57 protein-coding genes (2 of these 57 cut by a window edge) are annotated in these 56,332 nt (G+C 58.2%); 35 read left to right on the plus strand and 22 right to left on the minus strand.

The genetic code is table 11. From position 1 onward, the window contains the following. Positions 1–234 carry the start of a fibronectin type III domain-containing protein gene (locus FTW19_RS25335; RefSeq protein ID WP_147650329.1) on the minus strand. The gene continues 672 nt to the left of window position 1, outside the view, so 234 of the gene's 906 nt are visible here — the first part of the coding sequence; its start codon is at positions 232–234; its stop codon lies beyond the left edge, outside the window. A gap of 282 nt (positions 235–516) precedes the next feature. On the opposite strand from FTW19_RS25335, the gene FTW19_RS25340 reads away from it, so the two are divergent. Further along, positions 517–1,242: a helix-turn-helix domain-containing protein gene (locus FTW19_RS25340; RefSeq protein WP_147650330.1), complete on the plus strand. Its 726-nt coding sequence runs from the start codon at positions 517–519 to the stop codon at positions 1,240–1,242. 209 nt (positions 1,243–1,451) lie between these two features. Here FTW19_RS25340 and FTW19_RS25345 read toward each other — a convergent pair whose 3' ends face one another. After that, a complete protein-coding gene (locus FTW19_RS25345) occupies positions 1,452–2,027 on the minus strand; it encodes a 5' nucleotidase, NT5C type (RefSeq protein ID WP_246153493.1) in 576 nt (191 codons plus the stop codon). 151 nt (positions 2,028–2,178) lie between these two features. Here FTW19_RS25345 and FTW19_RS25350 point away from each other — a divergent pair, with 151 nt between their 5' ends. Both FTW19_RS25350 and FTW19_RS25355 read left to right on the plus strand, forming a co-directional pair. Then, on the plus strand, positions 2,179–3,822 hold the full coding sequence (locus FTW19_RS25350; protein ID WP_246153494.1) for a DHA2 family efflux MFS transporter permease subunit: 1,644 nt from the start codon (positions 2,179–2,181) through the stop codon (positions 3,820–3,822). Positions 3,823–4,071: 249 nt separating this feature from the next. Then, complete coding sequence (locus tag FTW19_RS25355) at positions 4,072–5,400, plus strand: IS4 family transposase (RefSeq protein WP_147650331.1); 1,329 nt, start codon at positions 4,072–4,074, stop codon at positions 5,398–5,400. A gap of 124 nt (positions 5,401–5,524) precedes the next feature. Here FTW19_RS25355 and FTW19_RS25360 read toward each other — a convergent pair whose 3' ends face one another. Both FTW19_RS25360 and FTW19_RS25365 read right to left on the minus strand, forming a co-directional pair. Further along, on the minus strand, positions 5,525–6,943 hold the full coding sequence (locus FTW19_RS25360) for an outer membrane beta-barrel protein (protein ID WP_147650332.1): 1,419 nt from the start codon (positions 6,941–6,943) through the stop codon (positions 5,525–5,527). Positions 6,944–7,053: 110 nt separating this feature from the next. Then, on the minus strand, positions 7,054–8,088 hold the full coding sequence (locus tag FTW19_RS25365; RefSeq protein WP_147650333.1) for an aldo/keto reductase: 1,035 nt from the start codon (positions 8,086–8,088) through the stop codon (positions 7,054–7,056). Positions 8,089–8,171: 83 nt separating this feature from the next. On the opposite strand from FTW19_RS25365, the gene FTW19_RS25370 reads away from it, so the two are divergent. Together FTW19_RS25370 and FTW19_RS25375 are read left to right on the plus strand one after the other, a co-directional pair. Beyond that, the gene (locus FTW19_RS25370) at positions 8,172–8,423 is read left to right on the plus strand and encodes a hypothetical protein (RefSeq protein WP_147650334.1); all 252 of its coding nucleotides are present in this window, start codon (positions 8,172–8,174) and stop codon (positions 8,421–8,423) included. Between the two features lie 46 nt (positions 8,424–8,469). Next, positions 8,470–8,664, plus strand: a complete 195-nt coding sequence (locus FTW19_RS25375; RefSeq protein ID WP_147650335.1) for a YqaE/Pmp3 family membrane protein — start codon at positions 8,470–8,472, stop codon at positions 8,662–8,664. Between the two features lie 224 nt (positions 8,665–8,888). On the opposite strand, the gene FTW19_RS25380 is transcribed toward FTW19_RS25375, so the two are convergent. Beyond that, entirely contained in the window at positions 8,889–9,329 is a 441-nt protein-coding gene (locus FTW19_RS25380) for an Lrp/AsnC family transcriptional regulator (RefSeq protein ID WP_147650336.1), read from the minus strand. A gap of 176 nt (positions 9,330–9,505) precedes the next feature. Here FTW19_RS25380 and FTW19_RS25385 point away from each other — a divergent pair, with 176 nt between their 5' ends. The 3 genes from FTW19_RS25385 (at position 9,506) to FTW19_RS25395 (ending at position 12,785) form a co-directional block, all read left to right on the plus strand. Further along, the gene (locus FTW19_RS25385) at positions 9,506–10,600 is read left to right on the plus strand and encodes a hypothetical protein (protein ID WP_147650337.1); all 1,095 of its coding nucleotides are present in this window, start codon (positions 9,506–9,508) and stop codon (positions 10,598–10,600) included. 14 nt (positions 10,601–10,614) lie between these two features. Beyond that, positions 10,615–11,724 carry a histidine kinase gene (locus FTW19_RS25390; RefSeq protein WP_222705508.1) on the plus strand — a complete coding sequence of 370 codons (1,110 nt, stop codon included), beginning with the start codon at positions 10,615–10,617 and terminating at the stop codon, positions 11,722–11,724. Positions 11,725–11,891: 167 nt separating this feature from the next. Then, a complete protein-coding gene (locus tag FTW19_RS25395) occupies positions 11,892–12,785 on the plus strand; it encodes a DMT family transporter (protein ID WP_147650338.1) in 894 nt (297 codons plus the stop codon). 3 nt (positions 12,786–12,788) lie between these two features. Here FTW19_RS25395 and FTW19_RS25400 read toward each other — a convergent pair whose 3' ends face one another. Then, the gene (locus tag FTW19_RS25400; RefSeq protein ID WP_147650339.1) at positions 12,789–13,526 is read right to left on the minus strand and encodes an ankyrin repeat domain-containing protein; all 738 of its coding nucleotides are present in this window, start codon (positions 13,524–13,526) and stop codon (positions 12,789–12,791) included. A gap of 48 nt (positions 13,527–13,574) precedes the next feature. Beyond that, positions 13,575–15,398 (minus strand): ATP-dependent DNA ligase, encoded by a 1,824-nt coding sequence (locus FTW19_RS25405; RefSeq protein WP_147650340.1) that lies wholly within the window; start codon positions 15,396–15,398, stop codon positions 13,575–13,577. A gap of 175 nt (positions 15,399–15,573) precedes the next feature. Here FTW19_RS25405 and prfA point away from each other — a divergent pair, with 175 nt between their 5' ends. Both prfA and prmC read left to right on the plus strand, forming a co-directional pair. Then, positions 15,574–16,647 (plus strand): peptide chain release factor 1, encoded by a 1,074-nt coding sequence (gene prfA, locus FTW19_RS25410; protein WP_147650341.1) that lies wholly within the window; start codon positions 15,574–15,576, stop codon positions 16,645–16,647. Between the two features lie 432 nt (positions 16,648–17,079). Continuing rightward, positions 17,080–17,940, plus strand: coding sequence for a peptide chain release factor N(5)-glutamine methyltransferase (gene prmC, locus FTW19_RS25415; RefSeq protein ID WP_147650342.1), 861 nt, complete (start codon positions 17,080–17,082; stop codon positions 17,938–17,940). On the opposite strand, the gene FTW19_RS25420 is transcribed toward prmC, so the two are convergent. Together FTW19_RS25420 and FTW19_RS25425 are read right to left on the minus strand one after the other, a co-directional pair. Beyond that, positions 17,916–19,115, minus strand: a complete 1,200-nt coding sequence (locus FTW19_RS25420) for a GGDEF domain-containing protein (protein ID WP_147650343.1) — start codon at positions 19,113–19,115, stop codon at positions 17,916–17,918. The genes prmC and FTW19_RS25420 overlap by 25 nt on opposite strands. 24 nt (positions 19,116–19,139) lie before the next feature. After that, entirely contained in the window at positions 19,140–20,699 is a 1,560-nt protein-coding gene (locus tag FTW19_RS25425) for an NAD(P)/FAD-dependent oxidoreductase (protein ID WP_147650344.1), read from the minus strand. Positions 20,700–20,851: 152 nt separating this feature from the next. On the opposite strand from FTW19_RS25425, the gene FTW19_RS25430 reads away from it, so the two are divergent. Continuing rightward, on the plus strand, positions 20,852–21,889 hold the full coding sequence (locus FTW19_RS25430) for an NAD-dependent epimerase/dehydratase family protein (RefSeq protein ID WP_147650345.1): 1,038 nt from the start codon (positions 20,852–20,854) through the stop codon (positions 21,887–21,889). Between the two features lie 108 nt (positions 21,890–21,997). Beyond that, positions 21,998–23,809, plus strand: a complete 1,812-nt coding sequence (locus FTW19_RS25435; RefSeq protein WP_147650346.1) for an ArnT family glycosyltransferase — start codon at positions 21,998–22,000, stop codon at positions 23,807–23,809. Positions 23,810–24,116: 307 nt separating this feature from the next. Here the strand turns inward: FTW19_RS25435 and clpB are convergent, their stop codons facing one another. From clpB to FTW19_RS25450, 3 genes are all read right to left on the minus strand, one after another. Next, on the minus strand, positions 24,117–26,738 hold the full coding sequence (gene clpB / locus FTW19_RS25440) for an ATP-dependent chaperone ClpB (RefSeq protein WP_147650347.1): 2,622 nt from the start codon (positions 26,736–26,738) through the stop codon (positions 24,117–24,119). Positions 26,739–26,876: 138 nt separating this feature from the next. Further along, positions 26,877–27,359, minus strand: coding sequence for an Hsp20/alpha crystallin family protein (locus tag FTW19_RS25445; RefSeq protein ID WP_147650348.1), 483 nt, complete (start codon positions 27,357–27,359; stop codon positions 26,877–26,879). Between the two features lie 148 nt (positions 27,360–27,507). Further along, positions 27,508–27,882 carry a hypothetical protein gene (locus FTW19_RS25450; protein WP_147650349.1) on the minus strand — a complete coding sequence of 125 codons (375 nt, stop codon included), beginning with the start codon at positions 27,880–27,882 and terminating at the stop codon, positions 27,508–27,510. Positions 27,883–27,973: 91 nt separating this feature from the next. On the opposite strand from FTW19_RS25450, the gene FTW19_RS25455 reads away from it, so the two are divergent. From FTW19_RS25455 to FTW19_RS25465, 3 genes are read left to right on the plus strand one after another with little or no spacing between them, the layout of a single operon-like run. Beyond that, positions 27,974–29,374, plus strand: coding sequence for a sensor histidine kinase (locus tag FTW19_RS25455; RefSeq protein WP_222705509.1), 1,401 nt, complete (start codon positions 27,974–27,976; stop codon positions 29,372–29,374). A 22-nt stretch (positions 29,375–29,396) separates the two neighbouring features. Beyond that, the gene (locus FTW19_RS25460; RefSeq protein ID WP_147650351.1) at positions 29,397–29,831 is read left to right on the plus strand and encodes a response regulator; all 435 of its coding nucleotides are present in this window, start codon (positions 29,397–29,399) and stop codon (positions 29,829–29,831) included. Positions 29,832–29,840: 9 nt separating this feature from the next. Continuing rightward, entirely contained in the window at positions 29,841–31,373 is a 1,533-nt protein-coding gene (locus FTW19_RS25465) for a hybrid sensor histidine kinase/response regulator (RefSeq protein ID WP_147650352.1), read from the plus strand. A 29-nt stretch (positions 31,374–31,402) separates the two neighbouring features. Here the strand turns inward: FTW19_RS25465 and FTW19_RS25470 are convergent, their stop codons facing one another. From FTW19_RS25470 to pncB, 4 genes are all read right to left on the minus strand, one after another. Continuing rightward, on the minus strand, positions 31,403–31,609 hold the full coding sequence (locus FTW19_RS25470) for a hypothetical protein (protein ID WP_147650353.1): 207 nt from the start codon (positions 31,607–31,609) through the stop codon (positions 31,403–31,405). A 176-nt stretch (positions 31,610–31,785) separates the two neighbouring features. Next, positions 31,786–32,400: a peptidoglycan recognition protein family protein gene (locus FTW19_RS25475; protein ID WP_187143166.1), complete on the minus strand. Its 615-nt coding sequence runs from the start codon at positions 32,398–32,400 to the stop codon at positions 31,786–31,788. Between the two features lies 1 nt (position 32,401). Next, positions 32,402–32,815 (minus strand): hypothetical protein, encoded by a 414-nt coding sequence (locus FTW19_RS25480; protein WP_147650355.1) that lies wholly within the window; start codon positions 32,813–32,815, stop codon positions 32,402–32,404. A 99-nt stretch (positions 32,816–32,914) separates the two neighbouring features. Next, positions 32,915–34,219 carry a nicotinate phosphoribosyltransferase gene (pncB, locus tag FTW19_RS25485; RefSeq protein WP_147650356.1) on the minus strand — a complete coding sequence of 435 codons (1,305 nt, stop codon included), beginning with the start codon at positions 34,217–34,219 and terminating at the stop codon, positions 32,915–32,917. 230 nt (positions 34,220–34,449) lie between these two features. On the opposite strand from pncB, the gene FTW19_RS25490 reads away from it, so the two are divergent. Continuing rightward, positions 34,450–35,136 carry a CTP synthase C-terminal region-related (seleno)protein gene (locus FTW19_RS25490; RefSeq protein WP_147650357.1) on the plus strand — a complete coding sequence of 229 codons (687 nt, stop codon included), beginning with the start codon at positions 34,450–34,452 and terminating at the stop codon, positions 35,134–35,136. Between the two features lie 261 nt (positions 35,137–35,397). Here FTW19_RS25490 and FTW19_RS25495 read toward each other — a convergent pair whose 3' ends face one another. From FTW19_RS25495 to FTW19_RS25505, 3 genes are all read right to left on the minus strand, one after another. Further along, positions 35,398–35,631 carry a hypothetical protein gene (locus FTW19_RS25495; protein WP_147650358.1) on the minus strand — a complete coding sequence of 78 codons (234 nt, stop codon included), beginning with the start codon at positions 35,629–35,631 and terminating at the stop codon, positions 35,398–35,400. A gap of 2 nt (positions 35,632–35,633) precedes the next feature. After that, entirely contained in the window at positions 35,634–36,257 is a 624-nt protein-coding gene (rpsD, locus tag FTW19_RS25500) for a 30S ribosomal protein S4 (protein WP_147650359.1), read from the minus strand. Between the two features lie 185 nt (positions 36,258–36,442). Then, positions 36,443–38,056: a S10 family peptidase gene (locus tag FTW19_RS25505; RefSeq protein WP_147650360.1), complete on the minus strand. Its 1,614-nt coding sequence runs from the start codon at positions 38,054–38,056 to the stop codon at positions 36,443–36,445. A 328-nt stretch (positions 38,057–38,384) separates the two neighbouring features. Here FTW19_RS25505 and FTW19_RS25510 point away from each other — a divergent pair, with 328 nt between their 5' ends. From FTW19_RS25510 to alaC, 10 genes are all read left to right on the plus strand, one after another. Next, complete coding sequence (locus FTW19_RS25510; protein ID WP_147650361.1) at positions 38,385–39,023, plus strand: hypothetical protein; 639 nt, start codon at positions 38,385–38,387, stop codon at positions 39,021–39,023. Between the two features lie 495 nt (positions 39,024–39,518). Continuing rightward, a complete protein-coding gene (pyrR, locus tag FTW19_RS25515) occupies positions 39,519–40,088 on the plus strand; it encodes a bifunctional pyr operon transcriptional regulator/uracil phosphoribosyltransferase PyrR (protein ID WP_281292413.1) in 570 nt (189 codons plus the stop codon). Positions 40,089–40,159: 71 nt separating this feature from the next. Next, complete coding sequence (locus FTW19_RS25520) at positions 40,160–41,164, plus strand: aspartate carbamoyltransferase catalytic subunit (RefSeq protein ID WP_432445164.1); 1,005 nt, start codon at positions 40,160–40,162, stop codon at positions 41,162–41,164. Further along, the gene (locus FTW19_RS25525) at positions 41,161–42,477 is read left to right on the plus strand and encodes a dihydroorotase (RefSeq protein ID WP_147650363.1); all 1,317 of its coding nucleotides are present in this window, start codon (positions 41,161–41,163) and stop codon (positions 42,475–42,477) included. Before FTW19_RS25520 ends, FTW19_RS25525 begins: the two co-directional genes overlap by 4 nt. Before the next feature lie 261 nt (positions 42,478–42,738). Then, on the plus strand, positions 42,739–43,668 hold the full coding sequence (locus FTW19_RS25530; protein ID WP_147650364.1) for a hypothetical protein: 930 nt from the start codon (positions 42,739–42,741) through the stop codon (positions 43,666–43,668). 218 nt (positions 43,669–43,886) lie between these two features. Then, entirely contained in the window at positions 43,887–44,243 is a 357-nt protein-coding gene (locus FTW19_RS25535) for an ArsR/SmtB family transcription factor (RefSeq protein WP_147650365.1), read from the plus strand. Further along, positions 44,243–44,788 carry an SRPBCC family protein gene (locus FTW19_RS25540; RefSeq protein WP_187143167.1) on the plus strand — a complete coding sequence of 182 codons (546 nt, stop codon included), beginning with the start codon at positions 44,243–44,245 and terminating at the stop codon, positions 44,786–44,788. Before FTW19_RS25535 ends, FTW19_RS25540 begins: the two co-directional genes overlap by 1 nt. A gap of 100 nt (positions 44,789–44,888) precedes the next feature. Continuing rightward, on the plus strand, positions 44,889–45,986 hold the full coding sequence (ychF, locus tag FTW19_RS25545) for a redox-regulated ATPase YchF (protein WP_147650367.1): 1,098 nt from the start codon (positions 44,889–44,891) through the stop codon (positions 45,984–45,986). Positions 45,987–46,063: 77 nt separating this feature from the next. Then, complete coding sequence (locus FTW19_RS25550; RefSeq protein WP_246153495.1) at positions 46,064–47,485, plus strand: arylsulfatase; 1,422 nt, start codon at positions 46,064–46,066, stop codon at positions 47,483–47,485. A gap of 246 nt (positions 47,486–47,731) precedes the next feature. After that, positions 47,732–48,922 carry an alanine transaminase gene (alaC, locus tag FTW19_RS25555; RefSeq protein ID WP_147650369.1) on the plus strand — a complete coding sequence of 397 codons (1,191 nt, stop codon included), beginning with the start codon at positions 47,732–47,734 and terminating at the stop codon, positions 48,920–48,922. A gap of 315 nt (positions 48,923–49,237) precedes the next feature. Here the strand turns inward: alaC and FTW19_RS25560 are convergent, their stop codons facing one another. After that, the gene (locus FTW19_RS25560) at positions 49,238–50,017 is read right to left on the minus strand and encodes a lysophospholipid acyltransferase family protein (RefSeq protein WP_147650370.1); all 780 of its coding nucleotides are present in this window, start codon (positions 50,015–50,017) and stop codon (positions 49,238–49,240) included. 8 nt (positions 50,018–50,025) lie between these two features. After that, positions 50,026–51,387, minus strand: a complete 1,362-nt coding sequence (locus FTW19_RS25565) for a bifunctional folylpolyglutamate synthase/dihydrofolate synthase (RefSeq protein WP_147650371.1) — start codon at positions 51,385–51,387, stop codon at positions 50,026–50,028. 479 nt (positions 51,388–51,866) lie between these two features. On the opposite strand from FTW19_RS25565, the gene FTW19_RS25570 reads away from it, so the two are divergent. Next, entirely contained in the window at positions 51,867–52,589 is a 723-nt protein-coding gene (locus FTW19_RS25570) for a DNA alkylation repair protein (protein WP_147650372.1), read from the plus strand. A gap of 287 nt (positions 52,590–52,876) precedes the next feature. Here FTW19_RS25570 and FTW19_RS25575 read toward each other — a convergent pair whose 3' ends face one another. Beyond that, a complete protein-coding gene (locus FTW19_RS25575; protein WP_147650373.1) occupies positions 52,877–53,728 on the minus strand; it encodes a class I SAM-dependent methyltransferase in 852 nt (283 codons plus the stop codon). A 21-nt stretch (positions 53,729–53,749) separates the two neighbouring features. On the opposite strand from FTW19_RS25575, the gene FTW19_RS25580 reads away from it, so the two are divergent. The 8 genes from FTW19_RS25580 to FTW19_RS25585 all read left to right on the plus strand — a co-directional run. Continuing rightward, complete coding sequence (locus tag FTW19_RS25580) at positions 53,750–54,280, plus strand: hypothetical protein (RefSeq protein WP_147650374.1); 531 nt, start codon at positions 53,750–53,752, stop codon at positions 54,278–54,280. Positions 54,281–54,563: 283 nt separating this feature from the next. Then, positions 54,564–54,722, plus strand: a complete 159-nt coding sequence (locus tag FTW19_RS25970; RefSeq protein WP_187143168.1) for a hypothetical protein — start codon at positions 54,564–54,566, stop codon at positions 54,720–54,722. Between the two features lie 58 nt (positions 54,723–54,780). Next, complete coding sequence (locus FTW19_RS25975) at positions 54,781–54,939, plus strand: hypothetical protein (protein ID WP_187143169.1); 159 nt, start codon at positions 54,781–54,783, stop codon at positions 54,937–54,939. 53 nt (positions 54,940–54,992) lie between these two features. Further along, on the plus strand, positions 54,993–55,151 hold the full coding sequence (locus FTW19_RS25980) for a hypothetical protein (protein WP_187143170.1): 159 nt from the start codon (positions 54,993–54,995) through the stop codon (positions 55,149–55,151). Positions 55,152–55,210: 59 nt separating this feature from the next. Beyond that, positions 55,211–55,369: a hypothetical protein gene (locus FTW19_RS25985; protein ID WP_187143171.1), complete on the plus strand. Its 159-nt coding sequence runs from the start codon at positions 55,211–55,213 to the stop codon at positions 55,367–55,369. Positions 55,370–55,431: 62 nt separating this feature from the next. Then, on the plus strand, positions 55,432–55,590 hold the full coding sequence (locus FTW19_RS25990) for a hypothetical protein (RefSeq protein ID WP_187143171.1): 159 nt from the start codon (positions 55,432–55,434) through the stop codon (positions 55,588–55,590). A gap of 61 nt (positions 55,591–55,651) precedes the next feature. After that, the gene (locus tag FTW19_RS25995; RefSeq protein WP_187143172.1) at positions 55,652–55,810 is read left to right on the plus strand and encodes a hypothetical protein; all 159 of its coding nucleotides are present in this window, start codon (positions 55,652–55,654) and stop codon (positions 55,808–55,810) included. A gap of 101 nt (positions 55,811–55,911) precedes the next feature. Beyond that, positions 55,912–56,332, plus strand: the 5' end (the start) of a protein-coding gene (locus FTW19_RS25585) for a hypothetical protein (RefSeq protein ID WP_147650375.1). Its footprint extends 458 nt past the window's final position; the window shows 421 of its 879 coding nt (coding positions 1–421); the start codon lies at positions 55,912–55,914; the stop codon falls past the right edge of the window.

Genomic DNA, 56,332 nt, shown 5'->3' on the forward strand with positions numbered 1-56,332 from the left:
CGCCGCCCGTCCACCCGCATTTGTGATGCGTACCTGGTAGTGCACCTCTACGGATGCACCAGAAGCAAAATTCTGAGGCAACGTGTCTTGTAAGTCATTGATCTTACTTATTGGCACTTTGATCACAGACGCACATTCCGATGTGCCCTCGCTGCGGCAGATCTCCACGTTGGAGTCGCGGTCCAGAGGCTCATTATCGGTTGTCGTCTTCGGGAGCGTGAGATGGAGAGTCACCCGGGTTCCCTGTCGAACTGCTGAAAGATCCGTAGGAACGCGCGCAAGATGAAGTGATGGTGGTTTTGGCGGCCCGGGATTCGCACATCCCATTGCCGCAAGAAGGGAGCAAGATGCACATAAATAAGCTTTTCTTTGCCTTAGTCGCATCCGTCTCGAAACCAGCACCACCACCTAGAGACTAGCATTCCGCACTTGGCATTTCTGACGTAAGAAATTTGCTACCGGGCCAAAATCCGATGTTTGCGACATAATGTATCCCCCTGCAGGAGAGCAAAACGCATGTCCCTCACCGCATCTCTTCCGGAAGATCCTGTCACCTCCGACCCGATCTCGGACGCTGCCGAATCAAGCATTCAGGAAAAACGCCTTGGCGAACGGGTCAAGGCATTGCGCCTGAAGAAGTCCATGGGTCTGGTGGAGTTGGGGCGCCACACCGGTCTATCGGCGAGTTTCCTTTCGCAGATCGAGACTGGCCGCGTGGTGCCGACTCTGCGCAACCTGGCACGTATTGCCCTGGTCTTCGCCAAGGACCTCTCCTACTTTTTCGAGCCGGAGCCACGACCGCTCTTTCGTATTCACCGCGCCAATGAGCGCGTGAAGATGCCGCAGTCCGGCACCGAAAACCCCGCCTACTACTTTGAAAACCTGGGATACCTGGTTCCCGATCGCCAGCTCGACCCCTATCTTGCCGAGTTTCTGCCACCGCAACCGGGCCGCGAGACACGCGCCCACCAGCACCCAGGGCATGAATTTCTGTATCTGCTGCAGGGACAGTTGCAGGTCACGCATGGCGGGCAGATACATCTGCTTGACGCCGATGATGCGATCTACTTCGATTCCGGCACCATCCACAGTTACCAGTGTCTTGGAGAGACCCATGCCCGCGCCCTGATCATCAGCATGCAGGGAGCACAGCAGGTTGACCCGGCACAGCGTCCACCCGCGAACGGATCGAACGCTTCCCGGCGACTGTCTGTGGTGAATCGTCCGCAGCAAAGCGCCTAAGGAGGAGGCTTGTGTCCGAGCCTCCGATGGCATTTTGGGTTTGTCATTTCGCAGCGACCGACGGGAGCGGAGAAATCTGCTTTTCTATCGATGCGCGAACTCGCCCGGAATGGTAACGCAAAGGCAGTCGCGCAAAGCGCGATACCCACCCTTCGCGATAAAGCCCGCGAAGAATGGGGGCAACGAGTGTGGTGGTTCAACCTCTGGCTCTACGGGATCAGCTTTTCCTGCAGGCCGGCGGAACCTACGGCAGACCCCAGGAAGAGCTCTTCCACGTCAAGCCAGTTATTCACCCGTCGGTAGCCCTTGATCAGCTTGTTGTGCGGCGAGGTGAACAGGATGCCTTCGCCTTTGAATCGCCGGAACTGCCGGGGGTTATCGTCGATCAGGTAATCCGCATCGATGATCCCCTTGTCGCCGCAGAAGACAATATGCGAGGGCGGCAGAAAGGGAAAGTGACGCTCCAGCCAGCGGAACTTCGCCGCGAACGAAGAAGGCACTTCCATGGCGGCCGAGGCGATAAAGACCTCATACCGTGCCTGCAGCGCCTGAATCACCCGCTGCGCATCTTCCATGATGGGCAGGTCGGCGAAGAAGTCCTCACTGGATAGATACTGCTGCAGCACATGGTGGCGGTCGACCGCGACAACGTCCCAGAGCCACTTGCCGGTGAGATCTTCTTTTGTAATCTGCTCACCGTGGTCGCGGTTGTAACGGGCAATGTGCTCACTGAGCGTGTCCGCCATCACCTCGTCCATATCGATTGCGATTCTTTTCAGTGACATAGGGCTTATATATAAATCGTACAGCGCTCAGCCCGCCTAGGAAACCTCGGTGGATTAATGGACCAGTCCGGAGCTGATGAATAAACTGCATCGGACCACTAACCGACACATCCAAAACCCTAGCAACAGACCCTATTTTTTGCCGGAACTTATGAGTGCTACAGCGACCCTGGACGAAACTACCTCCGCGCCTGCCGCCCCAGCACAGCCATGGCGTCCCAAGATCAACCCGTGGGTCATCGCCATGACGGTCACGCTGGCCACGTTCATGGAGGTGCTTGATACCTCCATCGCCAACGTGGCGCTGCCGCATATCGCCGGCGGCCTGGGAGCCAGCCAGGATGAAGCGACCTGGGTACTGACGGCCTATCTGGTGGCGAACGCCATCATCCTGCCGGCGGGCGCTTACATGACGACCTTTATCGGTCGTAAGAAGTTCTACATGATCTGCGTGGCGCTCTTCGGCATCTCGTCGGCGTTGTGCGGTCTTGCGCCCTCACTGCCGTTGCTGGTCTTCTTCCGCATCCTGCAGGGTGTGGGAGGCGGAGGCCTGGCGCCCTCCGAACAGGCCATCCTGGCCGATACCTTCCCACCCGAGAAGCGAGGCCAGGCCTTCGCCATGTACGGCCTCGCCGTGGTCGTGGCACCAGCTATCGGACCAACTCTGGGTGGATGGATCACCGACAACTACGACTGGCGATGGATCTTCTTCCTCAATGTGCCGATCTGTCTGGTGTCGCTCTTCCTTACCAGCCGCATCGTGGAAGATCCGCCGTATGTGCACAAGCAGGTTGCCGAGGCGCAGAAGGGCGGCATCAAGCTCGACTTCCTGGGATTCGCCCTGCTGGGTATGACCTTCGGCTCGCTGGAGTTCGTGCTCGATAAGGGACAGGAAGACGACTGGTTCTCATCGCGCGGCATCACCTTCTTCACCGTGCTGATGGTCACCGCCTTCATCGCCATGATCTGGTGGGAACTGCGGCAGCTTCGCACCGGTCATCGCCCGATCGTGAACCTGACGCTCTTCAAGCGGCCGAACTTCTCCATCAGCTTCATCCTGATGTTCGTTCTGGGCTTCACGCTCTACGGAACCACCATCCTGATTCCGCAGTTCGTACAGACGCTGCTCGGCTACACAGCAGAGCTCGCCGGCAAGGTACTGTCACCCGCAGGCTTCATGATGATGGCGATGATGCCGGTGGTCGGCTTCCTTTCAAGCAAGGTCGATCCGCGCAAGTTGATCGCCTTCGGCTTCACCTCACTGACGCTATCGCTGATCAACATGGCAAGGTTGAACCTCGATGTCAGTTATGGAACGCTGGTCATCATGCGTATGTTCCAGGCCTCGGGTCTTGCCTTCCTGTTCATTCCGATCAACACGATTGCGTATATCGGTGTGAAACAGAGCGAGAACAATGACGTCTCCGGCCTGACGAATCTTGCCCGTAATGTAGGCGGAAGCTGCGGTACCGCCTTTATGGCTACCATGCTCACGCGTCGCATTGCGGCCCACGAGAACTCAATGATCCGCAACCTGACACCCGGTGACAGAACCTTTATGGACCGCGTGCACTCCTTTGCCAATTCCTTCGCCGGTGGTAACGGTGGCTCAGACTCCCAGGGAGCACTGCATACGGCTCAGGCCTACATCTACAACCTGCTGCACCGTCAGGCATCGGCGTTGGCGTACATCGACGTTATCCGCTACCTCACGATCTTCTGCGCGCTCATGCTGCCGCTGCTGTTCCTGATTCCGCGGCCGCCGAAGGGCGCCAGTCCATCGGCAGGACACTAGGACGGAAATGGTGAGAGCCGTGGCCTTCAGGCCACGGTTTACGGAGCTACAAAATGATGGGCTTTAGCCCTGGGCCGTTTCTATCCAAGAAACAAAGGCCCAGGGCTAAAAGCCCATTTACTGCTTATGCTTTATCAGCGGGCTGAAGCCTAATGTCACTTACTTTGTACCTGTGAGTTGGAAAATTGTGTGCAGGAGAGGGAGATAAGAAGCAATCTGTAAGAGCTCTGGGAATCGCGTCAGGTCTGGATGGAGATCAAGGCGGAAGCAGAAAACCTACTGAAGTTGTTTGAACGGGTTGTTCCTGTTATCTCGTGGGGGGAATTTGGCGGTGGTGGCCAAATCTACACGTTGCCGGTAGTGGTGGAGATGATGTTGCTGCAGCGTCTGAGTGAACACGGGACGCAGCAGGAAGCAGTTCATGCGCTGTTGGGTGGTCGTCTGGATAGGCTGCTACCCAACAGCAAGCGCGTGCAAGGGGGACGTATTTCAGCCAACACTGGCGGCTACGCCCGGGCATGTGGGCGAATCACCCCAGAGACGGTGGAACAGGTCTGCGATCAGACGTTGGCCGCACTGAGCGGTCAGATCGAAGCGGAGGCGAAATGGGGTCGCCCGGTGCTGCTGCTGGATGGCAGCAGTGTGCGCCTGGAGCATACAGCCGATATCTTGAAGGCATTTCCAGCGGGCCGAAACCAGCACGGTCTCGGTCACTGGGGGATCATGAAGTGGGTCTGCCTGCATGATGTGCGGACAGGGATCGCACAGCGTCCAGCCTGGGGACCGATGTATGGACCGGAGGCGGTGAGCGAGCAAAACCTTGCGAAGAAGGTTCTGAGCCGGGCACCCGCAGGCAGTGTGATTATCGGGGATGGCGGCTTCGGGATCTTCGCTTTTGCGCAGGAAGTGATCGGCAGCGGGCATCAAGCTCTGTTCCGTCTGAGCAAGGCACGGGCCCTCTCCCTGGGAGGTAAATCTCTGCCGGTTCAGGGGGAGTTTTTGGTGTGCTGGAAACCCAGCGCTCAGGAACGCAAAAAATACCCAGAGCTGGCGGATGCTGAAATAAAAGGCCGCTTGATCGTGCGTTCGGCCAAGGGTTTTCGCGACAGCCTCTATCTGTTCACCACGCTGGAGCAGGAGGCCGACGAGATCGTCGCTCTGTACGGAGAACGCTGGAATCTGGAACTGGATCTCAGAACCCTGAAGGGAACTCTGCGGCTGGAGCACCTGCATGGCAAAAGCCAAGCCGCGGTAGAGAAAGAGTTGCTTATCGCCGTCGTAGCCTATGGGTTGGTCAGGGCTTTTATGGCCACCGCCGCCCGCAGGGCCGGCGTCGATCCACGAATCTTGAGCTTCACGCAGGCCTACGGCCTGATCAATGCCATGAGCCCGAAACTCTGCTCTCCAGACCCAGTCCTCAGACAACAAACCTACGACCGGCTACTCGATTACATCTCCAAAGCAAAGCTGCCTCAACGAAAGAAAAAACGTTCTTACCCCAGAGAAGTCTGGGGTAGAGGCAAATCCTTCCCCTCCAAACATCACTTCGGCCCTCTACCAAAAACAAAAAGTAAGTGACATTAGGCTGAAGCCCGCTGCTCCCACCCGTTTAAGACAGCACTTATTCAGAATCCCTATCGATCAATTCCTTATAAAGAGAGGCGGCCACAAAGGCCGCCTCTTTCGTTTCGAACCGCCAGCATCAGAACTTGTAGATCAGATCTACACCAAAGAAGAACTGGTTTCGCGCAGCTCCTCCGTCATATCCACGCCGGTCCCACGAATGGTCGAAACGAACCTCAGGCCGAATCAGAATCGTGCTGCCGATATACTGCGTCGCGTAAAACGTGTTCTCCGTATATTTGCCAGGGATTCCAGTGCGCTGTCCCTTCTTGTCGTTCAACAGATCGGAACGGAAGCCAAGATAGAGCTTCGGATTCATCTGGCGGTTGACGTAATTCACCACCGCGTACTCCGGAGCCGTGCACCGCAACTGTCCTGCCGCGCAGAACGCTCCGTTAGCGCCTGTTTCTGTCGCAACCGGATTGCTGACATTACCGGCGACATTCGGCACCTCGCGCTCGTACATGTACCAGGCTTCGGTTGCCGTGTGCCACTTCGCATTGAAGCGGTGGTACCAGGTCGCATCGTAGTGCTGCAGGTTGTTGTAGGCGTACTTACCGTCGTTGATGCCGTTCGCGCAGGCATAGAAGTTGTCGTGATTGCTTTTAGTCGAATAATTCAAGCAGGCAATCGCCGAGGGCTTGCGATCGTCAGACCACGGAGCAACATCATGTCCCGCTGATACACCCAACTGCACCATCCACTGCTTATTCAGCTTCAACGAACCGATGATGCCCGTATCGGTAAAGGGATCGATGGTGTAGAGCAGTGAGTGCGTCATGTTGTAGTTATTGGGTGCAAGCTGTGCCTCAATACCGGGCACGGAGAGGAAGCGGCCGATACGGATGTTCAATCCCTCTTTCACAGGGAAGTAGAGATCGGCATACTCAAGCACCGGGTCGAAGCCATACTTCTTGTTGCGCTGCAACAATTGCTGGCTGAAGTAGTCCTTCGCCGTAGTGAAGCGATAGTCAATGCCGTAGAACGCAGTGAAGTGATATCCGAAGTCGAAGTGTTTCTTCTGCACGGTATCGGGAAGACGTTCCACATAAACGACGGCCTGATTCAGCTCAAGACGATTGGGAAAGATGTCATACGAGACCGGAAAATTGTTTGTACTGGACGTGCTTGCGTTCACACTGGGCGCAATCCAGCCATAGATTTTGGTGCGCGAGTTCTGTTTCTTCAGCGCCGTCATCAACGGATAGGCATTACCATCGGGTACACCGATCGCAGGGGAACCGCCATAGCCCCAGTCAGAGTTTGGAAACGGCGGTGAGTTCAACGGGGCGTCCAATGCTCTGCGCTCCGGCGCGGGTCCTCCCGGCAGCTTCCCTGTCCAGTCGGCTTTGTAATAACCGCCAAGCCGCTGAAAGAAGTTTCCCGTTCGTGTGTCCTGCTGTTGCGTCTCCTGTGCCTGGCTGCTCGCAGCAGCGAGCAAAACAAAGCCCGCGCACAGAACGCGGGCCAAACCGATACTGCATCTACCGTTACTCATAATGCTCCTGCCGCCCTGGCGGATCCTCAAGGCAGCAGGTATGAGACTAAGTCTGAGGCTGGTAAAAAAGCCGTAGAGAAGTCACTAAAAGTTCATAAGGAACCCATCCTCTACAGCAGATCATGATTGCGTTCCGGGAACTGGCGTTGATGCCAATAGGGATACGCTGCAATTACTTTACTGGCTTCATCCAGCTTCGTCATCTGCTCCGGCGTAAGCTTCCAGCCGACAGCTTTGAAGTTCTGCTTCAACTGTTCTTCGCTGCGTCCTCCGATGATGATGGTCGATACGGTTGGCCGTTGTAACAGCCAGTTCAATGAGACCTCAGGGACAGACTTTCCGGTCTCCTGTGCAATCGCTTCAATTGCATCGACGACGTTGTACAGGTGTTCGTCTGCGACCTTCGGGCCTGCGGCGATCATCTTCTCGTCGTTCAGGCGGCTGGTCGTGGGCTTTGGTTTGTTGCGGCTGTACTTCCCGGTCAGACGCGCCCATCCAAGCGGAGACCACACAGCCGTGCCAACCTTCTCGCTCTGGCCCAGCGGCATCAACTCCCACTCGAAGTCACGGCCGATCAATGAGTAATAGCTCTGCTGCACGACATACTTCGCCCAGCCGTAACGCTCACTGATGGAAAGAGACTTCATCAACTGCCATCCCGAGAAGTTTGAGCAACCGATGTAGCGGATCTTGCCTTCCTCAACCGCTCTGTTCAGCGTGTACAGCGTCTCCTCGATGGGCGTCATGGCATCGACCTCGTGCATGTAATACACATCGATGTAATCCGTCCCAAGGCGTTTGAGACTTCCCTCGATCGAGCGAATGAGATGATGCCGCGATTGACCGGCATCATTAATGCCCTTGCCAAGGCGGAAGGTCGCCTTGGTACCGATCACGAGCTGTCCACGATCAAGGTGGCGGATCGACTCACCCAGTACCTTTTCGCTCTCACCGTCGGAGTACACATCCGCGGTGTCGAAGAAATTGATTCCGGCATCGACGCAGAGGTCGACGATGCGTTTCGCCGCGTCGCCCTCCATCAGACCCCATTCCTTGAAGAACTCGCTGTTACGGCCGAAGGTTCCCGCTCCAAAGCAGAGCTCGGAGACACGCAGACCAGAGTTGCCCAGCAGTCTGTATTCCATGCAGATTCACCTCTTATGCACAAGGGATGCACCACAGACGTCATCGGACGCACCCCGGGTTTTCCGTTATCCTCGACCGAGTCATGTCCCGTTCCGAATCTCCCACGACGCGTCCCGGCTACCTGAACCGTAACAAACAAAGAGTCATCGGCAAAGCTGCCTGGGTCGACTCCAATGCACCCAACCAGAACACCTACAAGCTACGCTGCGAGCGGCACGCCTGCGGCTTCGAGTACGGAGCCGACGGCATCGATATCCACAAACGCAAATGCCCCCGCTGCCAGGACGGCAAACCCGGTCAACCTGCACCGGAGACATTGCCCGCGCTCTTCTGAGACAAGCCATGGAACCTGACGAATCCCTGCAGCGTATTGTTCTACCATGCGCCTGTTGATTGCATTCCTGTTTCCGTGGCTCACGTTCTTCCTGATCGGACGGCCGTTTACCGGGTTGCTGTGCCTGCTGCTGCAGATCACTATCCTCGGTTGGATTCCGGCGACGATCTGGGCCGTGTACGCCTTGTCACAGTACAAAACCGACCGAAAGATCGCCCGCGCTTTGGCTCATCGCTGCTGAATTTTGTGGTGTTCCTTACCCACCCTAACTCCGTGAGGGTGGGGCACCTGGGCAGCTATAAAAGGCAACTTTCGATGTCCAGCCATGTCATTTTTGTTTGTCATTTCGCAGCGTAGCGGAGAAATCTGCTTTTCGTTGTTTCCCCACCCGGGTGCCCCACCCTCGCAACGCTAGGGTGGGCAAGGAAGCCCCAAAATTCGACGCGAGCACACGCGACAATCTCTCTACTCCGTAACGAACGGTGCCGGCCTCCGCTTAACAACCTGTGACTTCACGATCGATGTACTCGTCTGCGCTTTGTCGATGATGCGATTAAGAACCTCATCCAGGTGCTGGATCGACCGCAGATAGACACGCGCTACAAAACAGTCATCACCCGTGACACGATCGCACTCCGCAACTTCTGGAATTTCCTGAAGCAGGCGCTCTACTACCAGTAGTTTTCCGGGCAGCGGACGGATACGAACGATCGCCACCATGGGATACCCCATGGCCTCCGCATTCAGATCTAGAGTAAACGCCCGAATCACGTCGTTCTCCTGCAGCTTCTGCAAACGCTCCGCGATAGCGGGCGAAGACATACCCACCTCGTCAGCAAGACTCTTCAGCGACATTCGCGCATCGATAGAGAGCAGCCGTAGCAGTTCCTGGTCAGTGTGATCCATGCACGCCCCCTCCCTCAGAATCGAAAGAGAAACCAGTCTATCCCTTTCGAAACCTGTCCGGAATGGAATAAAGATTGCAAATATTATGTGTCCCGCGGCCTCAACCTAACAGAATCAAGTTTGAGGTGCAGGATCAACCCACAAGATCGGTTTACACTTTCTTTGGAATCTCCAACATGCGCTCGTCCGTGCTCTCCAGACCGAATCCCGAACGTCTCCTCAAGCAGATAGAAGCGGAGGAGAGCAAACAGGGGGGTGCGAAACTCAAGATCTTTCTAGGCTATGCATCTGGCGTCGGTAAGTCCTATCGCATGCTGGATGAGGCTCGCCGTCGGCAAGAGCGGGGAGAAGACGTTGTCATCGGTGCCGTCCAGGACAAGCAGTCCAAGGATATCCAGGCACTACTGCAGACGCTGGAGCAGATTCCTTCCGGTATGGACCAGGCGATCGATTTGGATGCCATCCTGCGCCGTGCACCACAGGTTTGCGTCATTGATCCTCTAGCGACTCGGAATCCGTCTGGGAGCCGTCATGCACATCGGTGGCAGGACATACAGACGCTCTTGCGAAATGGGATTTCGGTCTTATCGAGCGTAGATCTGCTCTATGTCGAAGAATACCGGGAAAAAGTTCGGGCTATTACCGGCCGAGACACTACGGAAACCATTCCGAAGTCATTTCTGCTCGCAGCGGACGACATCGTAATCGTCGATGTACCAACAGACCTCTGCCTCTGGCGACAAGGAGAAAAGCTCACGCCCACTGGAATTAGTAATTTTCAGGAGCGGCAGCTCTCAGAACTTCGCGAATTGGCTCTGCTGCTGACTGCCGAAGTCGTGGATGCGCAACTCGAATTCTATGTTCAAGCTCATGGAGTCGCGCCCGTCTTTGGCGCCCACGAGCGCTTCCTCATCTGCATGACCCCGCATTCCAATGCCTTGACGATGCTTAATAGCGGAGAACGGAATAAAGAGCGTTTTCAAGGGGAACTCTATGCGGTGTACGTGTGCGAATCAGGGCAATCAAAAAAAGAATGCGCAGAGATTCAAGGCTACCTTGATGCGGCGAAGGAAGCAGGAGCTATCGCAGAGGTTCTGGAGAGCGACGACCCGATAGCGGCAATTATTGCGTTTGCGCGTGCTAAACGAATTACACAAATCTTCATCGGCCATAGTCTCCACAACACGTGGAAACAACGATTGTTCGGGGATCCGGTACTTCGCCTGATTCGCGAATGCGAGGACATGGACATCCGTGTCTTTCCTCGCTAGCTCTCATATCACTCATGGCTAACATTCAACAAGGGAAACTAAAGGTCTGTCTGGGATACGCCGCCGGCGTTGGAAAGACATTCCAAATGCTCGCGGATGCCCAGGCTGCCGTACAGCGAGGGGCGGATCTTGTCGTCGCGTACCTGGAACCTCACGCGCGCGCCGATACAATCTCGCAGGCCCAGGGACTTGAGGTTATCCCGCGCCGTGAGATCGAATATCGCGGTCAAACCTTCTACGACATGGATACGGACGCGGTACTGAAGCGCAGGCCAGGCATCGCGTTAGTCGATGAATTGGCGCATACCAATGTTCCCGGCTCGGATCGCGCAAAGCGTTGGGAAGATATTGCTGTCCTGCAAGATGCCGGCATTGAAGTATGGACAACGATGAATCTTCAGCATATCGAGAGTCTGAACGATCAGATATGGCAAATCACCGGCATCCAGGTTCGCGAGACTGTGCCGGATGGAATCATCCGGCAGGCCGCAGAAATAGTAACGGTTGATGTCACACCCGAAGCTCTACTCAATCGCATCAAGAGGGGCGCGATCTACAAGCCGGAAGCGGTGGAGAAGGCGCTTGTCGGATTTTTTAAAGGTTCGAACTTAGCGGCGCTACGTGAACTTGCTCTTCGTCAAGCCGCTCATGAAGTCGACCAAAGACAGACTGCATATGACGAGACCAGTGAATCTGTAGCAATAGCTGATCAGCAGGCGGAGCGGATACTTATCCATATCACAGCCAACCCTTCAACGGCGATGCTCATCCGTCGAGGGCATCGTGTCGCCGACTATCTTCATGCGGAGTGTGTCGCTCTTTTCGTACACGAAACTCCCGGATTTTCAGATTTGCCCCCAGAGGAGCGGCAAGTGGTCGAAAAACACCTTCGTTTTGCACGAAGTTTGCAGATCGAGACGCAGGTTCTGGGAGGGAAAGACGTTGCTGAGACAGTTGTGGAATATGCGCGCCGCAATCGCATTACGCAGATCTTCGTGGCTCATTCCAAATCTGGTTTTAGCGAACGACTTCTCCGCAAGAATCACGCGGAAAATATTGTTCGACTAGCTCAGGACCTGCAAGTCATAGTCGTCGCCGACCGCAATCGTAATCCAAGCGTATAAGCAATGGCGAGACCGACGGAGAGCAAATCACCACAGTTCCTGGCGGTTCTGATCTCACTCAGAATCGAAGGGGAATCCCGCCTGCAGCCTTCGAAAATCGTCCTGATTACAGGATTAGTTATCGAAATGCCATGTATTGCCGTCTCATAACCTGACAGAATCAAGGGATGGATACACAGCGGCTTGGAACTCTGGAGATGTCCGTCGCCATGACGGTCTCCGGCACCATCGGATGGTTTGTCCTGAGCTCGGGAGAGAGCGTTCTCCGTGTGGTGCTATGGCGCTGCATCTTCGGCGCCCTGACACTCTTTCTCGCCTGCGCCGCCATGGGGCTGCTGCATCACCTGCGAAATAAGCGCGTCCTGCTGCTGGGATCGCTCGGCGGCGTGGCGATTGTCATCAACTGGCTGCTGCTCTTCAGCGCGTACTCCCGCAGTTCCATCTCCATTGCGACTGCGATCTACAACACCTATCCCTTCATGCTGTTTGTGCTGGGCGCTATCTTCTTTGCGGAGAAGATGACGGCAGGCAAACTTCTGTGGCTGATTACCGCATTCGCGGGCGTACTGCTTATCGTGATGGCGGACACGAAGGTTGGCGGTTTTGGATCGCAGTATCTCTCCGGCGTCGCCATGGCTCTGGGCGCTGCGCTTTGTTATGCCATCTGCACCATTCTGATCAAAAAGCTAAGCGGAACTCCGCCTCACGTCATCGCGCTGGTCCAGGTCGTCGTTGGCATCATCCTGATGGGGGCTATCGCGCACTCCGCACCAGCAACCTCCAAAGGGTGGGGAATGGTCGCAATCATCGGCATCGTGCATACCGGGCTGGTCTACATCCTGCTGTACGGCGCAATTCAGAAGCTGCCGACGCACCTGACAGCCGCTCTGTCGTTCATCTATCCGGCAGTCGCCATTCTGGTCGACATCATCGCGCTCGGACGGCGGCTGTATCCCATGCAAATCGCCGGAGCCGGCATCATCTTTCTGGCGGTTGCTGGCATGACCTTTGGATGGAGCCTGAAGCGGCGTGAACCTCAGCCGGCTTTGTCTGTCGACTGATCGTTATCGTTCGGAGATTCGACGAACAAACTCAGCCGTTGCACGATCGCGCTGCTCTTCGTCTCCTTCAATCACCTGACCTCCATGCTGTACCAGGAGCCTCTGTATCGCAGACTGATGCGCACGGTTTGCAATGACGAGCGGGCTGTCTCCATAAAGATTGAGGGCATTTATCGGTGCATGGTGTTCGATAAGAAGTTCCGCGATCGCGGTCTCTCCAGAGGCCGCCGCCGTGTGGAGCGCCGTATTGTCTCTGGCGTCCCTGGCATCAACCGGAACCCCCTGTTGCAGCATTCCGCGAACGACACCCTTTTCTCCCTCTTCCGCAGCGTGGACGAACAGCTCCGATGCGCGCGGGCTGTGTGCAAGTCGCCCCACAAAGATCCAATCAAAGAATGACTGCGGAATAGAGAGGACACCCAGTGCTCCCACTGAAGCCAGCACAACAACAAAGGCGGAACGGGCAATCGAGTACCGTTTGATCTTCCAGATGCAAAGGATAATGAGCGATAGCAGCAACCAAATGGAAAGCAGGAATGGACTTAAAATCAAAGGCGCAGCGTAACCGTGTGCGAGTGAGAAACCAACCATCTGTGGACCGCTCTTCCACGTCAGGAAGGTCATCTCCCAGATAATCCTTACCGCCAGACAAACTGTGGCCACTATCAGCAGCCATCCCGCAACGGTTACGGCTATCGGGAGGTGGCGTTCGGAGGGTCGTACCTTCAACTCGTCAAACATTGCGCCATTCTCAAGCAGCCGACACCATAGGGCAACAGATTTCTGCTGTCAACTTCCGGCTTTATCCGGCTGTGACTGATAGATCTCTTCCACTCGCGCCACCGTATCGATCTCCTCGACCGGCTTGTCACCGCGGATTCGCAGAATGCGCGGGAAGCGCAGCGCAAATCCGCTGTTGTGGCGGTCACTGCGCATGACGTTGTTGAAGGCTACTTCCAGGATCTTCTTCGGCTCCACCGTACGGAAGTGGCCGAAGTCTTCGAGCGTGTGCTCCTTCATCCACTCGGTAAGCTCCAGAATCTCGGCATCGGTCAAACCGGAGTAGGCTTTGCCTACATTCAGCAACTCTCCGCCTTCACCGCGTACGGCAAAGGTGTAGTCGCTCAACAGGCCAGCTCGTTTGCCGTGGCCGAACTCGCAGCCGGTCACGACCACATCCAGCGTTGCTAACTCACGCTTCAGCTTCATCCACATCAAGCCTCGGCGTCCAGGCTGATAGGTCGAGTCCATCGCCTTCAACATCACGCCCTCATTGCCGCGCTCGCGGGCTTTGCGGTAGGTGCGGTCGATATCATCGGCGCTCTCCACCACAAACGACGGCGACAGAATCAACCGCTCTACGTCGGGCTCCTCGCTGGCGAACAGGCCTCCGGCGGCCTTCTCTACCGGAGACCGGGTAACCGCCGAGATGCGCTCCACTACCGCCTCCAGCTCATTGCGGCGGGCGCGCAGCGGAAGGTCGAGTTTGAGCTCGCCGCCGGCATACATCAGGTCAAAGACCATAAAGACAACCGGTACCTGGGCGCGCATGGCATCGTTCACCTTCTTGCGTCCGATGCGAGTACCCAGTACGGCGAACGGCAACGCTCTCCGCCCGGCGATGTCCCATCCCAGGATCTCGCCGTCCAGAATGAGGGGTTCACTCACCTTCTCAAAGGCCTCGACCAGTTCGGGATAGCTCTCGGTGATGTCGTCGCGGTTGCGGGAGTAGATCGCCACCCGCCCGTCTACACCGCAGTGCACCTGCGCCCGCATGCCATCGTACTTGTCCTCAACCAAAGCCTCGATCCTCAAGGCCTCCACGGGCAGGTGCTCGGCCATCGGGATATCCGGATCGGGCTCCTCTGCCTTCAGCTCGACATCCGCTGCCTCCGCTGATTCCTTCGTCGAAGCAAAACGCTCCACCGCCTCCTCCGGTGTCTCCACCGGTGAGGCCAGCATGAAGCCGAGGGGATGGAACAATCGCATCCGCGCCTCAGCCAGAGTTCCGGTAAACGCCCGCTCGACTGCTCCGGCCAGGTCAGCCTCCAACATGACGGCGTTCCGTACCGCCCGCACCTCCGTGCCTGAGGCCTCGGCGATCGCCTCCTCCACCAGGCTCTGTTTCACGCCGATACGCATATCGCCGAGCATCAGCTTCAACAGATACTTCGCCTCCAATGGCGTGGCCCGGCGCAGCAGCTCCGTCAGGACGTGCTTCCGCGCGGCCGTCGACCTCGCCGAGGAGGAGGCCGCAAAGGCTGCTTCCAGCTCGTCCAGCACGATCTCCGACTCCGCCAGCCGGGGCCACAGCTCGGCGGCTGCGGCGCCCAGGTCGCCATGCTTGCGGTAGGCAGCCGACATGGTGACGTCGGCCGCCCCGGAGATCTCCTTCACAATGCCGCTCAGCATGGCTCCGCCGGCGTTCAGCTTGCGGTTATCGGCTTCTGCAAATGGGAGCCCGGCCAGGTACTGCGCAAACAGACCGGCCTGCTGGGAGCTTTCGGCCTGTACTTTGGCGATGGCGGCGGCAATCGCGGCCCGCTTTTTCAGGCGGCTGGAGGTTCCGGCCAGCTCCTCCGCGAGCGATGCGAGTTCGGCAAACCGGGACATACGCCCTATGATGCCCGAACAAACCGGAGTATCCTAGAGACAGGCATATGCGCAGCCACCGCTCCAACCCGGCCCGCCACGACTTCGCCTAGCTGCGCCAAGTCCGCTGTCCGCTGCGCCGATCTACCGCGCCTCCTCATCCAATCAGAAACGGGTTACCCCTAAGGGCACACTTATGTTTGACCGTCTCCAACAACTCGAAGACCGCTACAACGAGCTCTCGGCCGATCTCGCCGACCCCGGCATCGTCACCGACCAGCAGCGTTATCAGAAGACTGCCAAGCAGCACCGCGACATGGAACCCACCATTGACAAGTTCCGTGAGTACAAGCAGGTGCAGCAGGGCATTGCAGACGCCAAGCTGATGCTCGACGAAACCGATGCCGACATCCGCGCCATGGCCGAGGAGGAGCTCTCCACCCTGGAGAGCCGGCTTCCCGCCATTGAGGACGAGCTGAAGGTCATGCTGCTGCCGAAGGATCCGAATGACGAGAAGAACGTCATCATCGAAATCCGCGCCGGCACCGGCGGCGATGAAGCCTCGCTCTTTGCAGGCGAGCTCTTCCGCCTGTACCTGCGCTTTGCTGAACAGCATCGCTGGAAGGTCGAGATCCTCTCCGAGAGCGAGTCGACTGTCGGCGGCATGAAGGAAGTGGTCGCCATCTTTGAAGGCGACCGCGTGTACTCGCAGATGAAGTACGAGTCCGGCGTGCACCGCGTGCAGCGTGTACCCGCCACTGAGACCCAGGGTCGCGTCCATACCTCCGCCGTCACCGTTGCCGTCCTTCCAGAAGCCGAGGAAGTCGACATCAAGGTCGAAGCCAAGGATCTTCGAGTCGACACCTTCTGCTCGTCCGGTCCCGGTGGACAGAGTGTGAACACCACCTACTCGGCCGTTCGTATTACGCACATCCCTACGAACACGGTCGTGAGCTGCCAGGACGAAAAGTCGCAGATCAAGAACCGCGAAAAGGCCATGCGTGTTCTTCGTGCCCGCCTCTATGAGGTGGAGATGGAGAAGCAGCATGCGGCCCAGGCCAGCGCCCGTAAGCAGCAGGTTGGCTCCGGCGATCGTTCCGAGAAGATCCGCACCTACAACTTCCCGCAGAATCGCCTGACCGATCACCGCATTGGCCTGACCCTGCACCAGCTTGACCTGATCATGGAAGGCAAGCTGCAGCCGGTCATCGATGCCCTGATCGAGCACGATACCGCGGAACGCCTCAAGGCCGAAGCCACAGCAGCCTAGAGCATTTTCCCTGCTGCTGGGTATCCCGGAAGAACGTACAGTGGCGTTTTCATTGCGGAAAACGCCCCATAACTGTGGAGTCCCTACACTAGGGCGTGTCATCAAACTCGTGCCGTCAGCGCCGGGAGCAGATTTTTACGAGATCGAGGAGCGAGGAGAGAACTGTAGCGGGTCTACTGGAACGACGAGTGACAAAGAGATCGGGAAAATCTGCCCCGGCCCTTCGGGTTGCGGCGCAAATTCGCCCATACTTCGTTGTCGGCCTCAACTGTGGACCCGCCACAGCCTTCGGCCTCCGCCTCGTATGGACAAATTTGCGCTCGCAACGCTGACAGCAGGAGTTTGATGACACGCCCTAGACCTACAGGGAAAACGCTCTAACGAAAGGACGCCCGCGTTCGCACTTTGCGCAACGTGGGCGCATCTCCCCCGATGAACCTTCGTGAGGCACAGCTCGCCGCCCGTACCCAGCTTGCGCACACGGAGAGTCCAGTGCGCGACGCCGAACTGTTATTGCTCCACATCCTCGGCATCACCAAGGCACAACTCCTGATCGATCCCAAACGCGAGCTCACCTCCGCCGAGTTCGCCGCTTACCAGGCATTGCTTGCCCGCCGCGCCGCCCATGAACCCGTTCAGTACATCACCGGCATGCAGGAGTTCTACGGTCTTCCCTTCCGCGTCACCCCGGCAACGCTGATCCCCCGGCCTGAGACGGAGCTGCTGGTTGAATCCGTTCTGGCGCAGATCCCGCAGCATCACGCTGTCCGCATCGCCGATGTCGGCACCGGCACTGGATGCATCGCCGTTGCGCTTGCCGTGCATCTGCCATACGCGCATGTGACCGCGCTCGATCTCTCCGATGCCGCACTGAGTGTCGCGCGGGAGAATGCAGCCATCAACCATGTGAAGAAACGAGTCATGCCGCTGCACTCTGACCTGCTCAGCAGCGTTGCCGGACAGGCCTTTGACGTCGTCGTCTCCAACCCTCCGTATGTTCCCTTCAGTGACCGCTCCACCCTTGCGCCGCAGGTCCGTGACTTCGAGCCGGACGCCGCCCTCTATGCAGGAGAAGATGGACTGGAGATCTATCGCCGACTGATTCCCCAGGCATATAGGGCTCTACACCCAGGCGGTCTGCTGGCGATGGAGATCGGTTATGGACAGGATGCAGCCCTGCGATCGCTGCTCACCGAATGGAATGAGGTGACAATCCTCAACGACCTGCAAGGAATTCCCCGCACCATCCTGGCAAAGCGTCGCAAGCATCAATTATTGGATGACACGGCCTGAGCTTCCAACGACGTAAAGGCCACCACGCGATTCCGGCCTGACTGTTTGGCGGCATAAAGCGCCTGATCGCATCGCCGCAGCGCACCCTGATCATCTTCTCCTCGTTCGCAGACGGTAACTCCGAAGCTCGCCGTCAGCCGCAGTTGCGCGTCGAACTCAAATCGCAGGCTGCGTAGTCTTTCGCGCAAGCGCTCCGCCACCACACGGGCGCCCTCCTCGTCCGTGTTCGGCAAAATGGCGACGAACTCTTCTCCGCCAAAGCGGCCCAGCGCATCGGCAGGCCGTAGCATCTCAGACAGTGCCTTCGCGAACGTGGATAAGACCGAATCGCCTCCCGGGTGACCATAGCGGTCATTGATCAGCTTGAAGTGGTCCACGTCCAGACTGATAAGAGCAATGCGTCCGCCATTCATGGACGCCCGTCTCAGCTCTCGGCCAAGGCGGTCTTCCAGACCGCGGCGGTTCAATACCGACGTCAACGGATCGGTCAACGACAAGGCATCCAGCTCATTGCTCAACTGCAGTGCGGCCATCCACAGATAGCCGATGGCGATACTGGCGCATAGAAGAACGACCTTTGAGAGCCGCGAGGCGCCATCGACCATAAAAGCCTGGTCATCGGCGGGAAGGTTCAGCAGTTGCCCGCGAAGGATGGGCAAAACCATCCGCACGAGGCAGAAGGATGAGAAGAGAAAGAAGCTGCCTGCCAGAAACCTGGCCGGCAACTGCAGCGAACTCGGCGCACGACGCAGCAAGGTAATGCCGCTACGTGTCGTCTGCAGCGCAAGCGCCAGAACCAGAAGCTCTGTCCGGGTCCTCATGGGCAGATGCATGATCTGGGAATAGATGGAAAAGCCGACCGTCCCCACAAACAACAGGGCATCCACCCAGCGCTCCGTGTAACGGAGCTTCAGGAAACGGGTCATGGTCTCGTCCATCAAGGCAAAGCCGGTGATGATCAGCCCATCCGAGAGGATGAATGAAATACGAGGAATCTGATTGCGATAGAACAGGATCACCATCGCCAGAGCGATAAGCAGCATGCTGGCACACAGCCTTAGAACGCCACGCAAACGAGGCATGGAATGGGCCGCCAGGCCCAACCCAAGCATCAGCATGCCCAGCAGCAGGACGTAGGATTCCACCATCCAGCGCAGGCTTAACGGGACATTCATACCCACAAGGATATAGTCGGCAAATTATTTTTCTTCGTGATATTCCTGCTCGGTATTCACATCCCAAAGGGAGCTCTTGCTGGTCTCACCAGCAAGAATGGCATCCACGGCGGCCATCGCCGTCAGCATGGAATGGTCCTGGTTGTTGTACTTATGCATGCCGTTACGGCCAACCAGGAAGAGGTTCTCGTAACGATCCATGTACCGGCGGATCTCGTCGAAACGGCCATAGCTGCCGAAGTATGCCGGATAGGTCTTTGGAACCCGCACCACATGACCGTCGCGCACATGCCCGCGGCGGATCATGCCGATCTTCTCCAGTTCCATGGCGCCGAAGGCTTTGAGCTCCTCGTCCGACATCTTCCACAGCGGATCGGTGTCGTAACAGAAGTACTCCAGCCCCAGCCAGACCTTCGATGGGTCAGCGACCAGATAGGGGCTCCAGTTATTGAAGATCTGTAACCGGCCAATCTGGACATCCGGCTCCTGGATATAAATCCACGTATCTTTCAGCAGGCTGCCGTCCGGTTCCGTCTGCTGCAGCTTGTCCACCAGCAGGCCGATCGTGATGAAGTCGCGGTATTGCAGGCCGTCAGCCACTTCGACCACGTTCGCTGGAGGCTCCACATCCAGCGAGTGCACCAGCTCCCGAACCGGCACGGTGGAGAAGAAGTGGTCTCCGGCAAAGGTCTGCCGCTCTCCTGCGCGGTTGACCGCCTCCACACTGACGACGCGGTCGCCTTCGGTGTTGATCTTCACCGCGCGCCACCCCATATGCAGCTCTCCGCCCCCCTGCTGCACCAGACCGGCAACGTGTTCCCAAAGTTGTCCAGGGCCAAACTTGGGATAAAGGAACTGCTCGATCAATGAGGTCTCAGTCTTCTTCTGCCCGATGTCGCCTTCAGTCCTGCCGAAGGTCTTCTTCAGGAAGTGCTTTACCGCGGCTGTCAGGCTGAGGCCTTTGATACGCTGCGCTCCCCACTCCGCGCTGATCTCCTCACACGGCACGCCCCATACCTTTTCGGTGTAGCTCTTGAAGAAGGTCAGGTAAAGCTCGCTGCCGAAGCGGTTCACTAAGAAGTCGCGCAGGCTTTTCTCCTGCTTAATGGGAAAAAGACGCGATGAGAGGTAGCTGAAACCGATGCGTACCAGGCGAACTGGTCCCAGTTTGCGAAGTGTCGGCCCGCTCAGGCTCAGCGGATAGTCAAAGAACTGCCGCATGAAGTAGATCTCGCTCTTACGCGGACGCACCAGCATGACGAGGTCTTTATCCTCGCCTTCGCGGCGTTCGTGCATGGGCAGATGCCGTGTCTTGTTCTGGTAGCTGATCGCCGCTTCGGCCTCGGCCTCGTGCTCCACCGGCATCAGCTCGAGCCACCAGCGCATGACCTTGTCGCTCTTTGAAAAGAAGCGGTGACCGCCGATGTCCATTCGGTTGCCGTTATAGCGCACGGTGCGCGAGATGCCGCCAACACAGTCCCCGGCTTCGAGAACGATGGGTTGGATATCCGATTGCCGTACCAGTTCCAGGGCGGCAGTCAGACCAGCAGGGCCTGCGCCCAGGATCACGGCTTTCTTTCTCATTCCACCTCTATCCTACGGATGATTCCGAAACTCTGTCGATTTGTTGTACCTGTGACGCCGGCGCCACAGAAAAGGACGCACGCACCGAACTCGGTTTCTGCGCGGAGACCGTCTGGAATGGCCCGCGCAGACCGTCTAAAATAGGCATAGACATGCACACTCTGGTCACCGGCGCTTCCGGATTCTTTGGCGACGTTCTCAAGCGCAGGCTTCTTCGTGAGGGCCATACCGTCGTCAACATTGACCTGGAACGCGACGAGGATACCTTACCTGGACTGACCTCCATCCAGGGAGATCTTCGCGATAAGGCATTGATGCAACGTGTCTTCTCCGAACATCGCTTCGACGCCATCTTCCACGTCGCGGCACAGTTGGCGCATGGCGCCCGGATCGACGAGCATCTCCTGTGGACCTCAAACGTCGACGCTACCCGGCTCCTCGCGGACCTGGCCGTCGAACACGGCGTAAAACCCTTCGTCTTTACCTCCACAAACTGCCTATGGGCAGCCAACATGGGCCGTCCCATCACAGAAGAAGACACACCTGCTCCAGTCGAGATCTATGGCCGCTCCAAGTGGGAAGCCGAGAAGATTCTCCTGGGCTACACCGATCGCCTGAATGTGGTGACGCTGCGCTGCCCCACCATCATGGACTCCGGCCGCCTGGGCCTTCTCGCAATCCTGTACGAGTTCATTGACGACCACAAAACTGTCTGGGTCGTCGGTCCTGGCGACAATACCTATCAGTTCATCTACGCCGACGATCTCGCTACGGCCTGCATCCAGGCGGCAGGCTACAACGGCAGCAATACCTTCAATGTCGGCTCAGACAACGTGAAGTCGATGCGGGCTGTCTATGAGTCCGTCATCACCGCCGCCGGCTCGCGCAGCAAGGTGCGCTCCCTGCCGGAGGGGCCGACGATTGCCGCCATGATTGCAGCGCATAAACTCAAGCTCTCGCCCCTTGGGCCGTATCACTACAAGATGATTGCCGAAAGTTTTCTGTTCGACACCACACGCATCAAGCGCGAGCTCGGCTGGCGGCCCACGCTCACCAATGAGGAGATGCTGCTACGCGCCTACAGCTACTACTCGCAGAATCGCAAGGAGATCGCGGCGCGCACCGATGTCTCCGCGCACCGCAAACCGGCGAGCATGGGTATTATCCGGCTGTTAAAGTGGCTGAGTTAGACCTTCCGCGATACAACCTCTCCCAACAACACTCCATCCCACGTCCCTAACGGAACGGCCTGCACGACTTTCTGCGATGGGATTTAAGTTATTTGGAGGGAAGTCTGCGTGGGCACCTGGGTTACGACGAGACCTCTCGTCCATGTCCCGACAACTCTGCGGATCACAGCCGGCCGGGCACAGGCATGGATTGACACCCACCCTGCTCTGTCTTTCATCGGGCTTAGTCTCTTCTATGTCACCATCACCACGCTGCTCTCTTCCATGAAGCTGCTGTGGCTCGACGAACTGATCACGTATCACATTGCGAGCCTGGGTTCAGCCCACGCAATCTGGCACGCCCTCAGCCAGGGCGCCGATCCGAATCCGCCACTGTCTCACCTCGCAGTTCTGGGTGCGATGCGGCTCTTTGGTAATCATGAGCTTGCATTGCGACTCCCGGCCATCGCCGGTTACTGGCTGGGATTGTTGTCGCTCTACCTCTTCCTGCGGCGGCGGATCTCCCCCACCTGGGCACTCTCAGGAACCTTCCTGTCCATGGCGACAGGCGCCTTTGAATACTCCTACGAAAGCCGCAGTTACGGCATCTTCTACGGTTTCGCGATGCTGGCCGTGCTGTGCTGGTCGCGAACGATCCAACCGAAGACGCGCAACCGTGGAACCCTTGCTTTGATTGGTATGGTGTTCGCACTGGCGCTCGGGATCTCTGCCAACTATTTCGCGGTGCTCGCGTTTCTTCCCGTGGCGGCAGGTGAGGCGGCGTTCACCCTGCAGCAACTCCACGCAGAACGATGGCGTATACCAAATCTTCGCTATGCCATTCGTCCCCGAATCTGGGTGGGCATAGTGCTGGCCGCCGCTCCTTTCACCTTCTATCGGGGCCTGATTAAAGCAGGAATTGCAACCTACGCTCCGCATGCATGGAACAAGGTCTCTATCGATCAGGCCTTCGATTCCTACACGGAGATGGTGGAGGCAGTGCTGTATCCACTGCTCGCGCTGTTTCTGCTTGTTGGCATCGTGCGCGTCTGCTCTCGCTTCTGTACCACCTGCCGCGCCGGGCTGCGTCCCAGAGTTCTGGGTGACCTGGCAACGGAGTACCGCATGCGACGCGGAACACAAACGTTTCCAGCGCATGAGCTAATCGCGGCGTTCTTCCTCATGCTGTATCCGTTTCTCGGTTACGCGGCCGCTTCGATCAAAGGCGGCATGCTCTCTCCGCGCTTTGTGATCCCGGTATGTTTCGGCTTTGCCATTGCAGGAGTTGCGGCGGCGCATCGGCTCTTCGGACACATGCGCTACGCGGCCGTCACCTTCCTCATCCTCTTTGTGGCATGGGTGACGACTCGTGAGTCCATCATCGGCTACTGGTATACAGAGCAGAAGCAAAGCTTTTATAAGGTCGTGGACCACCTTTCGAGCATCGCTGATCAACAACCGATCGCAATTCCCGATCCCCTCATGGTGCTTACCTTCCAGCGCTATGCACCACCGTCGCTTGCCTCTCGCATCGTCTTCCCTGTCGACTTCGACGCTATCCGCCGATTCCGCGGAGAAGACTCACCCGACCGCAACCTCTGGACTGGAAGGAATAGCTACTATCACGTCCCCATTGTGCCGTTAGCCGGCTTCCTACAGCAGACAGGGCATTTCATCATTCTCGGCCACGACAAGAACTGGATGGTACGGGACCTGCAGGAACACCGTTATCCGGTCGACGAGATGCCGATCAATACGCGTGCCGGAGCGATTGGAGGATTTACGCCGCTGATGCACGGTTTGCCGAAGTTCTATCAGGCTTCAGGAGATCGCTCCCCGGCCAGCGGATATGGACATTCCACCACGATTATTCCGTTTCACAGTGAAGCCAATCGGCCGCATGAGGATGATTCAGAGCATCCGATTCAGGACGTTCGATAGTAACGCGTTGCGCGCAGCGCAACCATTCGCGCCGCAGGTGCGAATGCCTTGTTAAGGGGACGGCTTCAGCCGTCCCATACAGAGCCTCAAAGATATGCGGCTTTAGCCGCTGAGGTCATAGTTCGTGGTACCTCAGCGGCTAAAGCCGCGTTTCTTGCCGGCCTGGTACGGCACGGCTGAAGCCGTGCCCTTAAGCAAAACAAGGGAGCCCGCAGGAGGCCACGGCTCCCACCCGGTTTGAGCTTCTCTCGATCCTACTTCTGCAACAAAAAGGCCGGGCATATCTGCCCGGCCTTTCTTCCTACTCTTACGCCGGAACCGCTTCCGACTCGACGACCTCAAAAGTGAGGGCATCTTTGCCTGCATCGACACGCACCTTGTCGCCGTGCCGTACTTCGCCATCCAGAATCTTGATGGCGAGCGGGTCCTGCACCAGGCGCTGGATCGCACGCTTCAGCGGGCGAGCTCCATAGGCGCGATCGTAGCCCGCGGCAAAGAGCTTCTTGTGCGCCGCCGGTGTCAGCTCCAGATGGATCTTCCGTGCATCCAGCAGCTTCTGCAGGTCTGCAAGCCGCAGGTCGACGATATGCGTCAACTGCTCCTCGCCCAGCGGATGGAAGACCACGATGTCGTCCACACGGTTCAGGAACTCCGGACGGAAGTGCTGCTTCAGCGAGTCGATCACCCGGGCCTTCGCATCTTCGAAGCCATCTTCACTGTCAGCCCATGCTGTCGACAACGCACTTGCGCCGATGTTCGACGTCATGATCAGCACGGTGTTCTTGAAGTCGACCGTGCGCCCCTTCGAGTCCGTCAGCCGGCCATCATCAAGCACCTGCAACAGCACGTTGAAGACATCCGGGTGCGCCTTCTCGACCTCGTCGAAGAGCACCACGGCATACGGACGCCGGCGGATCGCCTCCGTCAACTGCCCGCCTTCGTCGAAGCCCACATATCCCGGAGGAGCGCCGATCAGTCGCGCGACCGCATGCTTCTCCATGTACTCCGACATGTCGATACGCACCATCGCCTGCTCGTCGTCGAAGAGGAACTCCGCCAGGGCACGCGCCGTTTCCGTCTTACCCACACCCGTGGGTCCGAGGAAGATAAAGCTGCCGATAGGGCGCTTGGGGTCGGACAAACCCGCACGGGAACGGCGAATCGCATTCGCCACCACCGTCAACGCCTCATCCTGTCCGACGACACGCTCGCGCAGCCGCTGCTCCATGTGGACCAGCTTCTGAACTTCGCCCTCGAGCATCTTCGCCACCGGAATCCCGGTCCACTTGGAGACGATCTTGGCGATATCCTCCTCGTCGACCTCTTCCTTCAGCATGCGCTGCGCAGTATCGCTGCCGTCCTGCAGCTTCTCGAGCTGCTTCAGCTCGGCCTCCGCCTTTGGCAGATCGCTGTACTGAATCTGCGCTGCTCTGCCGAGATCGCCCTTGCGGGTCTGCTCTTCGATCTGGAAGCGCAGGCTCTCGATCGTCTGCTTCAGCTCGCTGATGCGGCTGATAGCATCCTTCTCCTTCTGCCACCGCGCTCGCAAACCGCTGGCCTGCTCCTTGATATCGGCAAGCTCCTTCTCGACCTCCTGCAACCGCTCCTGCGAGTTCGGGTCCTTCTCCCGCTTCAGAGCCTCGCGCTCAATCTCGAGCGAGGTCGCGCGGCGCTCCAGGGCGTCAATCTCCACCGGGACACTGCCGATCTGAATAGCCAGCGATGCAGCCGCTTCATCGACAAGGTCAATCGCCTTGTCCGGAAGGAAGCGGTCACTGATGTAACGATGCGAAAGCACCGCCGCCGACACGATCGCCGAGTCCTTGATACGCACCTTGTGGTGCGACTCGTAACGCTCCTTCAGGCCGCGCAGAATCGCGATCGTATCGTCGACATTGGGCTCCCCGACATAGACGATCTGGAAGCGGCGCTCCAGCGCAGCATCCTTCTCGATGTACTTCCGATACTCGTTCAGCGTGGTTGCGCCGATAGCACGCAGCTCGCCACGGGCCAACGCAGGCTTGAGCATGTTGCTGGCATCGATGGCGCCCTCCGCTGCTCCGGCTCCGACCAGCGTGTGCAGCTCATCGATAAACAGAATGATCTGTCCGTTCGACTCTTCGATCTCCTTCAGCACAGCCTTCAGGCGGTCTTCAAACTCACCGCGGAACTTCGCGCCGGCCAGCATCGATCCCAGGTCAAGCGAGATTACCCGCTTCTCCTTCAGGACCTCCGGCACATCACCGGAGACGATGCGGCGCGCCAGACCTTCGACGATCGCCGTCTTACCCACACCTGGTTCACCGATCAACACCGGGTTGTTCTTCGTACGGCGCGAAAGCACCTGAATGACACGGCGAATCTCCTCATCGCGGCCAATCACCGGATCGAGCTTGCCCTTACGCGCCTGCTCGGTCAGATCCTTGGCATACTTCTCCAGAGCCTGGAACTTCCCTTCAGGATTCTGATCGGTCACGCGCTGGGTACCGCGCACCGAGGTCAGCGCCTTCAGAATCGCATCGTGGGTTGCGCCAAAGGTCGCCAGAGCGGTCTGCACGACGCCGTTCTTCTCTTCAGTCAAGGCCAGCAGAAGATGCTCGGTCGAGACATACTCGTCCTTGAAGTTCTCCGCCTCCTTGAAGGCGCGATCCAATACCTTCTGCAGAGCAGCACCCACACCGGGCTGCTGGCTCGCTCCCTGCACCTTCGGCAGCTTCGCAATGGCTGCATTGACCTGGCTCAGAAGCTGCTGCACGGGTACACCGATCTTCTCCAGCACCGGAATCACGATGCCCTCGCGGTCCTCCAGCAGAGCAGCAGCCAGATGCAGCGGCAGCACCTCGGGATTTCCCGAGTCAGAGGCATGCCCCAGCGCCGCCTGTACCGCCTCCTGCGACTTCACCGTAAATTTGTCCCACCGAATTGCCATCGTTTCTCTACCTCACCTAATTCCTTAGATACATCCCAGGCCGCATCACGGCGGTGCCTCGCATCACAAAAGAATGGGAGCCCACCCTTCAACCGGCAGGTCTCCCATCATCAGGTGCCCGTCAGTGCACCATGAAGCTTACGCCGCGGTCTTTGCCTCAACCTGCTTCGGACCAGCACCGGCGCCTACCTTGATCTGCTTGGGCTGAGCCTCAGATTTCTTAGCGATCTCAACCTGCAGCACGCCATCCTTATAGTCAGCGCTCACCCTCTCCATATCCGCCGTCGGCGGAAGCGTAAATACGCGGATGAAGCTGCCGTAACGGCGCTCAATGCGATGGAAGTTCTCTTCCTTCTCTTCCTTTTCGAACTTGCGCTCGCCCTTGACTGTCAAAGTCTGGTTCTCCAGACGGACGTCAATATCTTCCTGCCTGATCCCCGGAACGTCGAGTTTCAGCACGATCTTCTGCGCATCCTCATAAACGTCCACGGCGGGGGTGAAATTCCCTGACGCCAACGACTCGCTGCGGCCTTCCGGCGTACCGAAGTCGTTGAAGATCGAGTTCAAACGGTTCTGCAGGACAGCCAGCTCCGAGAACGGGGTCCAACGTGTGATCGTCATGATGCATTTTCCTCCTAGCTGTGGGCCGGGATCTCCGGCCTTCACATCATCTGACGCATACCATAGCATAATCGATTCATAAAATGTGACACAAATACACTCAACTTTAGAGCAAACTCCTATCTCATCGTAAACACTTGAAAATAAATTACTTTTTCACATGTTCCAGTCGTCGTTCGGCCAACTCGCCACCAAAAACGGTGGCCGGAACCATGACGACGATCGATACCCAGGTCAATTCCAGGGAGCCCGACCGGCTGACAAGGAGAGACTCCGCCACGCCGAACCCGCCCGTGGCAAACAGGATGATCGCCGTTCCCCAGGAGGACCGGCGCGACCCGCCGATAACCGCGGCCAGGAATCCGGTCGCCACCGAGCAGAAGGAGCCGACTACGATACTTGCAAGCAGATAACGCGTCGAGACCCGTTGTGTCGGATCATGATGTGTCGCGAGAAACCAGACAACCGAGCTGCCGAGTGAGAGCAGGTAACCAACGACAGCGCCGAGAACGATCCGAACCATGGGAACTCTCCGTGCTGAATGATGACATACCAGTTCAGGCAACTCCGCAACAAAAGCTTTGCATCGCATGGAAGTCCCTTTGATAGTCTCGATGCGTGCCTTTGGTTACCGGCTCGCCTATATCGGCGCCGTTCTGATTGTGTTGCTCAATAGCTGGCTGGCTTATCGCTCTCTCCATACCTTTGCGGCGAGCCAGCAGTGGCAGGCCCATACCCTGGAGACCCTTACTGCCTGCGAGCAGTTAGTGGCGGAGATCCGGACTGCCGAGAGCGCAGCCCGCGGCTACGTCCTGCAGGCGGACCCATTCCTGGAAAAGCAGTACAACGACGCCATCAACCGAGTTTGGGATACCTTCGAGTACGTGGGCAAGCTCACGGAGGATAGTCCCAGCCAGCAGGCTCGCCTCCCCAAAGTCCGCGAGCGGATTCAGGCACGGCTCACCTCAATTGAGATCGGCGTTCAACTTCGCAAGGTTCAACCCACCGCCGCGCTCACACCGGAGCAGCTTGCGATCATGATGACCGACCAGTACCGGTATGGCGACTTCACAACGGCTTACGCCATCGCCCAGGTCGAAGGAGAGGAGCGCCGTCTGCTCAAATGGCGGGATGCCCAGGTCACAAGTGCCCGCGGCTCGGCCTACACCACCTTCGGCGTTGCCACCGGACTGAATCTGCTGTTCCTGATTCTCGCCTTCCATTTCCTTGGGAAAGAGGTTACTGCCCGCGACCGGATCACGGCGCAGGCAGAAGAGATTCGAGCACTGGCTACCGACCTGGAAAAGCGCGTGCAGGAGCGCACGTATGAGCTCCAAACCTCGAACCAGGAGCTCGAAGCCTTCTCCTATTCCGTATCGCACGATCTTCGCGCACCGCTACGCACTATCGATGGCTTTTCGCTGGCCCTGTATGAGGACTACGGCGATAAGTTGAATGATCAGGGGCGCGACTACATTCATCGCGTCCGCAATGGTGTGCAGCGCATGGGCCAGTTGATCGATGCCCTGCTGCAGTTGTCCCGTGTCACCCGTACCGACCTCGTCCGCGAGACCACGGATCTGGCGGAGCTTGCACGCTCCGTCGCCGCTGACCTCAAAGCCTCAGACCCGGAGCGCAATGTCCGCTTCGAGATTCCCGGCACTCCCGTGCTGGCTCAGGCTGACCCTCGCCTGCTGCGCATCGCCCTTGAAAACCTGCTGGGGAATGCCTTTAAGTTCACCGCAAAAACACCAAACGCTGTCATCCGGTTCGGCTCCTATCCGGGAGATGGCGCGAACGTCTACTTTATCCGCGATAATGGAGCCGGCTTTGACATGCAGTATGTCGATCGCCTCTTCACTGCATTTCAGCGCCTGCACGGAGACCGCGACTTCAAAGGCTCAGGCATCGGCCTCGCAACCACGCTTCGCATCGTCCGCCGGCATCAGGGCCGCATCTGGGCCGAGGGCAAAGAAGATCAGGGCGCGACCTTCTACTTCACACTTGGATCATAATCTTGGGGAAAGGTTCCTACGAATGACCATCAACACGAATTTGATTCTGTTGGTCGAAGACGATCCGGACCACGAAGCACTCGCCATCCGCGCTTTGCGCAAGGCTAATGTCGCGAACGAGATCAGTGTCGCGCGCGACGGTGCCGAGGCTCTTGCACTGGTCGACAAGTTCGAGGCCGGCGAACTTCCCATGCCGCAGCTCGTTCTTCTGGACCTGAAGCTCCCTAAGGTGCAGGGCCTGGATGTGTTGAAAGCAATTCGCTCCAAAGAAAGGGCTTCATTATTGCCCGTCGTAGTACTCACTTCCTCCGACGAAGAGCGCGATATCGTCAGCTCGTATCGTCTGGGCGTCAACAGCTACATTCGCAAACCCGTCAACTTTACAGATTTTGCCGAAGCCACCAAGCAGCTTGGAATGTACTGGCTTCTGCTGAACCAGGCGCCGCCTATCTCCTGAGACCCGCGCGTGACCTTACCGCAGCCCAATCTCGTTCCTCTCGCAGAACAACGCAGGCGGCTTCGCGTCCTTATCGTGGAAGACTACGAGCCTGATGCGCTGTTGCTGCGGCGTCATCTTCACCGCGCCGGATACGAGATCGAGATGCGGTGCATCGAAACCCGCGCGCAGATGCATGAGGCCCTGCGTTCGGGGAGCTGGGACGTGGTCATCGCCGACTACACGTTGCCCGGCTTTGGAGCACGCGATGCCCTGGCCCTGTTGCAGGCCAGCGGGATCGATCTGCCTTTCATCATCGTCTCTGGCACCATCAGCGAAGAAACAGCTGTCTCCGCCATGCGCGCGGGAGCACATGACTATGTGTTGAAGGACAACCTGGAGCGCCTTGTACCCGCAATCGAACGAGAGCTCGCCGATGCCGAAGCCCGCCGCGAAAAACTACGCACCGCCGCCGCGCTCAAAACCCTGGAAACGCGCTTCTCCGCGACCTTCAACCAGGCTGCCGTGGGCATGGCCCACATCTCGCTCGATGGACGATGGATCCTGGTCAATCAGCGCCTGCGCGACATACTCGGTTTGACCGCGGAGGAGCTGGAGTCAATCAGCTTCTACGATCTGCTACTGCCGGCCTCCGATCGCGATGAAGACGAGGAGATCGTCTTCGAAGATCTGCTCTCGCGCAGAATCCCCAGCCTGCGCGTTGAAAAATGCCTACGCCATAAAGATGGCCACGCTGTCGATGTGCAGCTCACCATCTCTGTCCTGCAGCCAGACCCCAATGAGACCGAATCGCTCTCGCTGGTGATTGAGGATATCTCCGCGCGCAAGGCCGATGCTCGCGAGCGCGCTGACCTGGTGAAACGCCTGATCAATTCCGAACGCCTGGCGTCCGCGGGGCGCATGGCCAATACGCTGGCGCATGAGATTAATAATCCGCTCGAAGCTCTGACGAATGTGCTGTATCTGCTGCAAACGCATCCAGAGCTTCCACTAGATCTGCAGGAGCTGGTCAATATGGGGGCACGCGAGCTGGATCGCGTCGGCCACATCACCCGCACCACGCTCAGCTTCTACCGCGGCAACTCCGGCAGAGGACATCTCGTGAATAAGCTGATCGGCGAAGTGGTGCAGATCTTTGCCTCCCGCGCCGAAGGGGCACAGGTACAGATCATCACGGATCTTCGTCCTTCCGCCTCCGGAACAACCTTCCCGCTTTCATTGCGGCAGGTCTTTGCCAACCTGATCGGCAATGCCATCGAAGCCATGTCAGGTACAGGCGGCACCCTCACCATCCGCTCCCGCGAGACAGCCACATGCGCCATCGTAACCATCGCCGATACCGGCCCCGGAATCGCGCAGGCGCACATCTCACAGATCTTCGAGCCCTTCTTCACCACCAAGGGCGAGCGCGGCACCGGCCTTGGCCTGTGGGTCACCCGCGGTATCGTCGCCGAATCCGGTGGAACCCTCACTCTGCGCTCAAGCACCGACCCCACACATTGCGGCACCACAATGCGAATTACGTTACCGCTGAAGGGTTAGGAAATTGAAATGAGTGTGTGAGAGGCGGCCTACTCTCCTGCGGGATTATCCGAATGCTTTCCACCCAGCATCTTGTCGATGCCATCTGGCCAATCGGTAAACAGGGTGTTGCCTGGGCGGGCCTCCCAGTGAAAGGTCTTGTCACGCACAGTGATGGTGCCCTTGATCCAACAAGAGGGATAGAGATACCAGGCGTGTAGCTCACCTTCTTTGAGGCGATGGTAGGTGCGAAACATCGTACGTACCTGCCGCGAACTAAGGCTCCATCCGGCACACTCTTCCGCGTCTGTTCTCACAGAAGAGTCACTCTCTAAAGCTCCGACAGTGATCGCTGCTCCGGCAGGTAATGGAGCGACATGCTGCCCTGAAGCAAGAAAGAGAATAAGACCCAGGACTGCAGCTGGATTTGCCGTTACCATTGCGCACCTGCCGCTTCTCCCGGATTCTTATGAGAGATCAGGGAGTGGCGATAGACATCGGTATTGAGCAGATGCAGGGTCGCTTCAAGCTCCTGGACCAGCCAACGTAGCGACGCCTGCTGCTCTGCTGCAGGCGTTTCAAAGGTCTTATCATCGATGTGATTTCCGACCATCTCGATACCAATCGAGTCCTCATTCACTGGATACCGGTCGGGATAGTCCTTATCTTTTTCATGCTGGTGCGTCTCCTGCACCAACGTACTGAAATGCCCTCGTAACCGCTTTGTTGCCGTGTCATACCAAGCGCTCTCAGTCTTCGAACAGGATTTTTCCAGCAGGCAACGCGACACGATCTTGCCGACGTGCCAGCACTTTTGCTGTAAAGAAACACATTGGTAGGTCGTGCCATCCTTGTCGATGAGAAAGTGTGCGCCGTCAGGTCGATTGCCGGTACGCCAACCTGCAATGGTGCCGCTCGCCGTCGGAGAATCGGTCTGATGCACCACAATCGCGTGGACATTCTGTAATGGCCCATGCGCGATCTGCGGGACAAGTTGGACCTTAACCCTGGCTTCGCGGACGACTCCCTGCTTATCCAGAGTAAGCATGCTAATTACCCACCTTAATATCCATGAAGTTCTGCTGATCAAGCGCCGGTTGCAGCTTGACGGTAAGGATGTGGTTGCTGCCACCGCCGCCATCCGTATGGAACCCGCTGATCCACCCATTGAAGCTATAGGTACAAAGTGCGTCCGCCTGCTTCTCGTCCTGCCAGAACTCGATTTTGATGGGCTTGATCTTATCGCGGGTTACTCCATTCGCGAGCCCAAAGAGCTTCTGCAACGTAGCGAACGGCATATTGACGGTATCGTGAATATCCACGATGCAACTGATGGAACACCGTAGTGTTCCCATCTGCGGCAGACCATGATGGTCATGATCCGTCTCAACACCAACGTGGGCTGAGAGTGCGTTGAACTTATCTCCATCAATGGAGACGGTTGCATTCGAAGGTTGAGCCATCGGGGGAGGCCTTCCTCTCTTGCGTTAAGACTCTAGCAGCTTGCTTTCGGCACCGCGTTACACCAACAAAAACGATTTTGACTACATCATTGCTTCGACTTAAACGAGAACGGGAACATCTTCGACGCCTTCCACACCGAACACCTGGCGATAGCGGGCAATCTCTTCGGCGGGTCCGGTGGCTTTCTGGTAGTTATCACTCAGCTTGACTGCGGGTCTTCCATTCACTGTCTGCAATTTGCAGATCAGGCCAAGTGGTTCCAGCTCATGTTCTCCACGGGGATGGCAGTCGCGGAAATCATTGGTTAGCAGCGTTCCCCAACCAGAGCTGAAACGGATTCGCCCGTGGAAGCGATGATGCAGCGTCAGGATCTCTTCCACATCGAGCCCGTCACTGGCAATCAGACGCTTTCGTGCCGGATCCTGACCGCGCTCCTTGAGCCATCCGATATACTCTTCGCCTGCAACCAGAGGTTCTTTGCTGTCGATGCGAAGGCCGGTCCATGCCGCAACCCAGTCCGGTGCATGTCGAAAGAACTGGGTGCTGCCGTAGGTATCAGGAAGCAACATCAGCAGCGCTCCGCCGTAGGTCTGCTGCCAGAGTCCGAGCACCTTATACTGCGACTGCAGCAGTTCTTCCTCGTTATTTGCCATCGCAGCCAACGCCATCGGCAACTCGTGCGCATTGGTGCCGATCGCTTCCATATCATGCTTATAGGCGAGATAAGTATTGGAGGTTCCTGTGAAGCGCTCACCGAGCGTGGATTGCATCGCATCCACAACGTACTCCTGCCACAGGAAGCTGTGACGACGGCGGGTGCCAAAGTCGGCGATGCGTAACCCCTCCACAGAGCGCATCCGCTCGATCTTCTCCCACAGCCGTGTCTTCGCCCGCGCATACAGGATGTCGAGCTCCAGCTCGCTCAGATCGCGCAGACCGTAGCGCGTCTTCATCTCACTCAGGATGGAGAGCGCATAGATCTCCCACATGGTCACCTGCGTCCATTCGCCGGCGAACTCCAGCCGCACTTGTCCATCGACCACATCGAGCAGATAGTCGGGAAGGCGGAAGTGATGCTCCAGCCATTCGAGAAAGGCGGGCTCGAAGATTCCGCGCACGCCATAGAAGGTATTGCCGGCGAGCCACACCAACTCGCTCCTCTTGAAGCTGAGGCTGCGTACGTGATCCAGTTGCGCCCGCAACTGCTCGATATCGATCTGCTCTGCCAACCGCACAGTAGAGTTGCGGTTCACAACGGAGAAGGTCACCTGGACACCGCGAAAGTGCTTCCAAATGTACTGCAGCATAAGCAGCTTGTAGAAGTCTGTATCCAGCAGCGAGCGGACGATCGGGTCCAGTGCCCAGTTATGGTTATGCGCCCGCCGCGCGAGGTTCAAGATCATATGCAGCCATTAGAGCATTTTCCCTGTAGGTGTAGTTTAGGGCTCCCGTATCTATGGGCGTTTTCCGTAATGAAATCGCCGCTGCACAACCTTTCCGGGATACCAAACAACAGGGAAAATGCTCTAAAGCATTTATCGGGATTTCCCTCGAAATCCTTATCGGAATCCCCGATGGCTGTGATTGAAACAATCCTTTTGACGCCGGTGCCGGAGCATTTCAAGCTCAACACATGAAGACGTTACGCATCGGGATCCTCGGCGACTATTGCGAAGCAAACCCTACCCACCTTGCCACGAACGACGGCCTGCAGCACGCCGCGGCGGCGTTGGAGATCAAGGCGGAGGCGTCATGGCTCGCGACCGACGAAGCGCATGATCTTGCTGCTTTCGATGCGCTCTTCTGTTCCCCGGGAAGTCCATATCGCAGTATGGAGGGTGCGCTCACCGGGATCCGCTTCGCGCGTGAGAACAAGGTTCCGCTCATCGGCACCTGCGGCGGCTTTCAGCACATCATCCTCGAATACGCACGGTCGGTGATGCATGTCGAAGATGCGGCGCACGCCGAGACCGATCCTTATGCCTCCCGGCTGGTAATAGCGCCACTCACCTGTTCTCTCGTTGGCAAGACAATGGAGGTACTTTTCACGCCTGGTACCCTGGCCGCACAAGCCTACGGCTCCGCAACCGCAGAAGAGAACTTCTACTGCAACTTCGGCCTGAACCCGGAGTACGAACCACAGCTCGAAGAGGCCGGCCTAAGCATCACCGCCCGTGACCAGTTCGGAGAGGCCCGTGTTGTCGAGCTGCCGTCGCATCCCTTCTATGCCGGGACCTTGTTTGTACCGCAGACTCGCTCCACAGCCGGGAAACCGCATCCTCTGCTGGTGGCTTATCTTCGCGCAGCGGCGAATATTTGATTTGTCCTTTCGGAGTGAAACGGAGAAATCTGCTGTTATCGCAGCAAGCCCGAAAAGTATGGGCTGAGAAACGGATTTCTCCGCTCCCAACGGTCGCTACGAAATGACAAACAAAGTGACTGCTTGTTGTGTTTTGCAATCTTCCTGCCCCGCTGTAGCGTTGCGAACATTCATCCCAACGAACGAGTTCAGCGGTGACGCAACCCGGCCGGGGCAGATATCGCACCATTCAACGATTCAACTATTCAACAATTCAACCATTCAGTGCAGCGTGCTATTCACCTGTGGTGACATTGCCTGCAGCAGACCCTCAAGCGTCAGTTGCTGTACCGCCTGCTGGCACATCTTCACTGCCTGCAGAAATGCCTCCGGAGCCAGACGAACGGTCACGGCGCCCACGGAGAGATGTACTGTTCCGCAGGCACACAAGGTTACGCCGCCGAGACCTTCGGCCTCGGCCAGCATCATGCGCTCTTCACTGGCGGCACAGGCCATGACTACACTCCTCGCTTGGCGTAGTACTCCGCCACCTGTCGCAGGTTGAACTCGAAAGGGACATCTTCATTGCCGGGCACTGACAACACTGTGCCGTGCGTGGTGACACCCTCGGCAGCGAACTGCAGATAACTCGGCAGGCCCAGCCGGGGATTGGTGCGGGAGGGCTCCGTCATCTCTCCCTCGGCCTTCTCTGTCAATCGGATGAAGTCACCGACGCGCAGAACATAGCTGCCGATCGTTACGCGGCGTCCGTTCACAAGGACGTGCCCATGACTGACCAGTTGGCGCGCCTGCGCGATCGAGCGCGCAAATCCAAGCCTGAAGACGACGTTGTCCAGACGCCGCTCCAGCAGACCGATCAGGGCCTCGGCCCAATTTCCATTCTGCTGCACCCGCTTGGCAACGCGAACAAAGCGGCGAAGCTGCTCCTCGCGCAGACCATAGTGGAAGATCAGCTTCTGCTTTTCCCGCAGCTGTGCCCCAAACTCTGACAACTTCGGCTTACGCTCGCGGCCGTGCTGGCCCGGCGGATAGTTTCTCTTTTCGAGCGCGCCGGGCTTGCCCAAGCCAGGCAGTTCCAGCCCCAGTGCGCGCTGCATCTTCCACTTTGTCCGATGGCCCATATCGTTGAGGACCCCTCCTGACGCCAAGAAATCGTCAAGGGTCCCTCAACCGCCGACAAACTAAGACTAAACAAGTCCTATATTCATTTCCACTGGCCTTCATTGAAGTGCGCAAAAAAAGACCTGAAAGGTATAAACCCCGCCCTGAGGCGGGGTTTATATACGTCTTGCGATATGTGGAATCGTTATTTGCCGTTCTCTGTTCCCCGAATGAACTCGGCGGTGTCGTCGTGGAATCGCTTCATGATCGACTCGTTCAGATAGACCATGTGTCCGGACTCGTAGAAGTGGTAGCTGATGTTCTTCTGCAGGGCTGCGGGAATCTGCAGATGCTTCATCTCGTACTCCGCTCCAAAATAGAGCGTCCCCAGGTCGAAGTAGCCGCCCAGCAGCATGACCTTCAACTTCGGATTGCCCTTCATGCAGTTGGCCAGATCTGTCATCACATTGGTGCTTCGACCGAAGTTGGCAAACCCCTTGCGCATGTCCCAGTCAAAGCCGGGGTCACCGTAAGCACCCGGCTTATAGGTCATCTGGTCGCCATACTTTAACGTCTCGCGAGCGTAGCTGTTGATGGCGGTGGTGTAGGCCGAGGTGATGGCCTGCCCCTGTGGATCGTACTCCGCCTCCGATGACAGCGGATCGATATCGGGAGCCGCGTAGCGCGAGTCCAGACGGCCCGTCGTCAAGCCATCGCCAAGCTGCAGCATCTTGGAAAATCCACCGCCGTTGACGCGCAGATCGGCGCGCAGCAGATAGTCAACCGGCAGACCGGTATAGCCATGCAGCTTCTCAGCGACAGCGCGCTTGTCGGCATCACCCAGGTCAGCACCCTTTGCCAACGCCAGCAGATAGTCCGTCGTAGCAAAGTGCTCGACCTCGGTCAGAAAGGGCTCGAGCGCAGCCGGCTGCGTCGGCAGTTTGTGGTGATAGAAAGCCGTAGCCGCCATGCTGGGCAGCGACAGAACATAGGCCATATCGCTGCCCGGTCCGGAACGCGATCCGTCAGCCGAGTCGGCAAAGTTCAGAATCTGGCTCAGCAGAATGACACCGTTTAGATCAACACCGCTGTTCTGCAGCATGTTCGAGAGCACTGCGGAACGCGTGGTGCCGTAGCTCTCGCCAAAGAGATACTTCGGCGAGTTCCAGCGGGAGTATTTGGTCAAAAAGCGGCGGATGAAACGGTCGAAGGCATGCGCATCCTGGTCGATACCCCAGAAGGCCTTCTCCTTATCTTTACCGAAGAGACGGCTGAAACCCGCACCAGGCATATCGATGAAGACCACGTCCGAGACATCGAGCAGCGAATAGGTATTGTCCGTGATCTTGTACGGCGCGGCCGGATCGTGATGCGTGTCGTTGGTGATCACACGCTTCGGTCCGAATGACCCCATGTGCAGCCACATCGTCGAGCTGCCCGGGCCACCGTTATAGAGGAAGGTCACGGGCCGCTCCTCGGCCTTCGCACCCTTCTTGAAATAAGCCGTGTAGAAGATGCGGGCGGTCGCCGGAGCCTCCTCCGGCTTTTCGAGGTTGATATGCGCCTCAGGCAGCCAGCTTCCGTCGAGCGCAATTTGCGCATCGTGCGCATCATCGGCGGCGACCGTCAGTGTGCCGGCGACAGCCTTGTAGTCGACCCGCTGACCGTTCGCGGTGACCGAACCCTCAGTTTCGGAAGCAGGCGTTACCACGGCGGGCATAGCAGCGGCGGGGGCGGGGGCAGGAACCTTCGGCGGCTCTTCCTTCTGCTGGGCAAAACAGGAAACGGTTGCAAATGCCAGAAAAACAAGCTTCTTCATAGTGATGTTTGACACCTCGGCTAATAGAGGACGGGGGATTCCGTTCTTGCAACAGGTTACAGGCAAAAAAATAGGCCCCACATACGTGTACGTGGGGCCTCGCTCAAGGATTTGTCGGTGCCTGGATTGTTCTGCAGCACTTGGACCTGCCAACCATACTTGCCTCCGCCGGACTCTCCCTAAGGGCCCGGAATCTGCATCGTTAGCTAGCCTAATTGCCCCAAACAACGGAACCGTACAACATATTGTGTTGTCTATGCAGATAAGTCAAGCAAAATTTCGCCAGATGGGAACGAATGCGTGAAAGTCGCCGTATCCTTCCATCACTATGAAAACCTCCGTCTGCCTGCTCACTCTCGTATCTGCGACTGCGCTGCTCGCCACCGGCTGCCGCGTCTCCTCCAGTGGCGAGTCCGGCAACAAGGATGTTCGTGTCGCCACCCCGTTTGGAGGACTACAGGTCAAAACCGACCCGGAGAAGGTCATCAGCGGTCTCGGCCTGCCCGTCTATCCCGGCGCCTCCCTCGAAATGAAACAGAAGGATGGCAAGGAGGAACCCGATGCGGCCGACTTCAATATGGGTTTCGGGGACTTCCGCATCCATGTGAAGGCGGTGACCTACACCACCACCGACTCAGCCGACAAGGTTGAGGCTTACTACCGCAAGGCCCTTGCCGCCTATGGGGACGTCATCGCCTGCAAAGACAGCAAGCCGATCGGTACCCCGACCCGCACCGGCCAGGGCCTGACCTGCGATGAGAAGGATGGCCACGTGAACGTCAATGGCAAGGGGACGGATTCAGTAAAAGGCGACCTGGACCTGCGAGCCGGCTCAAAGCAGCACCAGCACATCGTCGGTATTGAGAAGAAGGGCGATGTTACCCGCTTCGGCCTGGTGGCGCTCGATCTGCCAGGCAAGATCAGCTTCGACGATAACGACAAGGACAAGGAAAAACAGGCTAACTAGCCCATGCACTGGGTGCCCCATTCACCCCAACGAACGTGTTCGTTGGGGTGGTCACGCGAAAGCGTGAGTGGGACATTCGAGCAAAGTTCGAATCGTCTTTTTTTGTCATTTCGCAGCGTTCGGGGTCCCCGGCCAGCTTTGCTGGCTGGGGTGAAGCGCAGCGGAGAAATCTGCTTCTCTACCGATCGATCTCCCGACTCAAAACTTCAAAAGCAGATCCCTTCGGGATGACAAAAGATACGATTTGAGCGGGTCTCGCATATCCCACCCATCGCGTTGCGATGGATGGGGCGCCCAGATGTGTGGCTCAACAAAAGCAGGTCCTCCACTCACCCATCCAAAGCTGCTCCGACACCCCGACGTGTCCGATATCCGGAATACGCGGAAGATTCATACAGTTATCCGCAAGCGGGGCCGTCTGCGACCCAGCCTCTCTTCTAATCGTAGTTCTCCGGTTGCCTGAGACCGGTGGGCCACGTATCATTCGAGGGCAGAATGAGCGAGTCGAAGCCGAAACCCACCCTCCGCGAGAAGGGCAGATTGATGTCTGCCTCAGAGATCGAGCGCACCCTGGTGCGCCTGGCACACGAGATTGTCGAAAAGAACAATGGCGCGGCCAACCTGGGTCTGGTCGGCATCAAGCGCCGCGGCGTTCCTTTAGCGGAGCGTCTGGCAAAACTGATCGGAGCGATTGAAAAGACTACGGTCGACACCGGCGTCCTGGATATCAGCTTCTACCGCGACGACCTGTCGACGTCGGGAACGCGGCCGACGGTGACTCCCGGCGCGATCGGTTTTGACGTCAACGACCGCGACATCATTCTGATGGACGACGTGCTCTATACCGGCCGTACCATCCGCGCCGCGCTCGATGCCCTGTTTGACCACGGACGTCCCCGCTCGGTACAACTTCTGGTGCTGATTGATCGCGGCTGGCGCGAACTGCCCATCGAAGCGCAGTTCATCGGCCGTAAGGTCCAAACGACTGACCGCGAAATTATTGAAGTGAAGTTCAACGAAGTCGACCAGCAGGAGCAGGTTCTGCTCGTGGAGCGAGTCGACTAACCCAGGTTTTCCCGTGTTACATCCTGATGTCACCTGCCACTAAGTCCGCCTCTAAATCTGCGCATAAGTCTGTGCCTAAAAAGGCAACAGCTCAGGCGCCGCAGCCGAAGGCTACGACACCATCAGCCGACGGCATTCACCCTGGCAGCCTGCTCTCGATCACGCAGCTCTCGCTCGAAGAGGTCAGCAATATTCTTGCGCTCGCCGAGCGCCTGGCCGGCGAACCGCAGAGCAAGCACGCAACCCTGCTGGAAAACCGCAAGCTGGCGCTGCTGTTCTACGAGAGCAGCACACGAACCCGCACCAGCTTTGAGCTTGCAGCAAAATCACTCGGCGCCATGACCACCCTGGTCAGCGACAAGTCCTCCTCGATCGAGAAGGGCGAGAGCCTGAAAGATACCGGCCTGACGCTGCGCGCACTGGGAGCAGAGTGCATCATCCTGCGGCACAACGCCTCCGGCTCGCCGTATCTGTTGGCGAAGCATACCGGTCTACCCGTGCTGAATGCGGGCGATGGCATGCACGAGCACCCATCGCAGGCGCTGCTGGATCTTCGCACCATCCTCAGCCGCCTGGGGAAGAAGCAGGCCGCAACCGACACCACGCTCGACGGCATTACTGTCTGCATCACCGGCGACATCCTGCACTCACGCGTAGCCCGCTCGAATGCTCTGCTGCTGCCTCGTCTTGGCGCAAAGGTCATTCTGTGCGGTCCGCAGCAGCTGCTTCCCCCGGAAGCCGTTGATCTATCCACTGGGATCACGCTGGAGCGCGACTTCGACAAGGCGCTGCAGCAGTCGCAGGTCGCCATGATGCTTCGCATCCAGAAGGAGCGGCTGGCCGGCATGCAGATTGACCTGGCCGACTACCAGAAACAGTACCAGCTCAATGAAGATCGCTACTTCAAACACGCGCCCACCGCGGTGGTGATGCATCCCGGCCCGATGATCCGTGGGCTCGAGATCACGGCGGATATCGCCGACGGCCCAAGCTCCGCCATTGAGGAACAGGTGCGCAACGGTCTCGCCATCCGCATGGCGCTTCTCGTACGCGCGTTGAACGGAGGCGCCGCATGAAATCGATTCTGATCAAAGGCGGCCATCTGATTGATCCGCCATCGCGCACCGATCGTCCGCGCGATCTGCTCATTCACGACAACAAGATTGTTGAACTCGGCGATCCGGGCAAGCTCAATGCCACGGCCAAGAAAGAAGGCGCCGAGGTTATCGACGCTACCGGCCTGGTGGTCGCGCCTGGATTGGTCGATATCCACGTTCACCTGCGTGAACCAGGCCAGGGCCACAAGGAGACCATCGAGTCCGGCACCAAAGCCGGCGCGATGGGTGGATTCACCGCGCTCTGCTGCATGCCCAACACCTCTCCGGTAAACGATTCGCCGGAGATCACCCGCTGGATGCTCTCGCCGGAACGCAACGCTGTTATTCGCGTCTTCCCCGTTGCAGCCGCAACCCGCGGCAGCATGGGCGAGGCCATTACGGAGTACGGCTCGTTGAAAGCTGCCGGCGCCGTCGGCGTCTCTGACGATGGCAAGCCTGTCCTGCAGGATGCCATCATGCATCAGGCGCTCATTGCTGCTGCGCGCGCCGGCGTGCCAATGATTCAGCATGCCGAGAACACCAAGATCACCGTGGGCGCCAGCATGAACGCCGGCGCACGCGCCTTCCGCCTGGGCCTGCGCGGCATGTCGGTCGAAGCGGAGTCCGGCATTGTGGAGCGCGATATACGTCTCGTCCGCGAGCTGACGACTTCCGGCAAGGGTCCACGGCCACATCTGCACGTTCAGCATGTCTCCACGGCGAAAGCGATGGAGGCCATTCGTCACGCCAAGCGCGCGGGTCTGCATGTGACCTGCGAGGTAGCGCCGCATCACTTCATGCTGACCGATGAAGCAGTCGAGGGCTACAACACGCACGCGAAGATGAATCCTCCGCTGCGCGGCGAGGCTGATCGTGCCGCGATGGTGACAGCACTGCTGGACGGCACTGCCGACTGCATTGCAACCGATCACGCTCCGCACGCCGTGCACGAGAAAGAGCAGGAGTTCGAGAAGGCTCCGAACGGCATCACCGGTCTGGAGACATCACTCTCACTTTCGATCAAGATGCTGCATCATCAGCACCGTATGCCATTACTGCGGCTGATCCACCTGATGAGCACCGCGCCTGCACACATCATGGGCCTGCGCGGACGCGGAACCCTGGCGCCTGAAGCCTTCGCCGATGTCGTGCTCTTCGATCCGAAATCGACCTGGACCTTCAATGCCCGCAACTCTCCATCGAAATCACGCAACACACCGTTCGATGGACACACGTTGCCGGGAGTCGTGAAGATGACGATCTCGGAAGGACGGATCGTTTACCGAAGCTAGTTGAATCGTGGAATGGTTGAATCGTTGAATGGTAAAAGCCCGGTGAATGCCGGGCTTTTTGTTTTGTGAGCATCTATTCGTTAACAAAAGTTCAGGACCTACCCTGACCGTTCGGCGACCAAACTATTCAACGATTCAACCATGCAACGATTCAACGACTTCCCACTACTTACAACTTGCAACTGTCTTTCCCGCATCGTATTACTCGAACAACCCTCGCGCCTCCCCTCCCACTGGCGCGATCAGAAACGAGGACGATCGATGTTTCTCCCCTGGAAGACAATTTCATCTACCGCAGCGGCGTTGTTATTGTGCTGTGCGCTTGCGGGTTGCAAGTCTGCGGATGAAAAAGCGCTGGAACAAGCGAAACAACAGGCTGCGGCCACGGGTCAGCCGCAGCAGGTAGTGACCAATGACGGTAAGGGCAATATCGTTACAACGACGGTGCAACCGCCCGATCCGCAGACGCATCAGCAGACCATCACACAGACCACTGCTCCGGCTCCGATGGGCAGCACTCCTGGAACTACCACCACTGCGGCAACTCCCATGATGGCTCCTGGCACCGCTCCTGGCACCGCTCCAGGCGCAACTCCGGTTCCGGCCGGCGCTGCTGTACCGGAACCGAATAAGCCGATCGTGAAGCCGGTAGATGTGAAGATCCCCGCCGGAACCAACATGGCTATCCGCATCAATCAGCACATCAGCGTGAAGACTACGCCCGCAGGCTCCCGCTTCACCGGCGAGATCGCCGAGCCTATCGCAGTGAATGATCGCGTAATCGTACCGCGTGGCACACCAGTCGGCGGCGTTGTCGAGGAGTCGCACAAGCGCGGTCACTTCAAGGGCGCATCCATCCTGCAACTTCGCCTCACCAGCATGACCCTGAACGGCACCGAATACCCACTGGAAACCGGGACCTTTACCCGGACCAAAAAGGGTAAAGGTAAGCGCAGCGCCGCCTGGATCGGCGGCGGTACCGGCGCCGGCATGCTGATCGGCGGCCTGGCTACCGGCGGCGTCGGCCTTCTGGTCGGCGGCCTCTCCGGCGCTGGCGCAGGCACAGCTGTTGCCGGCCTGACCGGCAACAAGGACATCGACTTACCTGCCGAGTCGCTTGTCCGTTTCCGCCTGGCCGACGACCTCAGCGTCGTCCCCCCGGCAAACAACAACGCGGCCTCACAGCAGTAGCACAGACAAGATAAACAGTTAGCCTCCCTTAGCGGACGTCCCCCGGCGTCCGCTCTTTTTTTGAATAACCAAATGATTGAAGAATTGAATGATTGAAGAATTGAATGATTGAAGAAGGGCTGCGCGTAGCGTCATTCAATGATTCATTAATTCCATTATTCAATCATCATTCAACCTCCTAGTTGACAATCCTTCCACTCCGAGAAATACTCAACCATATGGTTGAACGTGAAGCGAAACTCGATCGGGTCTTTCATGCGCTCTCCGACGGCACGCGACGGAAGATGTTGCGCCGGCTGGCGGGTGGGGAGCACTCGGTCGGTGAACTCGCCGCCGGCTTCGAGATGTCATTCGCAGCCGGAGCCAAGCATGTGAAGGTGCTGGAGAACGCAGGTCTGGTGCGGAGGCGCATTATGGGCCGTGTACACCTGTGCCGTCTTGAGGCACGGCAACTGAAAAAGGCGGACGAGTGGTTGCGCTTCTACGAACGCTTCTGGAGCGACAGCCTGGATCGTCTGGAGATGCTGCTGGAACAGGACGCGGCAGCAGATGCGAGATCGAAAGGAGAAAAATAGTGAAGCAGGCAACAATCATCGACAAGCGCGCAGTACGCGTCAATGCAGACACATTCCGTTTCGAACGCCTGTTCCCCGGCCCGATCGAACGGGTGTGGGAATACCTGGTAGACGGCGAGAAGCGTGGCAAGTGGCTCGCGAGAGGAGACGCAGGAACCTCGGTCGGCGAAGAGTTCCAGATGCGCTTCAAACACGCCGAGCTGACACCAGAGCCGGGCGAGATGCCGGAACGGTTCAAACAGTACGAGAACGGCCATACCAGCACACATAAAGTCACCCTGTGGGAGCCTCCCCGCCGTTTCGGCATGAGCTGGGGAGAAGGAGAGGAGCCATCCGAGGTCATCTTCGAACTCACGCCCGAGGGCAAGAAAGTCCGCTTCGTCCTGACACATCGCCGCGTCTCCGATGCCAGCCAGGCAGAGGGTTACACCAAAGGCTGGCATACGCATCTGGAGGTGCTGGAAGGGGTGCTGGAAGAGAAGCCGCTGGAGCCCTTCTGGGATCTCTTCCGCAAGTCCGAAGCGCTTTACGAGACAGCCTCGTAACAAACGGCCTCGCGGATGACTCCCCGCGAGGCCCATTTTCGTTGCGCCCTCTACAATCAAAGAGACAGCTTTTTTTGAGAGTAGAGGACCCACCCCAGCAATGGCTTTGAACTGTGGCATCGTCGGCCTGCCGAACGTCGGCAAGAGCACGATCTTCAACGCGCTGACCTCGGCCAAGGCGATGGCCGCCAACTATCCGTTCTGCACCATCGAGCCCAATGTGGGCGTTGTGGTCGTGCCCGATCCCCGTCTCGACAAGATCACCAACTTCGTCAAGCCGGCCAAGACCGTGCCCACGACGATGGAGTTCGTCGATATCGCCGGCCTGGTCGCCGGCGCCAGCAAGGGCGAGGGCCTCGGCAACCAGTTCCTGGGCCACATCCGCTCGACGGATGCCATCGCACACGTCGTCCGCTGCTTCGACGATGACAATGTCGTCCACGTCGCCGGCGGCGTGAATCCGTTGAGCGACATCGATGTCATCAACACCGAGCTTCTGCTCGCCGACCTCGAGTCGGTCGAGAAGCGCCTCGTCAAAACCGAGAAGGTCGCCAAGAACTCGCAGGACGCCAAAGTGAAGAGCGAGCTCTCCGCCCTGAAGAAGCTGCAGGCTGTGCTTGGCGAGGGCAAGCCCGCTCGCGTCGCCGATCTCACCGAAGATGAACTGATTGCCAGCCGTGAGCTCTTCCTCATCACCCAGAAGCCCATGCTCTACGTCGCCAATGTCGACGAGACCGGTCTGACCGAAGGCAATGAGTGGACAGCACAGGTGGAGAAGCGCGCCGCCGAAGAGGGCAGCGAGGTTGTGCGTATCTGCGGAGCGATGGAGAGCGAGATCGCTCTGCTCGATCCGGAAGAGCGCAAAGAGTTCCTCTCTGCCATGGGCCTGGAAGAGCCCGGCCTGAACCGCCTGATCCGCGCTGCCTACAAGCTGCTGCACCTGATCACGTACTTCACCGCCGGCGTCACCGAAGTCCGGGCCTGGACCATCAAGCGCGGCACCAAGGCTCCGGGAGCCGCCGGAGTGATCCACTCAGACTTCGAGAAGGGGTTCATCCGCGCCGAGGCCTACCACTGCGACGATCTGTTCACGCTGGGCAGCGAGCAGGCGGTGAAGGAGAAGGGCCTCTACCGCTCGGAAGGTAAAGAGTACGTCGTCAAGGACGGCGACATCCTCTTCTTCAAGTTCAACGTCTAGAGCAAAGACCGCGGTCGCGTTTCAATGCAAGAATAGTTTCAATCTCCACATCTCCGTGGATGAGAGGAACCGTTCCGATGTCGATGACGCGCCGTACCCTGCTTGCATCGGCGCTGGGAGCAGCCGCAACCGCGGCCGCCCCGGTGCTGACTGCCGCCACCACCTCCCGCCGGCCGAACATCCTCTTCATCCTGGCCGACGACATGGGCTGGGGCGACCCCGCCGTCTACGGCTCCGCCAAAATCAAAACCCCGAACATTGACCGCCTGGCGGCGCAGGGCATGCGCTTCACGCAGGGCTACGCCGGAGCTCCGGTCTGCGGCCCATCGCGCTGCACGCTGATGACCGGCCTGCACGGCGGTCACGCGCGCGTCCGCGACAACTTCGCTCTCGCAGCGGGCAAAGTCGGCCATAAAGGCAAAGAAGAGATTCGCCGAGCCAGCCTGCTGCCCGAAGACCGCACCGTCGCCGACTACCTGCGCCAGGCAGGCTACCGCACCGGCCTGATGGGTAAGTGGCATCTCGATGGCTACGACCCAGAGGCCACGCCGAATCGCCATGGCTTCGAAGAGTTCAAAGGCTGGCTGACGCAGCGCGAAGAGACACAGGGCTACTGGCCGGCAAAGCGCATGCGCAATGAAGAAGAGATCGACATCCTCGAAAATTCGGGCGGCCGCCAGGGACGCTACGACACGGTGATGATCACGGAAGACTCCATCGACTTCATCACCCGGCACAAGGATGAGCCCTTCTTTCTCTACACCGCCTTTGACAGTCCGCACAGTCCCTACACCGCTCCGGACTTCGGGCCTTACGCCGACGAGAAAGGCTGGTCCGACGATGAGAAGACTTACGCTTCCATGATCTGGTGGATGGACAAGGGCATCGGACAGATCCTCGATACGCTGAAGCGCTTGCATCTGGACGAAAACACCATCATCTTCTTCGCCTCTGACAACGGTCCGCGCTCCGAGCCCACGCCGGCGCAGACCCGCGTGATCGATTTCTTCGACTCCAACGGCAACCTGACCGGCTACAAGCGCGACATGTATGAAGGCGGCATACGCGATCCGTTGATCGTTCGCTGGACCGGCCAGATCAAGGCCGGTTCCATCAGCCAGATGCCCGTCTATTTCCCTGACTTTCTGCCCACAGCGCTCGACCTTGCCGGAGCTCCATCGGAGCCGACCGACGGCATCAGCATCCGTCCCTATCTACTAAGCGGACGTACCGGCGAAGACCGTTTCCTCTACTGGGAGTTCTATGAGCCCGTCTACCGTCAGGCCGGACGTCTGGGCAAATGGAAGGCTGTACGTCTGAAGAAGGGCGCCAAACTCGAGCTCTATGACCTGAGCGTCGATCCCTGGGAGAGCAAAAACATCGCCGCCCAGCATCCCGACATCGTCGCCCGTATGGACGAGGAGATGAAGAAAGCCCATCGCGAGTCACCCGAGTATCCCGACAATCCCCCCAACAACGGCGCAAAAGCACCGGAGTAGGCATTGGGTGCCCTAGGTCCCCCGGGGACCTGGGTATTCGCGCTCCGCGCGAACCGTTTCTCCCTTCCTCAGCACTGACAGCATGGGTAGCGAAGCAGATTTCTCCGCTTCGCTACGAAATGACAAAAAGAAGACTGCATCGAGCAAGTCAGGAATCGGAATCATCAACATTCCACTACTGTTTTCCAGCGTTCCAGAACGTTCCTGACCAAGCCCACAGGCCTTACGTGGGAAAATAGAGACATTGTGAGCGACGAATTTCCTAGAATCAAACGCCTTCCGCCCTATGTCTTCAACATAACCGGCGAGCTGAAGGCGGCGGCGCGTAAGCGCGGCGAAGACATCATCGACTTCGGCATGGGTAATCCTGACGGCGCGACGCCGCAGCATATTGTCGACAAGATGATTGAGGCGGCGCACAAGACGCGCACGCATCGCTATTCGCTTTCGAAGGGAATTCCCCGCCTGCGCAAAGCCATCTGCAACTGGTACGCGCAGCGTTACAACGTCGAGTTCGATCCTGCGACCGAGGCCATCATGACCATCGGCTCGAAGGAGGGCATCGCCCACTTCTGCCTCGCCGTGCTCGACAAAGGCGACACCGTGCTGGTGCCCAACCCCAGCTATCCGATCCACATCTACGGCCCGGTCATCGCCGGTGCGGATGTGCTCAGCATTCCCATCACTGATTCGACTGATGACTTTCTGGCACGCATTCAGGATGTGATTCCGCGCATGACGCCGCGCCCCAAGGTGCTGATCGTCAATTTCCCCGCCAATCCCACCGCCCAGTGCGTTGACCTTCCCTTCTTCGAGAAGCTGGTCGCCATCTGCAAGGAGTACGGTGTGTGGCTGGTGCACGATCTCGCCTACGCCGACATCGCCTTCGACGGCTATACGCCACCGAGCGTGATGCAAGTGCCCGGAGCCAAAGACATCGCCGTCGAGTTCTTCACGCTCTCGAAGAGCTACAACATGCCCGGCTGGCGCGTCGGCTTCATGGTCGGCAACCAGAAGCTCGTCGGCGCTCTGGCCCGCATCAAGAGCTACTTCGACTACGGCACCTTCACGCCGATCCAGGTCGCCAGCATCCTCGCGCTGGAAGGTCCGCAGGACTGTGTCAAAGCCATCTGCGACAACTACCGCTCACGCCGCGATGTACTCGTTCACGGCCTGAACAAGCTGGGCTGGCCGGTGGATCTACCGAAGGCAACGATGTTCGCCTGGGCCAGGATTCCAGAGCAGTATCGCCACCTGAAGTCGCTCGAGTTCTCAAAGCTGATGCTCGAACAGGCCAAGGTCGCAGTAAGCCCCGGCATCGGCTTCGGTGAGTATGGCGATGAGTACGTCCGCTTCTCGCTGATCGAGAACGAAGAGCGTACCCGCCAGGCACTGCGTGGCATCAAGCATATGTTCTCGAAGCCCATCGGCGATTAACAACGCCGCGTGTTCGACGACTCTTCTGGTTTGTCATCCTGAGCGAAGCGAAGGACCTGCTTTGTTGCCCTACTCTTTGTCGAGGACAAAGAGTAGGGCATTCGCGCTACGCGCGAACCCGTTTCTTGCATCCAAGACAACACGAGCGTTTAGGCTGAGAAGCAGATTTCTCCGCTGCGCTTCACCCCAGCCGGCAAAGCTGGCCGGGGACCCCGAACGCTACGAAATGACAAAACAAAAAGCGTATCGAGCTCCACTCGATACGCCCACCTATTCAACAATTCAACGATCGTGGCCGAAGGCCACGCCCTGGCTTTAAGCCAGCTCCGCCGACACCGCAGGCTCTTCCTTCGCCGGCCGCTGCACATCGCTGTGCGCGTAATACATCTCCGCAATCGCATCGTGCAGCTTCTTCGTCACCGTCTCGGCATCTCTTGTCGTGAGCCCGGTGGTATCGATCGGATCACCCACGATCAGCTTCAATGGACGCGGAGCAAGAGCATACACATGCATCGGCATCAGCTCATGCGTTCCCACCAGAGCCAGCGGAACGATCGGCACCTGTGCCTTGATTGCCATGAACGCCGCGCCCGACAACATCGAGCGGATATGGCCGTCCTTGCTGCGGCCTGCTTCCGGGAACAGCAGAAGCGGCATGCCCGATTTCAGCGCCGCCGTGCCCTTATTCAGTCCAGCGATCTGCGAGCGCAGATTCGACTGATCGATGGGTACCTGGCCGGAGCGTGTAAGGTGCCAGCCAATGAACGGGATCTTGAAGAGATAGTGATTCGCCAGGATGCGGAACTGGAATGGCAGATTGCCAAAGAGCGCCGGCGTATCCATGTAGCTGATGTGGTTCGATGCGTATACCGCGACACGTCCAAGCTTCTCGCGGCCGATCACTTTCATCGGCGAGAACGCGAGCATCAGCAGGGACCTGGCCCATACCTGCGCAATGGCATGCTGCTGGCGTCCGCTCTTGTCCCACAACGACGTGATCAGCGAGATCATGCCGAAGAATGCCGTGGACGCGACGATCAACGGCGCCAGCAAAACATAGGTCAGAAGCTTCTGTGCGGTGGTCGGTTTGGCCATCGTAGGTCCTACATCTCTTTCTTCAGAATCTGTCGCACGTCGCCGATCAGATAGACCGAGCCGGTCACAATAACGAGTCCGCCGGCGGGCGTAACAGCGCGAGCCTGCTCTACAGCAGCAGCAACATCCGGAGCTGTTGTGGCTGGGATATCCAAACGCACAGCTGCCTGTTTCAGATCGTCGATCGACGCGGCGCGTGGGTTCATCATCGGCGCCAGCACGATATGATCCTGCACGCGGTCGGCGCTTGCGTCGAAGAGTGGGAACAGAATCTGCGCAATTTCGTCTACGGCTTTGTCCCGCAGGCAGGAGAACAACAGCGTACGCGGCCGCGACTCCGGAAGCTGACCCAGCGCGGAGCGCAGCGTCCATGCGCCGTCAGGGTTATGCGCCACATCGAGCAGGAACTCCATACCGCCGCTGGTCAGCAGCTCCAACCGTCCCGGCCACTCGGTCTGGTGAATTCCCACAGCGATGCTACCGGCCGTGATCTTCGCAAAGTCATGATGCTCGCGAAGCTCGACCGCGGTGGCAATCGCCAGCGCGAGATTGCGCTGCTGGTGTGCTCCGCCCAGCGGAGCATCGATGGTGATGTCTTCCCCAAGCACACGCAGGGGATACACGTTGCGGAAGGGACTTGTCTGCGCCAGGCCGCGGTCAGGGATATAGGCGGCGGCGTTGACGCCACGCACCTCCAGCGGCACGGCAACTTCGCCCAGAGCGTAGTTCGCCTCAGGATGCTGCGGCAGCGTGACCATCACGCCGTTCCTGCGCAGAATGCCGGCCTTCTCCTTCGCGATGTGCGTCAGTGTCGGCCCCAGATAGTCCATGTGATCGAGCCCGAGATCGGTAATCACTGAGACGACAGGCTCGACGATATTCGTCGCATCCAAACGCCCGCCAAGACCAACCTCCAGGACGGCAATCTCAACCTTCTGCTCCGCGAAGTAAAGGAAGGCGATCGCGGTCATCACCTCAAAGAAGCTGGGCGGTTGCGGCAACTCCCCAGCGGCAACAAGGCGGTTCGATGTGTCATCCACATGAAAATAGAACTGCGCAAAGGTTTCGTCGCCGATCAGCTCCCTGCCAATGCGAATGCGCTCATTAATGCGCTCCAGGTGTGGCGAGGTGTAGAGCCCGGCGCGATAACCAGAGGCGGTCAGGACACGAGCCAGCGTCGCCGCCGTCGATCCTTTGCCATTCGTGCCCGCGATCAGCACCGACGGGAAGGTGGTCTGCGGATCGCCCAGTTCTGACATCAACCGGCGCATATAGGCGAGGTCGAACTTGCGGCGGGGCGCACCCGGTTGTGGCGGCGCAAGCTCATGGCCACGGGCGTAAAGCTGTTCGACGGCAAGCTGGTAGGACATGACGGGCTCCCCTTCTATTTTAGTGAACCGAATACCACCAAGGTGGAATAGGGAATCCCACCCCCGTTCGCTGCCTGCATGCCGAAGTGGAATGTTGCTCGAAGCACATTCGAGAGATGCTGATTTTGCCAGGAACGCTAAGACGTTCCGCAGAAAAGAGGCACACAGTATGCACGACATCGTCATCGCTATTATTTTTGTTGCCATGGTTCTCGCACCTTGTATCACCGCCGCCCGCTCCGGCGCCGCCGAGGCCGAAGAGAACCTCTAAACCCAGAGATCAATCAGAGGATCACGCACCTTGTGTGCGGCGAACAAGACCGCAGTCCGAACCTGGATGCGGTCTTTGGTGTTTAAGCAGACTGCTGTTGAACCTTTTTGATTGTCATTTCGTAGCTCCCGGCGGGAGCGGAGAAATCTGCTTCTCCTCCCATCCCCGTACTCATATACCGCTGCTTCGTGTTTAATCGGCTTCACCCATGAAGATCACGGCCGCAGCGGTCAAGACAGAAGTAGCCCGGCTCGCCGATCCGGCACGCGCCACATTCCTCCAACGATTCTTCCGCACCGGTAAAGGCGAATACGCCGAAGGCGATCTCCTGCTCGGCCTCACCGTTCCGCAACAACGCACCATCGCAAAACACTTCCGCGATCTCCCTCTGCCGGAGATCGAAAAGCTGCTCCGCTCAAAGTTCCACGAACACCGTTTGATTGCTCTGCTCCTCCTCTGCGGCCGCTATGAACGTGCTGACGGAGACAGCGAACAGCGCGAAGAACTGCATCAGTTCTACCTGGAGCACACCGCCTGGGTGAATAACTGGGACCTGGTCGATGCCTCGGCAAGAACCATGGTGGGGGAACACGTTGCTCCAGGCCAGTACGGCCTGCTCGACCGTCTCGCGGACTCCGACTCGCTGTGGGAACGCCGGATCGCCATCGTTTCCACCTACGCCTATATCCGAAAAGGAGAGCTTGCGCCGACGTTCCGCATCGCCCGCAGGCTGCTGCATGACCGCCATGACCTCATTCACAAGGCCGTCGGCTGGATGTTACGCGAGGCAGGCAAACAATCGCCCGCGGAGCTGCTGGACTTCCTGGAAAAACACTACGCCCGTCTGCCTCGCACAGCGCTGCGGTACGCCATTGAACGCTTTCCCGAAGCACGCAGAAAGCAACTGCTGCGCGGCGAGTTCCGAGCGTAGTCCTGGAGTTTCATTTACGGCTGTTCTCCCTGAGGATCCGGGTGGGAGCAGCGGGCTTCAGCCCGCTGACTAGAAGGCATAAAAACAACGGGCTTTAGCCCTGGGCCTTCGTGTCTAACAGGAAAAGGCCCAGGGCTAAAGCCCATTCCTTTCTCGAACTGATAACGGTGGGCTGAAAGCCCACCTCTCCCACCCGGATCCAGGTACGATTCACTCAAGCGGCGGAGGTTCGCTAACCTCCGCCGCTCGGCTATCCTGCACCGTGTGCGGATTGGATGATAGTTCGCCTACGCTCTCCAGGCCGACATAATCCGACCGCCGCTGCCCCGTAGCACCAGGCCATCCTCTCGTCCGGCGAGATAGCGAGCAGAGAGATCTGGCCCCCCCAGATCTTCAATCTTTCCGAATCCAGCCTCCGTGAGTCGACTGTTCAACTCCTCTTTGCGGAAGAAGAGCTGAAAGGGTTCGCCTGCCTGGGCTACTCGCGCCGACATCGAGTCCAGCATCATCTGTTCCACCGGCGGCAGCACCTCGCGCGGCTGTGAGTAATCGAAGACCACACCCGATCCTGCAGGCCGCTCCGCGATGAAACGCAGCGTCTCCGAAAATCCTCTCTCAGTGAGGTAAGGCACTACCCCCAGCCAGGCAAAGAAAGCAGGCTGCGAAAAATCTAATCCGGCCTCTGCGAGTCCCTCCGCAAGCGAATGCTCTTCAAAGTCCACGGGAGCATAGCAGGCATTTCCCGGAACCGGGACACCGGCCTCCGCCAGCAGGCTGCGTTTCCAGACCTGGGTCGCGGGGAAATCAACCTCAAAAACGCGCAAACCCGAAAAGGGGTTTCGGTAGGCAAAGGTATCGAGGCCGGCCCCCAGCAGCACATACTGCGACAGCCCGCGAGCGACAGCCGCGCCAAGCAGGTCTTCCGCATATCGACTGCGGACCACCATGAAGGCGCGAATGGCGGCCGAGAAGGGTTTACGCAAGCCATCCGGCGTGCGCTTGACCTCGTCCCGTTGCTCCTGAGGGAGGATCCGTAAAGCGACCGGATCTTCCAGAACCAGCGGCCGGTCAAAGACCTGGTGCGCCGCACGCCGCATGGCCACGCGAAGGGCGGTTCTCGATGGAGTTCCCTCGATCATTCCATTTGCATCTTACGAGATATGAAAGTCCCTGCACGTATTGCTCTTTTGCTCGCTGTCTCTCTCATCGCCGGTTGCAACAGCAAATCCGCCGAGACACCGGAAAACTTCATGACCGGGCTGAACAAATACTGGCCAGAACACCGCCGGGACTGCCTGTTCCCCGCCGGTTGGCGCTTTCCCTACACCACCAGCAATCCCAAAGAGCAACAACAGCTTGATGCCCTGGTAAAGGTCCTGCTGCTCAAACGCACAAAAGAGGAGAAGCTTGCCTATTACGAGCCGACTGACTACGGCAAAAACGGAGCTCCGCGCTACTGCTATGGCTACCGCGAAGCCATCTCGGTCCTGAGCAATACTCCTCCGGCGGTGAAGGACGGCTTCCGTCAGACAGGCGTCACGTATCGCTACCAGATGAAAGATGTTCCGGGATGGGCAAAGTCGGATGACCTGAAAGCCGCCTTCCCGCAACTGGCCAAGGATCTAAGCGGTGAGGCGACCGCAACCACTCCCCTGGCCCAGACAGGGGCAGGATGGCAAGTCGTGGATTAGAGCGATCTCCAAAACCCCAAAAAGCCGGCAGAGATGCCGGCTTTTCTGTTTAAAACCTGAATCTCTCCCCGAACGGAATCGCGCGCCTTTTCCTCAAAATCTGCCTGTTTCCTGTGACTTGCGACGGAAAAGTCCACTCCGAGAAAAGTTACCTCGGTAACCAAAGTTGATTGATACTTGTATATGTAATTGATTCTATTGGACTTAGCGATGTTCCCACGATACTCTCTCGACATCAGGCAAGTCCAGAAAAATTTTTAGCTGAATTGAGGTTCTCAACACAATGAAAATCGCCATCCGCACTCTCGCTGTCGCCCTTGCTTTGACCGGAGCCGTTGCTTCCGCCCACACCAGCACCACCGACGTGAAGCCTGCCCGTGCGACCAGCATTGTGCCGATTCCGGTTTGCCCGCCGGACGACCCCAACGCCTGCGGCATGTAAGGACAACCGTTAGTCCTTATTTATCAACTTCTTAAATCATTTCCAGGAGCTCACGAACATGAAAACCGCTATCCGTACCCTCGCCGTCGTCCTCGCTCTGACCGGAGCCGCTGCCTCTGCCCATACCCGTACCGCCGACGTGAAGCCTACCCGTGCGACCAGCATTGTGCCGATCCCGGTTTGCCCCCCCGACGACCCGAACGCCTGCGGCATGTAATCACGCTTTTGATGCAGCGAAACCGAAATTTTGAAATTCCCAGGAGAAACACCATGAAGACCGCTATCCGTACCTTTGCTGTTGCCCTTGCCCTCACTGGAGCCGTTGCCTCCGCTCACCCCCGTACCGCCGACGTGAAGCCTACCCGTGCGACCAGCATTGTGCCGATCCCGGTTTGCCCTCCCGACGATCCGAACGCCTGCGGCATGTAAGGACAACCGTTAGTCCTTCTTTATCAACTTCTTAAATCATTTCCCAGGAGCTCACGAACATGAAGATCGCTATCCGTACCCTCGCCGTCGCCCTCGCTCTGACCGGAGCCGTTGCCTCTGCCCACACCCGTACCGCCGACGTGAAACCTGCCCACGCCACCAGCATCGTGCCGATTCCTGTTTGCCCCCCCGACGATCCGAACGCCTGCGGCATGTAAAGCCACCTTCGATGCAACGAAAAAGCTCGACCTGAATTCTGAGATTTCCCAGGAGAAACACCATGAAGATCGCTATCCGTACCCTCGCCGTCGCCCTCGCTCTGACTGGAGCCGTCGCCTCCGCCCATACCCGCACCGCCGACGTGAAGCCAGCCCACGCCACCAGCATTGTGCCGATCCCGGTTTGCCCCCCCGACGATCCGAACGCCTGCGGCATGTAAAGCCACCTTCGATGTAACGAAAAAGCTCGACCTGAATTCTGAGATTTCCCAGGAGAACACCATGAAGATCGCTATCCGCACCTTTGCTGTTGCCCTTGCCCTGACCGGAACTGTAGCTTCCGCCCACACCCGCACCATTGACGTGAAGCCAGTCCGCGCCACCAGCATTGTGCCGATTCCGGTTTGCCCGCCTGACGACCCGAACGCCTGCGGCATGTAGTCCGCTTATGGGACGTAGTCCAAAAGTTGCAGGCGAAATTCATTGATCGGCTCCGGTAGCTGGGGTAGAGTTAAAGTCCCAATAGCTGCAGGAGCCTGTTCATGAACGCAAAGTCGATTATTCAACTCCTGGAATACATTGATCCGTTTCTCTGTCTGATCACGATCGGCGCCCTGTTCCGCGCCAAGCAGGTGCGGGCGTTCTTCAGCCTGTTTCTCCTGCTCTCCACCAAGGTGATTGCTGACAGCGTCGCGCTCCTGATCTTCTTCCTTTTAGCGCGAGGTGTGGATAAGCATGTCGCGTATCCGATTTACTTCTATACCTACTGGACCGCCTACGCGCTCGAGGCAATTCTCTCGATCCTGGTGATCTACAGCATTTTCAAGCTGGCGATGGAGCCGCTCAAGGGTCTGCAGTCGCTTGGCCTCCTGGTCTTCCGTTGGGCCGCAGCCATCTCGATCGCTGTTGCCATCGGCATGGCCTTCGGTCCGCACATGACCAGCACCAAGTTCATCATCAACG

Origin of the sequence: Terriglobus albidus (assembly GCF_008000815.1) — a bacterium.
GTDB classification, from domain to species: domain Bacteria; phylum Acidobacteriota; class Terriglobia; order Terriglobales; family Acidobacteriaceae; genus Terriglobus; species Terriglobus albidus_A.

Coding starts and splice junctions, on each gene's coding strand:
- FTW19_RS25495 (WP_147650358.1), bottom strand. CDS start 35,631: ATGGCCTGTGCCGCCAGTGAAGAGCGCATGATGCTGGCCGAGGCCGAA.
- FTW19_RS25420 (WP_147650343.1), bottom strand. CDS start 19,115: ATGAATGTCCCGTTAAGCCTGCGCTGGATGGTGGAATCCTACGTCCTG.
- clpB (WP_147650347.1), bottom strand. CDS start 26,738: ATGGCAATTCGGTGGGACAAATTTACGGTGAAGTCGCAGGAGGCGGTA.
- FTW19_RS25525 (WP_147650363.1), top strand. CDS start 41,161: ATGAAATCGATTCTGATCAAAGGCGGCCATCTGATTGATCCGCCATCG.
- FTW19_RS25475 (WP_187143166.1), bottom strand. CDS start 32,400: ATGCTTACTCTGGATAAGCAGGGAGTCGTCCGCGAAGCCAGGGTTAAG.
- FTW19_RS25510 (WP_147650361.1), top strand. CDS start 38,385: ATGAAAACCTCCGTCTGCCTGCTCACTCTCGTATCTGCGACTGCGCTG.
- pncB (WP_147650356.1), bottom strand. CDS start 34,219: ATGATCTTGAACCTCGCGCGGCGGGCGCATAACCATAACTGGGCACTG.
- pyrR (WP_281292413.1), top strand. CDS start 39,519: ATGAGCGAGTCGAAGCCGAAACCCACCCTCCGCGAGAAGGGCAGATTG.
- FTW19_RS25350 (WP_246153494.1), top strand. CDS start 2,179: ATGAGTGCTACAGCGACCCTGGACGAAACTACCTCCGCGCCTGCCGCC.
- FTW19_RS25460 (WP_147650351.1), top strand. CDS start 29,397: ATGACCATCAACACGAATTTGATTCTGTTGGTCGAAGACGATCCGGAC.
- FTW19_RS25975 (WP_187143169.1), top strand. CDS start 54,781: ATGAAAACCGCTATCCGTACCCTCGCCGTCGTCCTCGCTCTGACCGGA.
- FTW19_RS25530 (WP_147650364.1), top strand. CDS start 42,739: ATGTTTCTCCCCTGGAAGACAATTTCATCTACCGCAGCGGCGTTGTTA.
- FTW19_RS25395 (WP_147650338.1), top strand. CDS start 11,892: ATGGATACACAGCGGCTTGGAACTCTGGAGATGTCCGTCGCCATGACG.
- FTW19_RS25470 (WP_147650353.1), bottom strand. CDS start 31,609: ATGTTTCGCACCTACCATCGCCTCAAAGAAGGTGAGCTACACGCCTGG.
- FTW19_RS25360 (WP_147650332.1), bottom strand. CDS start 6,943: ATGAGTAACGGTAGATGCAGTATCGGTTTGGCCCGCGTTCTGTGCGCG.
- FTW19_RS25365 (WP_147650333.1), bottom strand. CDS start 8,088: ATGGAATACAGACTGCTGGGCAACTCTGGTCTGCGTGTCTCCGAGCTC.
- FTW19_RS25570 (WP_147650372.1), top strand. CDS start 51,867: ATGAAGATCACGGCCGCAGCGGTCAAGACAGAAGTAGCCCGGCTCGCC.
- FTW19_RS25490 (WP_147650357.1), top strand. CDS start 34,450: ATGAAGACGTTACGCATCGGGATCCTCGGCGACTATTGCGAAGCAAAC.
- FTW19_RS25565 (WP_147650371.1), bottom strand. CDS start 51,387: ATGTCCTACCAGCTTGCCGTCGAACAGCTTTACGCCCGTGGCCATGAG.
- prmC (WP_147650342.1), top strand. CDS start 17,080: ATGAACCTTCGTGAGGCACAGCTCGCCGCCCGTACCCAGCTTGCGCAC.
- FTW19_RS25375 (WP_147650335.1), top strand. CDS start 8,470: ATGCGCCTGTTGATTGCATTCCTGTTTCCGTGGCTCACGTTCTTCCTG.
- FTW19_RS25445 (WP_147650348.1), bottom strand. CDS start 27,359: ATGACGATCACACGTTGGACCCCGTTCTCGGAGCTGGCTGTCCTGCAG.
- FTW19_RS25990 (WP_187143171.1), top strand. CDS start 55,432: ATGAAGATCGCTATCCGTACCCTCGCCGTCGCCCTCGCTCTGACTGGA.
- FTW19_RS25430 (WP_147650345.1), top strand. CDS start 20,852: ATGCACACTCTGGTCACCGGCGCTTCCGGATTCTTTGGCGACGTTCTC.
- FTW19_RS25345 (WP_246153493.1), bottom strand. CDS start 2,027: ATGTCACTGAAAAGAATCGCAATCGATATGGACGAGGTGATGGCGGAC.
- FTW19_RS25480 (WP_147650355.1), bottom strand. CDS start 32,815: ATGGCTCAACCTTCGAATGCAACCGTCTCCATTGATGGAGATAAGTTC.
- FTW19_RS25995 (WP_187143172.1), top strand. CDS start 55,652: ATGAAGATCGCTATCCGCACCTTTGCTGTTGCCCTTGCCCTGACCGGA.
- FTW19_RS25405 (WP_147650340.1), bottom strand. CDS start 15,398: ATGTCCCGGTTTGCCGAACTCGCATCGCTCGCGGAGGAGCTGGCCGGA.
- rpsD (WP_147650359.1), bottom strand. CDS start 36,257: ATGGGCCATCGGACAAAGTGGAAGATGCAGCGCGCACTGGGGCTGGAA.
- FTW19_RS25970 (WP_187143168.1), top strand. CDS start 54,564: ATGAAAATCGCCATCCGCACTCTCGCTGTCGCCCTTGCTTTGACCGGA.
- FTW19_RS25355 (WP_147650331.1), top strand. CDS start 4,072: ATGGAGATCAAGGCGGAAGCAGAAAACCTACTGAAGTTGTTTGAACGG.
- FTW19_RS25560 (WP_147650370.1), bottom strand. CDS start 50,017: ATGGCCAAACCGACCACCGCACAGAAGCTTCTGACCTATGTTTTGCTG.
- FTW19_RS25390 (WP_222705508.1), top strand. CDS start 10,615: ATGGCTAACATTCAACAAGGGAAACTAAAGGTCTGTCTGGGATACGCC.
- FTW19_RS25575 (WP_147650373.1), bottom strand. CDS start 53,728: ATGATCGAGGGAACTCCATCGAGAACCGCCCTTCGCGTGGCCATGCGG.
- FTW19_RS25980 (WP_187143170.1), top strand. CDS start 54,993: ATGAAGACCGCTATCCGTACCTTTGCTGTTGCCCTTGCCCTCACTGGA.
- FTW19_RS25385 (WP_147650337.1), top strand. CDS start 9,506: ATGCGCTCGTCCGTGCTCTCCAGACCGAATCCCGAACGTCTCCTCAAG.
- FTW19_RS25425 (WP_147650344.1), bottom strand. CDS start 20,699: ATGAGAAAGAAAGCCGTGATCCTGGGCGCAGGCCCTGCTGGTCTGACT.
- ychF (WP_147650367.1), top strand. CDS start 44,889: ATGGCTTTGAACTGTGGCATCGTCGGCCTGCCGAACGTCGGCAAGAGC.
- FTW19_RS25580 (WP_147650374.1), top strand. CDS start 53,750: ATGAAAGTCCCTGCACGTATTGCTCTTTTGCTCGCTGTCTCTCTCATC.
- FTW19_RS25370 (WP_147650334.1), top strand. CDS start 8,172: ATGTCCCGTTCCGAATCTCCCACGACGCGTCCCGGCTACCTGAACCGT.
- FTW19_RS25340 (WP_147650330.1), top strand. CDS start 517: ATGTCCCTCACCGCATCTCTTCCGGAAGATCCTGTCACCTCCGACCCG.
- FTW19_RS25535 (WP_147650365.1), top strand. CDS start 43,887: ATGGTTGAACGTGAAGCGAAACTCGATCGGGTCTTTCATGCGCTCTCC.
- FTW19_RS25505 (WP_147650360.1), bottom strand. CDS start 38,056: ATGAAGAAGCTTGTTTTTCTGGCATTTGCAACCGTTTCCTGTTTTGCC.
- FTW19_RS25550 (WP_246153495.1), top strand. CDS start 46,064: ATGTCGATGACGCGCCGTACCCTGCTTGCATCGGCGCTGGGAGCAGCC.
- FTW19_RS25380 (WP_147650336.1), bottom strand. CDS start 9,329: ATGGATCACACTGACCAGGAACTGCTACGGCTGCTCTCTATCGATGCG.
- FTW19_RS25400 (WP_147650339.1), bottom strand. CDS start 13,526: ATGTTTGACGAGTTGAAGGTACGACCCTCCGAACGCCACCTCCCGATA.
- prfA (WP_147650341.1), top strand. CDS start 15,574: ATGTTTGACCGTCTCCAACAACTCGAAGACCGCTACAACGAGCTCTCG.
- FTW19_RS25455 (WP_222705509.1), top strand. CDS start 27,974: ATGCGTGCCTTTGGTTACCGGCTCGCCTATATCGGCGCCGTTCTGATT.
- FTW19_RS25985 (WP_187143171.1), top strand. CDS start 55,211: ATGAAGATCGCTATCCGTACCCTCGCCGTCGCCCTCGCTCTGACCGGA.
- FTW19_RS25450 (WP_147650349.1), bottom strand. CDS start 27,882: ATGGTTCGGATCGTTCTCGGCGCTGTCGTTGGTTACCTGCTCTCACTC.